A 57,521-nucleotide genomic window follows, 5' to 3' on the forward strand; every position below is an offset into this window, starting at 1 on the left:
GAATTTCATGATCGGACCAGTTTCGGTAAGTGGATGGGCGACAGGCCTGCTTCAGGAACTTGCAAACCCTGTGCAAGGTTTCAAGAGTGCCTGCCAGATGTCATTGGAGATGGGCCAAGGTGGCGGCGTTACCTCAGAGTCACTGTTGAGGGACTCGCTCAAGCAGATTGCCAATATTGATCGTGGGCTACAGGGCGGCAATGCGTTTTTGGAAACCAACCCGGATGCTATGAGGGAGGCGAAGGCCCGCGACCAGGAACGTGCCAATGGCCGCGTACTCAAGCACTTGCATGGCGTGCCGATAGCGCTGAAGGATGTCTTCGAAACCAACGACCGCATGCAGACCAGTGCAGGTTCGAAGGCCTTGGTGGGCGCGCCGGCCACTAAAACCGCCAAGGTTGTCGACAATTTGTTGAAGCACGGGGTGGTGATTGTGGGGAAAACCAATATGAGTGAGCTGTCCAACTTTCGGTCACTATTACCTGTGGATGGCTGGAGCTCCCGAGGTGGCCAGACGCTGAACCCTCATCGACTCGGAGGGCCGGTGGCTGGGTCGAGTTCAGGTTCGGCAGTGGCGGTCGCCCAAGGGCATGTGCCTGTGGCACTGGGGTTGGAAACCAACGGATCGATCATCAGCCCCGCCGCCTACAACGGTGTGTTTGGCCTGAAAACAACGACGGGCTTGGTCAGTACCGAAGGCGTCATGACCAGCACTCGCATGGACGCGGTGGGGACTTTTACCCGCAATATCTGTGATGCGGCCGAAGCGCTTAACGCAATGACCGAGACCACTGCCTACACCAAGGGCCTGCAGTCCGACGCCTTGAAGGACAAGCGAATTGGCTATACCCCTTTACCCGAGTTGTCCGCTGAGGAGGCCAAGGACCCGGCCAAGCGAGCAGACCGCAAGCATTATGAGGCGGCGCTCGACGTGATGAAGGCCCAAGGGGCGATTCTGGTGCCGATGGCGCGGTTGGATGCTGGCGTCCCCGAACAAACCTATGTCGATTATAACAACGCGCTTTTCTCGGAGGTCAAGCAAGCGCTGGAAGGCTACCTGGCTGGGCGAGAAGGTTTGCCGGTCAAATCACTCTCTGAGCTGATTGCTTTTATCAACCGCACCCAGAAACCTGGTGAGCCTGACCAGAAACTGCTGGAAATGATCAATGGGGTGCAGACCAACCAGGAAGATCGCGATGCGCTGTGGAAAGCCATTCTTCCTATATTTCAGAACACCATTGATGACCCCATGAAGGAGCACAAGCTCGACGCCATGGTGTCGAACTTCCAGTCCCACAATTATTTTTTCAGCGCTGCGGCCGGGTACCCAGGCATATCCGTTCCGTCAGGCATGGATGAAGATGGCATGCCCACGGCACTTTACGTGTATGGCTCCGCCAACAGTGAAGCGACCTTGCTGTCAGTCGCCTATGGTTATGAACAAGCCTCACAGGCCATTCAAAAACCGGCTTTTCTCCCAGGTGCTCCCTTCACACCGACACCTGCCAGTACAGAGGACGTGGTTGAGACTACTGACACTTGAGTTTGAATCAGCCTCTGCAGACGGCTGCCTCGCAGAGGTTGTGCCAGGGTTCAATCGACCGCCACGGGTGCATTTGAAACTATTGAAGCGCCCGGAGAAACACCTGGGCTCTACGCACCATTGGGTTGAGGCGTTTGTGAGTCAATGGTTGCGGTGGTTGAACCCATCAACCGCGAAATGAGGCCTTGCGCAGAAGGTTGCGCTGCGGCGGTATCAAACCGCCGCGCACTCATCCCCCACCCCGGCGCGAACCCCGGGAAAAATACCAGCCCTTCGGCCTCCAGGCGAAACGCCAGGATCAAACGAGTTTCATCGTCCACGTCGCCGTGGCCTTCCAGTTTCTCAATTGCTTGCACCGCCACGCCAGCCTGGCGAGCCAGCTCTTCGCGGCTCCAGCCCAGCATCACGCGCGCCTGCGCGCAGTGTTTGGTGGTGAATTGATGCAAGACGATCTGTTGTTCTACGAAAGAACTCATTGCCAGAGAGGACATGGGGTTTCTCCAGGTTCGACAGGGAAGGCGCAACTATACTGTGTTTTTGTACAGTTGTTTCTACCGCTCATCCATTGGCGTTGCAACCCCTTATGATTCCAGCCCCGGCGCCTCGCGAATAATCAGGTGATCCAGGTTTTCGATCCTGGCGCTGAATACCCCGAACGTCTGCTCGGGTTTTTTCTGGCTGGGCACCTGCACAAGCTGCGGCGTGACCCCGTAGAAAAAGCAATACAGCGGCCGTTCGCTGCTGGCCGCCGCCTTGATCTGTTCCAGGAATGCCGTGCGCTTGCGGTAGTTTTCGATAAGCTTTTTGCTCAGGTAGACATTTACCGAATAGGGCTTCTTGTCGAGCCACACCTTCTTTTCGAAGTCGATGCGAAAGCTGCTGGTGTAGTCCTTGATGGTCTTGATCTTGCCCCAGTAAATCAAACCCTGGTTGTCTTGCAGGTATTCGATCTTCTTGAAGAATGCCCAGTAGGTCGCCGTGTGCTCACCGATCTTCAAGGGCATGGCCTTGAGCTTGTCCTTGTCATCGATGTTGGACACGTAGCACTCCACCGGGTGTGCGAATACGCTGGTTTTGTCCGGGATCGAGTCATTGCTGCCAGAAGAGGTGGTAGCGCGGTTTGCGGGCACTTTCGTCGGCTCCTGCAGGACGCTCCCAGCGGTGCCGACTACCGGCGTTCTAAGCTCGTACAGTCGCCGCGTCAGCACAAATTCCGATGGGAAATTTTCCTCACGCTCGTCGTCATTTTCACCCGTCGCAGGTTTATGGCTGCCGGCATAGCGGCAGCCGTCGATATGCCGCGTGCCGGGTTTGTTCTTGAAGTGCGGCGTGCGCTGGTAGTTGACGTTCTTGGCGTTGAAGGTACTCAACGCATTGGCGCTATCGAACGCCGCACGGCAGGCGTCGTTGGGGCACAGGAAGCTGTCTTTGTCGGAATCGAAGGCGGTAGTTTCATCGAAATTCAGATCTCGCACGTCGTAGATTGACAGCTTGTCGTCGAGACTCAGGCTGTAGGCCGTGTCGAATTTCATGGGGCTCGGGTCCGTCAGAGGTTTGGCTATTAATAGCCGGATCTTGCGTAAATATCAGCAAGAACCTGCCACGCGTCGCCCGCTCAAGAAACACAGGGTGCCACCCATGGCCGTGAGTGCGGCCAGGGCAAAGAACATGCTGGTGGGCGCCGCATTGATCAGCAGATAGCCACAAATCACCGGGCTCATGGCCCCGCCAAACGCGGCCAGGTTCTGTGCGCCGTAATAACTGCCGCGTAGTGCATCCGGCGCGATGGTGTCGATAAACAGAAACTCCGAGGGGTAGATGATCATCTCGCCCAGGGTGAACACGAACATTGCCAGGCACCAGGTCAGCAGACTGTGCGCCTGGCTGAAGCCGACCAACCCGGCAATAAACAGCAGGGTGCCCAGCACGATCCAATGGCGCAGTTGCTCGCGCTTGAGAAATCGGCCGATTTGGTACTGCATCAAAATCACGGTGATGGCGTTGCAGGCGAGCACCGCAGACAGAATTTTCAGTGCCTGGTCGGGTGTGTAGGCCACCAGCAAAAACTGCGACAGATAAAGGGTGTAGCGCCCATGGACGATGGTGCTCAACAGGCTGCCGCTGGTGAAGAGGATCAGCGTGCGGTCGCTGCGCAAGATGCGCAGGGTGCTGAGGAAACTCTGAGGCTTATGACTGTCGTCGCGCTGGGTCGGCGCAATGCCGATCATCAGGAACAGGCTGCCAAAGGCAATGGCGCTGGCGATCAAAAACGGTGCCCACGGCAATTGGCCGGCAATCACTACGCCCAACATCGGGCCCGTGGCATAGCCGACATTGGTCAGGGTGTAGCGCAGGGAAAACACCTTGGCGCGCTCACCCACCGGCAGGTTTTCGCTGATGATCGCCTTGGATCCGATCAGGAACAGCGCCGACGCGGCTTCAGTCACAACAAGGGTCAGCGTGGTGAGGTAGAGGTTGCTGGCAAAGGTCAGCAACAAAAAACCGATGGAGCTGGAGAGCATGGCCAGGATCAACAGCTTGCGCTTTTCCAGACGGTCGATGATGTAGCCGCCGTACAAACCCAGGAGCGTGGCGATGAACACGGCGACCCCCATCAGCAGGCCGATGTCCTGCTGGTTGAGGCCCAGGCGTGTGCTCAGCCAGAGGGCCAGCAACGGGCTGGTCATGGCACGGCTGACCACGATGGTCACCGAGCAGATCATCAGGCGACGGATTACCAGGGAGTAGGTGGCCACGGTGGGGGAGGGTTCCTTGTTATACCTTCACGACAACACAACTTGAATGTGAACACCGATCCAATGTGAGAGCTGGCTTGCCTGCGATAGCGGTAGGCCAGTTTGCATCGTCATTGGCTGATCTACCGCTATCGCAGGCAAGCCAGCTCCCACAGGTTTTGCGGTGTTTACTGGCCCGCGTTTATGCTTATTTTCTCGACCGCGCCCTGCTCCAGATCCCACTTTTTCAAGATCTTGCCGTAAGTCCCGTCATCAATCATGCCCTGCAATGCCTCACTGATCGCCGTGACCAACTCGGTATTGCTCTTCTCAATCCCAAGCCCGGTGAATTGCTTGGAAATCGCCAGGCCCACCGGCTTGTACTTGCCTTTGTCCAGCGACATCAAATAAGGAATGGTCTCGCTGCCCTGCATCGCCGCATCCAGGCGGTTCTGCTGCAACTGCGCCCGGGCATCTGCCGAGCCTTCGGTGCCGATCACCACGATTGCCGGCTTACCCGCCGCTTCGCAGTTTGCCTTGCTCCAGGCGGTAATTTCAGACGGCCAGGTGGTGCGGCGGCTGGTGCCGACTTTTTTACCGCACAGGTCGGTCAATTCCTTGATCTCTTCGCGCTTGGCCAAAGTGTAGAGCTGCGGGCCGCTGGTGAAGTAGTCGATGAAGGTCACGGCTTTCTGGCGCTCGGCGGTATCGGTCATGCCCGACAGCACGATGTCCACGCGCTTGGTGGTCAGGCCGCTGAGCATCTGTTCGAAGCCGGTTTCCTGCCATTTGATCTTCACGCCCAGTCGCTCGGCCAGGGCGTTGCCCAGGTCGAAATCGAAACCGGTGAGTTTGTTGGTGGCCGGGTCCTTGAAGTCCATCGGCGGGTAGTTCGGCACGATGGCCGCGCTGATCTCACCCTTGTCCTTGATGGCTTGCGGCAAGGCCGCGAATACACACGAGGAGGCCATCAGGCCTGCAAGCAAGGTAGGGATAAATATCTTCTTCATAGGGGCGTTCTCGTTAGTTTTTTAGTTAAGTGCGAACGGCAGAAATAAAGCTTTGGGTACGCGGGTTTTGTGGGCTTATTAGAATGTCTTCCGGGCTGCCGGCTTCCACAATCTGGCCGGCGTCCATAAACACCATGCGGTTGGACACTTCGCGAGCGAAGCCCAATTCATGGGTGACCACGATCATGGTCATGCCGGTGGTGGCCAAATCGCGCATCACCGACAGCACTTCGCCTACCAGCTCCGGGTCGAGGGCTGAGGTGGGTTCGTCAAACAGCATCAACTTGGGGCGCATCGCCAAGGCCCGGGCAATTGCCACACGCTGTTGCTGGCCGCCGGACAACTCCACCGGGTAGGCATTGCGCTTATCCGCCAGGCCAACGCGGGCCAGCAGTTCCAGCGCATCTTCGATGGCTTCCTTGGGCGAGCGCTTGAGCACCTGGCACGGGCCTTCGATGATGTTTTGCAACACAGTCATGTGCGGGAACAAATTGAACCGCTGGAACACCATGCCGGTGGCCAGGCGCTGGCGGGCGATCTGCGCTTCGTTCATCTCGTGCAGCTTGTTTCCGACCACTCGATAACCAACCAATTCGCCATCGACCCACAGGCCGCCCTTGTCGATCTTTTCCAGCTGATTGACGCAACGCAGCAGGGTACTTTTGCCCGAGCCGGACGGGCCGATGATGCACATCACCTCGCCTTGCTCGACCTCGATATTGATGTCACGCAGGGCGTGATACTGGTCGTAATACTTGTTCAGGTTGACAGCCTTGACGATGCTTCTCATGGGGCAAATCTCCTCAACCCAGGCTTACGAACGCTTGCCGGCGCCGCGGGCAAAACGACGCTCGAGGCGGCTTTGACCAAATGAAAGAACAGTCACCACCGCCAGGTACCAGATGCCCGCCACAATCAGCAACTCCATCACCCGGGCGTTGGCGTAGTAGATGTTTTGCGCGTTGTGCAGCAGTTCCGAGTACTGGATCACACTGGCCAGGCTGGTCATTTTCACCATGCTGATGAACTCGTTGCCTACGGGCGGGATGATCACGCGCATCGCCTGCGGGAGAATGATCCTGCGCAGCGCCTGCAGGCTCGGCATGCCGATGGACTTGGCCGCCTCGTATTGGCCGGTGTCCACCGACAGCAAGCCGGCACGCACCACTTCAGCGGTGTAGGCGCCCTGGTTGATGCTCAAGCCGAGCAGGGCGGCCACGAATGGCGTCATCAGGTCCACGGTGTCGATGCTGAACAGGCCCGGAATCGTGATCACCGGGAAGATCAACGCCAGGTTGAACCACAGCAGCAGCTGCAAAATCAGCGGTGTACCGCGAAACAACCAGGTATAGGTGATGGCCACGTAACGCAGGATCGGGTTGGCCGACATGCGCATGATCGCCGTGATCACTCCGATCACTACGCCCAATGCCATCGCCAGGATCGACATGACGATGGTGTTCACCAGGCCCCAGAGGATGGCTTGCGACGTAAGGAACTGGCCAATGTAGGACCATTCGATCTGGCCATTGGCAAACGCGCGCAACAGCGCCGCCAACGCAATCACGATCAGGGTGGCAAAAAACATCCGCCCGTAATAGCGCCGCGGCACATGCTCGTACTGGGTGATATCGAACTGGTTTTCGGACAACTTGCGCTCGGCTTCCAAGCGCTCGGCCGGGGTTTGGTTCATGCTGCTACTCCAAAATTTATTCTTGATGCGTGATCGTTCCCACGCTCCGCGTGGGAACGCCGCCTCGGACGTCCGCGTCCCGCCGTTGGCGCGTAACGTGACGACGCGGAGCGTCACGGGATGCATTCCCACGCAGTGCGTGGGAACGATCGTCACCGGCTTAAATCCGAAATCCTTGATAACTTTCAGTCCACTTTTGCTGAGCCGCCAACGCCATCTTCAACCGTCCAATCTGCTCCTTCACCCGCTCCGGCGCCGTCCCACCCCACCCACTACGCGCCGCAATCGCCGCCTCCAGGGTCAGGCAGTCGCGCACGTCCGGGGTGAGTCGCCCATCCACCTCGGCCAACATCGCCGGTGAGGCTTGCCACAACTCAATCTCATGCTGCTCACAGGCCTGCACCAGCGCGCCGGTAATCTCATGGGTCTCCTTGAACGGCACACCACGGGTGGCCAACCAATCCGCCACCTCAGTCGCCAAGGTAAAGCCCATTGGTGCCTGGCGCCGCAACTCCTCTACCTGCACCTTCATGGTCGCCACCATCCCGGCCATCGCCGGCAACACCAGCAGCAAGGTGTCCACGCTATCCAACACGCTGTGCTTGTCTTCACTCAAGTCACGGTTGTAGGACAGCGGCAACGACTTGAGCGTCGACATCAGCCCGGTCAGGTTGCCGATCAAACGCCCGGCCTTGCCCCGCGCCAATTCGGCAATGTCCGGGTTCTTTTTCTGCGGCATGATTGAACTGCCGGTGGCGTAGGCATCGTCCAGCACTACCCAGCGAAACTGGCGCGACGACCACAGGCAAAACTCCTCCGACAGCCGCGAAATATTCACCCCGAGCATGCCGGCCACAAACAGGAACTCCGCCACATGGTCACGGCTGGCGACAGCGTCGATGGAGTTTTCGCATGGCCCGGTGTAGCCCATTTCCCTGGCCGAGTGCTCTGGCTGACGCGCTATCGCCGAACCTGCCATGGCGGCCGCGCCCAACGGCGACAGGGCCGTACGCGCATCCCAATCCACCAGGCGCTGCACATCGCGCAGCATCGACTGCGCGTGGGCCAGCAAGTGATGGGCAAACACAATGGGTTGCGCCTGCTGCAAATGGGTGAAGCCCGGGCAGATGCTCTGCACATGTTGCTCGGCCTGCTCAACCAGCGCCTGCTGCAAACCCAGCACCTCGTTGGCGATGGTGCGCGCATGGTCGCGCAGGAACAGGCGCAGATCATTGGCCGTCTGGTCATTGCGCGAGCGTCCGGCACGCAACTTGCCGCCCAGGGCGCCCAGGCGCTCGGTCAATACGCGTTCGATAAAGGTGTGTACGTCCTCGTCATCCAGGGTGGGATGTAGGCGCCCGGCGGCAAAATCCTCACCGATGCGGTCCAGGGCCTCGAGGGTACGCAAAGTCTCCGACTCATCCAGCAACCCAGCGCGCTGCAACTCACGGGCATGGGCGCGGGAGCCGGCCAGGTCGTAGGGCGTCAGGCGAAAATAGCGCTCAGGGCAACGCGACAACGCGGCCAACGCCGCAGACGGACCGGTCTTGAAACGAGCGCCCCAAAGGCGGTCGGTGGGCTGGGACATGGGTATTCCTCACGCTTGTTTTAAGAAGAGTCGGAGGCAGTTTCAACAGAAGTTTATCGGTGTAGAACCGGCATCTGACGCGCCGTATTCAAGGTTGCCAAGGGCGGATGTTTATGTTCATTATCGCCGCCTGGCTATGTTCAAGGATTGGGTTCAAGCCTGTTGAATATGGCACTCGAGGTCAACGCGCATTATGGAAACCCCACTTTCCACTTCTGGAAACCTGCCGCCAAAACCCGGCACACGAGCACCGCTGCAACTGAGTGGGCTGGACTTCAAATTGCTGCGGGTATTTATGGCCGTGGTCGAAGCCGGCGGCTTCAGTGCTGCGCAAAACGAGCTGAACGTGGGCCTGGCGGCCATCAGCAAACAGATCTCCGACCTGGAGATTCGCATCGGCATGCGCCTGTGCACACGGGGCCGCGAAGGGTTCGGGCTGACCGAAGAAGGCAAGTTGGTGTATCAAGCATCCATCGAGTTATTTACCTCAGTGGACAGTTTTCGCGACAAACTTAGTTCGGCGCAAAACGAACTGATCGGCGACCTGAGTGTGGGCGTTATCGATAACACCGTCTCCGACGTTAACTCCCCGTTGATTACCGCCCTGGGCAACTTACATCGCCAATCGCCAAAAATAAGATTGCGCCTACATGCCTCGCAATTGGACGAAGTTGAGCGTGGAGTAGTGGAGGGGCGCCTGGTCGCCGGCATCGTCCCGGTGTACCAACGCCGTGAAGAATTCGACTACTTCCCGCTCTACGAAGAAAAGGCCCACGCCTACTGCGCCGTAGGGCATCCCTTGTTCACTGCGAGCGACATCACCCCCGATGCGCTTCGCCAATACGAAGTGGTGAACCATCGGTATGCGATCCATCGCGACAAGGCCAACTTCGTCAACCACGACAGCCAGTCCGCCTCGGCCTCACAAGTGGAAGCCGTCGCCATCCTGATCCTTACCGGCCGCTTCCTGGGCTTCCTGCCAGAACACTACGCCACGCCACTGGTAAGGGAAGGGCGCCTGCGCGCACTGTGCCCAGAGCAGGTTCATTTAAGCACCGCGTTCAACCTGATCCTGCGCCACAACGCGCCACGGAGCCCGATGGTCAAAGCCTTCGCCACAGCCTTGAGCGTGGACCTCAAAGCTACGACATAGCTCTCCCGAGCTACGCAGATCAAATGTGGGAGCTGTCGAGCCCGAGCGAGGCTGCGATGGGATCGCCTCGGTCTCCCCGCCAACCTCACCCCCGCATCACCGCTGCAACCGAGCTCGCTTTTTCTTCTTCGCATGAAAATGCCGAAAATGCGCATCCTGCGCCGCAGCCAGCAACTCTCGATCCCCGCGCGTATCGCCCCAGGCCCTGAGCCGATACTCCCCCAGGTCGCCATACACCGCCTCAAGCCGCAGCACCTTATTCTCACAACGGCAATTATTCCCAGTGAGCTTGCCGGTCAGCACCCCATCCACCACCTCAAGTTCAGTGCCGATCAAACGAATGCCAAGCCGGTCGGCAAACGGCTGCAACACCAACGCCGGCGACGCCGAACACAGCGTCACCACCGCCCCCGAGCCCAACTCCTGCTCCACCGACAACACCCCCGCCGGGCGCATCAACCGCGCCCAATTGCGCTGGCAATACTCCTCGGCTTTCTGCTGCACCCACGTCTTCTCCACCCCAGTCATAAAGGTGCGAATCAACTGCGCCTTCAACTCATCCCGGCTGATCTGCCGCACCAAAAAACGTAGCCCCGGCACCGCCAGCTTGACCATCCGGCCATAAAACTCACCGGTGCCAAAGGCAAACTTGAGAAAGGGCACGAAACTGTCGTGGTGGGTGAGGGTGCCGTCGAAGTCAAAGACGGAAAGTACTTTGGCGTCTGCGGGGCCGGCTTCGAGCATGTCTGGGTTCACGGGTGGTCCTTATCAGGTAGGGCGGTTTCATAGCGTTGTGACTGGCGCTTGCCTGCCGGGGTTCAGGTTGACGGTTCAGCCTGGTCGCTGCGGGTCAGCCTCTGCGCTCTTTTGTGTGCGTGCGACGGTCCATGCGTTTATGGCGATACGAGTTTACTACCCCTGAGCCAGGAGTGGGGCTTCCGAGGTTCCGGCACGCTCATTCGAGAGCGAGTGCAGTTAGGTCTTACAAGTGTTTTGGCCGACTGATTGGAGTGTGGGTTAAATTTCCTACATACCACTCGCACCACTTAAAGCGAACTTTCCGATATTTCCTATTTGCTATTTTTTCGTATGGTAAATGCCAAAAACAACAAGGCGTTAACCCTATGGCAAACCACGGCTACATGACCATCAGCGGCAAATCCCAAGGTCTGATTTCTGCAAAGTGTTCGACTCAAGACTCTATCGGCAACAAGTGGCAGGAGGGGCACTGCGAGAGATAATGGTGCTGTCCTTCCACCATAATATGGCCAACAGGGGCAACGTCAGGGCGTCGAGTCATGGGCCGATTGCCATTACCAAAAATATCGATAAATCGTCACCCTTGCTGGCGGTAGCGCTCTCCAACAGGGAAGAGCTCAACTGCGTCATCAATTTTTATCGGATCGCCCAATCGGGCTGGCATGAAAAATACTACAGCGTCGATATTCGAGGCTGCATCATCACCGACCTCACTGTTGACGTACCGCATTCTGTTTTGCATATTGATGCAGAGGCACAAGAGCATGTTGCGCTTAAATATCGTGAAATAATCTGGACTCATCATCAGGCGGGAACAAGTGGCTTCAGTACTTGGGAGACAGGCCGGTGAACATAAATGAAGAACGGAAGCCTACCTTTCAAGACCTTTGGGTGGTTAGTCAGGCTGCGGCGTATCTGACTAACCAGGCTTGTACGATAAGTGCTCGGAATATTAATGATGGGATTGTTCGGCTGCAATTCAATCGTGAGGTGGCTTATTACGCTCGGAGTATTGTTAGGGAAGTTGAGGACGGCAGAAAAACTGTTGATCAGGGATTGAAAGAAATAAAGCACGAACAAGAAAGCCTCCTAAACCAATCCCTGGAGGTGGGGAGGAAAGGCATCGGGGTTATCGCAGGCGCACTTCAGTTTGCGACGGGGGCAGGAATTTGCTACGCCTCAGTCGGTACGCTGTGTTTGCTGGCGGGCATCCCGATTATGGCGCACGGCGCTAATAACATGTATGAAAATGGTAGGAATATGCTTGAGGGGCATTCCGATACAGTTGGACCGGTCAGAACTGGATATCGCGGCGCAGCACAGTCCCTCGGGTATGGCGAAAGTGGAGGTGATTTAGCCTATGGTGGCACGGATATGATTATGTCTTTTTATAGTCTACGTAGGCTTGTATTGAAGCCGGATGCTTGGCGTTTGTTCAGATATATAAGGTCAGATAAGGAGAGGGCTTACAAAAGAATGGGGATGTTTCCATTAGGTGTTGAGGTTTATATTGATTATGAGACAGGGACGCAGATGTATCAGGGGGTGGTAGATTGATTGTGTTCTATGCTCTTGTTTTTGTGGTTTTTGGTGTGGTCGGTGCGTATGCCTTAAGGGCTAGGCTTTCGGGGGAAGGTCTTAATACCTTGAAGTTATTTTTATGTGTGATATTTAACGGTTTTTTTGTCGTGTCCTATATTGAGGTGATTAAGTATGGCGAGTTTCCTTTTTTTGGGATTAGGACTGATTTTATTATTCAATATCCCATCATCGAGTGGATTGCCTTTTTCGGCATATTGGCTCACGGATTTGCACTTCCGGTGAAGTGGGAGGTCAGGCGCTGGTTTTGAACGAAAAAAGAGAGTGTGGGCTTGTCGGAGGCAGAGAGTACTCAGGCCTTAGGTTCGGCTTCGAGCATGTCTGGGTACACGGGTTGGCCTAGGTCCTATCTAATAGTATTAAGCATGCATCAGCTATGACAACAGGAGCCTACTCCCGTGCCAGTCCTCCGATCTTGGCGTAAAGCCTTTCGCTAAAAGCCTCCCGACCACTCGACCGATGACAACGCTGATGGCAATCGGGCACAAGGCTACAGCATTGGTGATGCGATCCGAACCCTTCTGGGCTAGGTGCTTGACGTGATGGACTTCAAGAAATAGCAAATTCCTTTTTTACCGACGAAAAAAAAGCCCTGAACATGCCAGGGCTTCCTTTAGTGCTTAGTCCGGATCAATCCCAGCTCAGCGCGCCGCCGGTCTGATACTCGATCACACGGGTCTCGAAGAAGTTCTTCTCTTTCTTCAAGTCCATGATCTCGCTCATCCACGGGAACGGGTTAGTCGTGCCTGGGTACTCTTCCTTCAAGCCGATCTGCGACAGGCGACGGTTAGCGATGAACTTGAGGTAATCCTCCATCATCGCCGCATTCATGCCCAGCACCCCACGAGGCATGGTATCCCGCGCATATTCGATCTCCAGCTGCGTCCCTTGCAGGATCATCTGGGTCGCTTCTTCTTTCATCTCGGCATCCCACAAGTGTGGGTTTTCGATTTTGATCTGGTTGATCACGTCGATACCGAAGTTCAGGTGCATCGACTCATCGCGCAGGATGTACTGGAACTGCTCGGCCACGCCGGTCATTTTGTTGCGGCGACCCATGGACAGGATCTGGGTGAAGCCGCAGTAGAAGAAGATGCCTTCCAGCACGCAGTAGTAGGCGACCAGGTTGCGCAGCAGCTCTTTGTCGGTGTCGACGGTGCCGGTTTCGAACTTCGGATCGGAGATCGAGCGGGTGTACTTCAGGCCCCAGGCGGCCTTTTTGGCCACCGATGGAATCTCGTGGTACATGTTGAAGATCTCGCCTTCATCCATGGCCAGCGATTCGATGCAGTACTGGTAGGCGTGGGTGTGGATCGCTTCTTCGAAGGCCTGGCGCAGGATGTACTGGCGGCACTCCGGGTTGGTGATCAGGCGGTACACGGCCAGCACCAGGTTGTTGGCTACCAGGGAGTCGGCGGTGGAGAAGAAGCCCAGGTTGCGCATGACGATACGGCGTTCGTCATCGGTCAGGCCTTCGGGGTTTTTCCACAGGGCGATGTCGGCGGTCATGTTGACCTCTTGCGGCATCCAGTGGTTGGCGCAGCCGTCGAGGTACTTCTGCCAGGCCCAGTCGTACTTGAATGGCACGAGTTGGTTGAGGTCGGCGCGGCAGTTGATCATGCGCTTTTCGTCAACGGCGACGCGGGCGGAGGCGCCTTCGAGTTCGGCGAGGCCTTCGGCGACGTCGAGTTTGTCCAGGGCGGCCTTGGCGCGCACGATGGCGGCGGAGTCGTTGGCGGTGACGGCGCGGGCTTCCACGGCGGCAGCGGCGCCGGCACCGTCGAGGCGGTCCATGTTGGCTTCGGTGGCGTGGCCGGCGTTGGCGCCTTTGATCACCGCTGCACCGGTGTCTTCGTTGTCGACTTCATCCCAACTCAGCATTGAAATACTCCCTTCTGATCCGTTCTGACGGTGTTCAACCCGTCCAAAAAATGTGCGATTTGCAGGCTACCAGGCATTGAAATACTGCGCTGAGTGTGGTCGGCAAATACCGATTCTGCACACTATGTAGTGGTCTGTTTTGTTTGTGGGCACACTATATGGTGTGTAACAAGGTTGGTCAACGCACAAGATGTGCGGTTATAAGTCGCTGCCGAACGTTGGGCGCCGGGCAGATGGGAGGCGAAGAATATTTACTTCATATATCTTTATAGAATAGATAAATAGATATTTATTCCTTTTAATCTTTTCTATCGAGGCGCAATTTGAGGGCCTGCGCATTCGTGCGGATTGACCCAACAGCCAAAAGGAAAGCCGACATGACCATCAAAGCGATCAACGTGCGCAACCAGTTCAAAGGCGTGATCAAGGAGATTCTATTGGGGGAAGTGGTGTCGGAAATCGACGTACAAACCGCGTCTGGCATTGTGACGTCGGTGATTACCACACGTTCGGTGCGTGATCTGGAATTGAAGGTGGGCAGTGAAGTGATTGCCTTCGTGAAATCGACTGAAGTGTCCATCGCCAAGTTGTGAATGAATAATGTGGGAGGGGATTGCCTGCCCTCCCACGAATGCTCCACCGGGAGGTTAGCGCTGGCGCAAGGCTCGTTCCATGCGCTGTATCCCTTCCTCCAGCATCGCCCGTGGGCAACCGAAATTCAGGCGCACGAACTGTTGGCTGTCATCACCGAATTCGATCCCCGCGCTCAGGCCGACCTTGGCCTGCTCAAGGAAAAACTGCTGCGGGTCATCCAGGCCAAGAGCGCTGCAATCGAGCCACGCCAGGAAGGTGCCCTGTGGTGCATGCATCACCACACCAGGCAAGCGGGTCTTTACTGCATCGAGCAGGTAGTCACGGTTGGCCTGCAGGTACTGCAACAGCGCGCTGAGCCAGTCGGCGCATTCGCTGTAGGCGGCACGGGTGGCTTCCAGGCCCAGGGGGCTGACGCTGTCGACCATGCCGCAGCGCGCGTTATTGAAACGCTCGCGCACTGCCGCGTTCTGGACCACCGCAAAGCAGGTCTTCAAGCCGGCCACGTTATAAGCCTTGCTCGCCGACATCAGGGTGATGGTGCGCTGGGCAATCTCGGGGCTGAGGCTGGCGGTGGGGATGTGGCGACGGCCGTCGAAGCACAGCTCGGCGTGGATCTCGTCGCTGATGATCAGCGCGCCAGCTTCCAGGCAGGCATTGGCTACCGCCGTCAGTTCCTCCCGGGGAAATACCTTGCCGATGGGGTTGTGCGGATTACTCAGCAGCAACGCACCGGCACCGCTCAATGCCTGGCGCATCGCAGGCATAGGCGTGACGTATTCGCCGTTGATCAACTCGAACGGCATTTCGATGCGTGGCAGATTCCAGTTGCCCGGCGCCAGGCGAATCGGCCGGTAGTTGGGGGTTTGCAGCACCACCGCCTGGCCGGGCTGGACGAATGCGTGCAGGGCCATATTGAAGCCAGGCTCGACGCCGGGCAGGAACAACAGTTCTTCGGGCTGCACGCGCCAGGCGTACTTGGCCCACAGGTCAGCGACGATGGCGTCGCGCACGTCCGGGCCGGCCACGCTGTAGCCGAGAATCTGCTGGTCCAGGCGCGCGTGCAGGGCGCGCAAAATGGCGGGCGGCGCGGCGATGTCCATGTCGGCGATCCACATCGGCAGAACGTCTTGCGGGTAACGGCTCCACTTGGTACTGCCGGTATCGAAGCGTGGGTGGATCGTGTCGAAATCAAAGCTCATGGACAGGCTCGTATCAGGGCGGCGGCGAAAGAATGGCGCCGATTCTAGCGCCATTAATTTTATAGGCCAGAGCTGATTGCCGCCTTGCACAGCGGTGTGCGTTCCATGACCGACAAGTTCTGTAATAAAAACGCCATTGCGCTGGGGATTGAATCAGCGAGGGGCTATTTTGGTGCATCTCAATAATCAGAGTAGCCATGGATGAAATACCAACCCTTGAGTCACACCTTGATTGCTACCGCGCTGGTATTAACGATCAACGGGGTGCATGCAGCTTCCCAAGCCCCGGTTGCGGGTGAAAATGGCATGGTGGTCACGGCCCAGCACCTGGCAACCCATGTGGGGGTCGATGTGCTCAAGGCCGGCGGCAACGCGGTCGATGCGGCGGTGGCAGTGGGTTACGCACTGGCGGTGGTGTACCCGGCGGCGGGCAACCTGGGCGGTGGCGGTTTCATGACGGTGCAACTGGCGGACGGGCGCAAGACCTTCCTCGACTTCCGCGAAAAAGCCCCGTTGGCGGCGACGGCCGATATGTACCTCGACAAGGCCGGCAATGTGGTCGAGGGCCTCAGCGCCAAAGGCCATTTGGCGGTCGGCGTACCAGGCACGGTGTCCGGCATGGAGCTGGCCCTGAGCAAATACGGCACCCTCAAGCGCGCCCAAGTGATTGCCCCGGCGATCAAGCTGGCGGAAAACGGCTTTGCGCTGGAGCAGGGCGATATCGACCTGTTGCACACCGCCACCGGTGAGTTCGAAAAAGACCAGGATATGCGTGGCATCTTCCTGCATAACGGCGAGCCGATGCAGGTAGGCCAGAAGCTGGTGCAGAAGGACCTGGCCAAGACCCTCAAGGAAATCTCGGCCAAGGGCACCGACGGTTTCTATAAAGGCTGGGTCGCCAAGGCGGTAGTGGATTCCAGCCAGGCCGGCAAAGGCATCATCACCCAGGCCGACCTCGACGCCTACAAAACCCGCGAACTGGCCCCCATCGAATGCGACTACCGTGGCTACCATGTGGTCTCGGCGCCGCCACCCAGCTCCGGCGGTGTGGTGATCTGCCAGATCATGAACATCCCCGAAGGCTACCCGATGGCCGATCTGGGCTATCACTCGGCCCAGGGCCTGCACTACCAGATCGAAGCGATGCGCCACGCCTACGTGGACCGCAACAGCTATCTCGGTGACCCGGACTTCGTGAAGAACCCCATCGAGCATCTGCTGGACAAGAACTACGCGGCCAAGCTACGTGCGGCGATCGAACCGCAAAAGGCCGGTGATTCCCAGGCAATCAAACCGGGTGTATCGCCCCATGAAGGCAATAACACCACCCACTATTCCATCGTCGACAAATGGGGCAACGCGGTCTCGGTGACCTATACCCTCAACGACTGGTTTGGTGCCGGGGTGATGGCGAGCAAGACCGGGGTGATTCTCAACGATGAAATGGACGACTTCACCGTCAAGGTCGGCGTGCCGAACATGTACGGGCTGGTACAGGGCGAAGCCAACGCCATCGCACCGGGCAAGGCGCCGCTGTCGTCGATGAGCCCGACCATCGTCACCAAGGACGGCAAGGCGGTGATGGTGGTCGGTACACCGGGGGGCAGCCGCATCATCACTGCCACCTTGCTGACCATCCTGAATGTCATCGACTACAAGATGAATATCCAGGAAGCCGTGGACGCGCCGCGCTTCCACCAGCAGTGGATGCCTGAGACCACCAACCTTGAGACGTTTGCCGTGAGCCCGGATACCCAGAAGATTCTCGAGAGCTGGGGCCATAAGTTTGCAGGTCCGCAAGATGCCAACCATTTGGCGGCGATCCTGGTCGGTGCGCCTGCTCTGGATGGCAAGCCGGTGGGTAACAACCGTTTCTATGGGGCCAATGACCCGCGACGCAATACGGGGTTGTCGTTGGGCTACTAAAGCTTCACACCGTTGGTGTAGGAGCGAGCTTGCTCGCGAAGATCGTTAACGATAACGCGGGGTGCCTGATTCACAGCGGCGCACTCCGGTTTTTCGCGAGCAAGCTCGCTCCTACAGGGGGAAGGCGAGCAACTGCTTGACGGCGGTAAATGCCGCCTGGCGGCGCTGCTCCCAATCCCCGCCAATCACCACCAGCGGCTGTCGATGCTCCTGCATCCACTCCAGGCTGGCCTGAAAAAACGCCCGGCGATCCGCCAGTTCCGGCTGGCAGCGCTGGCCGTCGGCACTCCATTCCACATCCTCGGGTGAGAGCAGCAGGTGCAGGTCGTAATGCCGCGCCAGAAGTTCGTCATCAAGCCAGCCGGGATAGTCGCCGAACAGGGTCTGGCTCCAGAGCTTGTTGGTCAGCAGGTGGGTGTCGAGGATCAGCAAGGCGGGGCGTTTGGCGCGGGCGGCATCCTCCCAGGCCAACTGGCCCTGGGCAATGGCCGGGATATCCGCCAGGGTGGTGTCGCGCTGATGCTGATCGATGAAGTACCGCACATATTCCCCCACCATCAACCCGCCGAAGCGCGCGTGCAACTGCGCCGCCAGCCAGCTCTTGCCGCTGGATTCGGGGCCCGCCAATACCACCACTTTCATGTGCGCAACGCCGGGTCGGCGCGCCACTCGCGCCAGCCTTGCACGGCAATCACGGTAAACAATGCATAGAGTGCAGCCGTGAGATAGAGGCCTTTGTAGAGGAACAGACCGACGAAGATCACATCCACCACAATCCACAACGGCCAGCACTGCACGCGTTTTTGCGCCATCCACATCTGCGCGACCAGGCTGAAGCCGGTGAGGGCGGCGTCGAGCCAGGGCTGGGCGGCGTCAGTCCAGTGGGCCATGGCGGCGCCCAGCAGCAGACTGCCGACGGCGCCCACAGCCAGGCTGGCCATGATTGCCGGCGCTTTCAGGCTGGTGACCTGGCGGCCTTGCTTGACCTCGCCAGCGCGGGTCCACTGCCACCAACCGTAAACTTGCAGCGCCGCGTAGACCACTTGCAGCAGCATGTCCGAGTAGAGCTTGACCTCGAAAAACACCCAGGTGTAGAGCAACACCATCACCAGGCCGATGGGCCAGCACCAGGGGTTTTGTTTGACCGTCAGCCAGACAGCGATCACCCCCAGGGCGGCGGCGAACAGTTCAAGCCCGGACATGGCGGATCCTTGGGAGAGTGGGAGAGGGCGGTGATTGTACCCAGAGCTAACCGATCATCAAACATAGCAATGCGTCATTGCCCTCTGCAGGAGCGAGCTTGCTCGCGAAGATCGTCAAGGTTACCGCGTATTGTCTGAATAACCGCGGTGCCTATGGGTTTTTCGCGAGCAAGCTCGCTCCTACAAAAGGCTAATCAGCGCTAGATTCGGAATTGGCGCAGCAACCCATCAAGCTGCTCACTCAAGCCACGCAACTGCGCACTCGCCACGCTCGATTGCTCCGCCGCCAGCGCCGTGCTATGGGACAGCCCGGCCGCTTGGGTGACGTTCTGGTTGATGTCTTCCACCACATGGGCCTGCTGCAGGGTGGCGCTGGCAATCGAGGCGTTCAGGCCGTTGAGGTTGTGCAGTGCCTGGCCGATGGCGGTGAGGCTTGCACCGGCCTGGCCGGCTTGCTCGATGGTCAGTTGCGAGGCGCTGTGGCTGTCGCTGATGACCTTGACCGCCGCTTCCGAGTGACCTTGCAGGCGCTCGATCATTACCTGGATCTCGGCGGTGGATTTCTGCGTGCGCTGGGCCAGCAGCCGCACCTCATCGGCGACCACCGCAAACCCACGGCCTTGCTCCCCGGCGCGGGCGGCTTCGATGGCGGCGTTGAGGGCGAGCAGGTTGGTCTGGTCGGCGATGGAGCGGATCACCTCCAGTACCCCGCCGATCTGCGTGCTTTCGCTGGAGAGTGTGCGGATCACCTCCACAGCCTGGCTGATGGTGGTGGAGAGCTGGTCGATCTGCTGCAAGCTGCCGTCGATGTTGACCTGGCCCTGTTGTGCCTGGGCCTGGGCATCGCGCATTTCGCTGGCGGCGTGTTCGGCATTCTTCGCTACGTCCTGCACGCCGTAAGTGACTTCATTGATGGCGGTGGCCACCAGTTCCATCTGCTGCGATTGCTGCTGGCTGCGGTCATGGGCCTGGCTGGCGTTGTGGCCCAGCTCGGTGGACGACTGGCCCAGGGCGTTCGCGCACACCTGCAACTGGCCGACAACCTGGCGCAGCTTGGCGGTGAAGCTATTGAAGTGCTGGGCCAGTGCGGTCAGTTCGTCACGACCGTGGGTGTCGAGGCTGTGGGTCAGGTCGCTTTCGCCGCTGGCGATATTGCCCATGGCATTCACCGCCGCCTGCAACGGCTGCACGATGCTGCGAGCGATCAACACCACCAGCAGGGCCATCATCAACGCAATGCCCAGGCCAATGGCCGAGGCTTTCCACACCTGGCCCCTGAATTCAGCCTGTACATCGTCGACGTAGACGCCGGAGCCGATAATCCAGCCCCAGGGTTCGAACAGTTGGATGTACGAGGTTTTCTCTACCGGCGCTTCGGCGCCGGGTTTCGGCCAGCGGTAGTTGACGATGCCGGCGCCCTTGGCCTTGGCCAGGCTCACGAATTCGTTGAACACGGCGAAACCGTCCGGGTCGCGAATTGCCGAGAGGTTCTGACCGTCGAGCTTGGGGTTGGCCGCGTGCATGATCATCACGGGGGTGAGGTCGTTGATCCAGAAGTAATCATCGTGGTCATAACGCAGGCCGCGCACCGCGCTCAAGGCCTGTTGTTGCGCGGCGTCGCGGGTCAGTACGCCGGTTTTTTCCAGGTTCTGGTAATAGCTGAGTACGCCACTGGCGGTCTGTACCACGTGCTGGGTCTGCTGGCGCTTGGCCTGGTAGAGGTCGCCGTGGATCTGGTTGAGCATCAACAGCCCCAAGGCCAGCAGCATCAACACGGCGACTATCAGGATCAGCCAAAGGCGGCGGCTGATCGACATGCTGCGCAAACTGTTCATCGTCCTGTCACTCCCTGCTCTTTATAATTGTGGTGCTGCTTCGAGATTTCCGGCGTGTCTGATAGGCTTTCGGCCCGGAATCGAAAAACCTGAGTACTGCCTGATTTTTCACGGAATTTTTGCAGACCGGCGTTGAGAATCAACTGCGGGCGCTTGTGTGCGCTCGTCGTCAGTGAACTTAAAAAAGACTAAGAGGCATGCCGCGCGCATGACCTTTGGAGACAACATGGATTTTTGGACCGCCATACAGGCATTGATTCTCGGCATCGTCGAGGGGCTTACGGAGTTCTTGCCGATCTCCAGCACTGGCCACCAGATCATCGTCGCCGACCTGATCAATTTTGGCGGCGAGCGTTTCGAAGCCTTCAATATCATCATCCAGTTGGGCGCGATCCTGGCGGTAGTCTGGGAGTTTCGGCGCAAGATCTTTGACGTGGTCATCGGCTTGCCGACTCAGCCCAAGGCCCGGCGCTTTACCGTCAACCTGATCATCGCCGTGTTGCCGGCGGTGGTACTGGGGGTGATTTTTGCCGACCTGATCAAGCACTACCTGTTTAACCCGATCACTGTAGCGACTGCCCTGGTAGTGGGGGGCGTGATCATGTTGTGGGCCGAGCGCCGTCAACATGCAGTGCGGGCTGAAACCGTCGACGACATCACCTGGAAAGACGCCCTCAAGGTCGGCCTGGCCCAGTGCCTGGCGATGATCCCGGGCACTTCGCGCTCCGGTGCAACGATCATCGGCGGCCTGTTGTTCGGCCTGTCGCGCAAGACAGCTACCGAGTTCTCGTTCTTCCTGGCGATGCCGACCATGGTCGGTGCGGCGGTGTACTCGGGCTATAAATACCGTGACCTGTTCCAGCCCGCGGACCTGCCGGTGTTCGCCATTGGCTTTGTCACCTCGTTCATCTTCGCCATGATTGCGGTCAAGGCCCTGCTCAAGTTCATCGCCAGCCACAGCTACGCGGCGTTTGCCTGGTACCGGATTGCGTTCGGCCTGGTGATCCTGGTGACCTGGCAGTTCGGCTGGATCGACTGGACTGCGGTCAAGCCATGACTATCCAGCACCCACGCCTGAAGGCGCTGATCTTTGTACTGCTGTGTGCCGCGCCGCTGCTGGGCTCGGCGTTGCTGTGGTATCGCGGCGAAACGGTAATTCCGTTGATGGCCTATGGCGCGGTCAGCGTGGTTGCGTTCTTCTTGTACTGGAGCGATAAGCGCAAGGCGCAGACCGAAGGCTGGCGCACCCCGGAAAACATCCTGCATGCGGTGGAGTTGGCGGGCGGTTGGCCGGGGGCGTTGATAGCCCAGCAGGTGTTCCGGCACAAGACGCGCAAGGTGTCTTACCAGGTGTTGTTCTGGGTGATTGTGCTGTTGCACCAGGTGTTCTGGCTGGACCAGCTGTTCCTCGGCGGCACCTTGCTGTCAATCCTCTAGCCGCAAGCCAATCTGTGTGCGCTTGGGCAGCTTGCTCACCACCAACTGGTGGGAGCGCTGCAACAGGCCACGCAGTTCCTCTGCGCCCAAAGGGTAGGGCGTGTTCATGATGACCCACTGCGCCCTCGCCAGGTAAGGCGCCGGGTGAATGCCCGGGCGGTCGACGTGACCCAGGAACAGTTCTTTGTCGACCTTGAAGGCCAGCGACTCACCGCGCAGGTTCTGCAAGGCGAACATCTTGTTGCCAGCAACCGAAAACACCCGCACGCCACCCCATTTATAGTCTTCCCGTGCGCCTGGCAGGCTCAGGCAAAAACGTGCGACTTGTTCTTCCGTCATGCTCATAGCAGCCGATCTCCACAGCCTTTGAAGCCTTCTTCCAGATAGTCGATCCAGGCCCGGATGGCCGGCAGCACGCCGCGCCGGTGCGGGTATACCGCCTGCAGCCAGCCGCCTGGCAATGACCATTGCGGCAGCAGTTGCACCAGCCGGCCGCTGGCCAGTTCTTCTTCGCAGTACATCATTGGCAGCACCGTAAAGCCCACGCCCATCATTGCGCTGGCCTTGCGCACGATAAAGTCTTCGATGCCCAGGCGCGCCTCCATCACTAGCTCATGCATGTTGCCCTGGGGGTCGATGATGCGTTGGTGCACCATTCGGTCCGCCTCGAGTGCGCCAAGGATTGGCAACTGCTTGAGGTCTTCCAGGGTTTCGACCCGCCGCTCACGCATGAAAACGGGGCTGGCCACCAGCACGGTATGCGCCTGGCGCAGGCGTTTGGTGACCAGCAACGGGTCTTCGTCGCCCAGTTCGCGTACGCGCAGCGCTACATCAATGCCTTCGGCCACCAGGTCGACGCGGCGATTCACCAGGGTCATGTCCAACTGCACCAACGGGTGCGCGGCCAAAAAACCGGCTACCAGCTCCGGCAGGATCTGCTGGGCCAGGCCCACCGGGCAACTGACCCGCAAGCGCCCCCGTGGTTCGCTGGACATACTGGCCACGGCCTCGTCGGCCATTTCCGCTTCAAGCAGCATGGCCTGGCAGTGGCGCAGGTAGCGTTCGCCGACGGCGGTGAGCGTCAGTTGCCGGGTGGTGCGTTGCAGCAAGCGTGCACCCAGGCGGTCTTCCAGTTCGGCAATGCGCCGTGAAAGCCTGGATTTGGGAATGCCGAGCAGCCGGCCAGCCGCAGCAAAACCGCCGGCTTCGACGACTTTGGCGAAATAGTAGAGGTCGTTGAGGTCTTGCATGGTGGGCCTATTGTCCTGTCAGTGGGACAAACTATCGCATTTCAGCTGGCTTATCGACCATTGGTTTCATGCGTAGCATCACCACCATCTGATCGCCACTGTCGATCCCACCTCGGAGATCCATCATGAAACTGTTGCACATCGATTCCAGCATCCTCGGCGACAACTCGGCCTCCCGTCAGCTCAGCGCCGGTGTGGTCAAGGCATGGCAAGCCGCGCAGCCGGGTGTGGAAGTGACCTACCGCGACCTCGCCAGCGAAGGCATCAACCATTTCTCCGGCGCTACCTTGGGCGCATTGGGCACTGCTGCGGAACTGCGCGATGCGGCGCAAAAGCACGAGGCTGAACTGAGTGCATCGTCGCTGGCTGAATTCCTCGCCGCCGATGCTGTGGTAGTCGGTGCGCCGATGTACAACTTCACCATCCCAACCCAATTGAAAGCCTGGATCGACCGCATCGCAGTGGCCGGCCAGACCTTCCGTTACTCCGAAGCCGGCCCTGAAGGCCTGTGCGGCAACAAGAAAGTCATTATTGTCTCCACCGCCGGCGGCCTGCATGCCGACCAAGCCTCGGGCGCTGCCCACGAAGGCTACTTGAAACTGCTGTTCGGCTTCCTGGGCATCACCGACATTGAGATCGTGCGCGCTGAAGGCCTGGCCTACGGTGATGAAGTGCGCAGCAAAGCCATGAGCGACGCCAACGTGCGCATCAACGAGCAACTGTTCGCCGCTGCGTAAGGCTTATGTAAATTTGCCCTGTCCTCGGTTTCATTCTGAAACCGAGCGCCTAAACTCTGTACTCTGATCGCCTGAACGCGAGCGGGGTACGGAGTTTTTTCGTTGTGGCCCAGGTTATGCACACATCCCTGCGATACCCTGGACTTTTTATTCGACAGGCCGGTTCTTGTGCAGCAAAGGTGGACGTCCCCATGATGCGTCTTTGTGCTGTTTTGGTACTTTCGCTGTTGGGCAGCCTGGTTTCAGTGCACGCCGCACCGGCACCGCACCCCCATTGGAGTGTGGGGTTTCATCGCATGAGTGTGCTCGACCCGCTGGATTCGCAGCCGATGAAGGCCATCGCGTTTTACCCTTCCACCGATACCGAACGCACCACGCCGCTGGGCGCCTATCAGGTCGCGGCCAGTGAAGATGCCAAGGTTGCTATCGGCCGTTTTCCGATGCTGATGCTGTCCCACGGCAACACCGGCACGCCCCTGGCCCTGCACGACCTGGCTACGTCACTGGTGCGTAAGGGGTTCGTAGTGGTGGCGGTCCTGCATCCCGGCGACAACTATAAGGACCACAGCCGCCTGGGCACCGTGAGTAATCTGTATGGCCGGCCGATCCAGATATCCCAGGCGATCACCGCCACCCTGGCCGATCCGATGCTGTCGCCCTTTGTCGATGTCGATCAGATTGGTGTCATCGGATATTCAGCCGGTGGCGAGACGGCATTGATTCTGGCAGGCGCCAAGCCTGATTTCGAGCGCCTGCGTCGCTACTGCCAGGAACGCCCCGAAGACCGCGACGCGTGCACCACCAAGGGCGAGTTGGTGGTTGATCGCGACGACTTGCAACCCCAGGCTGACCCGCGCATCCATGCGTTGATGCTGATGGCGCCGCTGAGCTTGATGTTTGGCCGCCATACCCTGGCGGACGTGCATGTGCCAGTGCTGCTCTACAGTGGCGATGGCGACCAGTTGGTGGCAGTGGACAAAAACGCCGCCGCCCTGGCGCGCAAACTGCCAGAGCCGCCGGACTTCAAGCTGTTGGCCGGGGCAGGGCACTTTGTATTCATGGCCCCGTGCGACAGTGATCAACTGGCGACAATGCCGGGCATCTGCACCGATGCCGATGGTGTCGACCGTGAAGGGATTCACCGCGATATGGTCTCCGAGGCCGGGCGCTTTTTCAGTCGCACCCTCGGTGAGGCAACGCGTGCCGGCCTGCAGACGGCTGATCAGTAGGCGCGGCGCCTGAGCAGTACGGTCAGGGCGAGCGCGCTGGCCGACAGCAACGCGGCGCAGAAGAATATCCAGCCGTAGCCAAGATTCAACGCCACGGCGCCCATCAACGGCCCGGCAATCGCCAGGGCCAGGTCGAAAAATACCGCATACGCACTCAGCCCCGCGCCGCGGCTGCTGTCCGGCACTTGCTTGATAGCTTCCACGCCGAGCGCCGGGTAAACCAGTGACAAACCAAAACCGGTCAACCCTGCGCCGATCAAGGCCACGCTGGTAGACGGTGCCAGCCACAACAGTGTCAGGCCCAGGGTTTCGATGATCATGCAGGCGATGGCGGCGGTGAACCCGCCAAACCGGCTGATGGCTGAGATAAACACCAGGCGCGAGAGAATAAAGCACACACCAAATACCGTCAGGCAATACGCCGCACCGGCCCAGCCACGATTCAGGTAATACAGGGTGATAAAGGTCGTCAACGTGCCGTAGCCAATCGAAGCCAGGCACAGGCTGGCGCCGAACGGTGCGATACGCCCGAACACCGCCCAGAACGGCAGCCGCTCGCCACGTACCACCGGCACCGACGGTTTATTGCGGATCAGCACCAGTCCCAACGACGCCAACACCGCCAGGGCAAGACCGAGGCTGGTGTAGCCGTAATCAGCCACCATCACCACGCCAAGTGGCGCACCAATCGCAATCGCGCCGTAGGAGGCGATGCCATTCCAGGAAATCGAGCGTGCGGTGTGCTCGGCGCCCACCGCGCCCATGCACCAACTGATGGTCCCCACGCCAATCAGGCCCTGGGCCACGCCGAGTAACAGGCGACCGGCGATCAGAATACCCAGGCTCAAGCTCGGCAGACTTTCCAGCAGCGTGGCGATAAAGGTCAGTACACCGCTGATCAGAATGCCGGCCAGGCCTAGCACGATCGCGCGTTTGGTACCGACGTTATCCGACATCCGCCCGGCCATCGGACGGCTGAGCAGTGTGGCAAGGTACTGCGAACCGATGGTCACCCCGGCCACCACGGCGCTGAAACCCAGTTGCTCGTGCACATAGCCTGGAATCACCGCTATCGGCAGGCCGATGCAGATAAAGGCAATGAAGGTGTAGAAAACGATGGAAACGATCTGCAGGGTGATCGACAGGGAGGAGGGGGCGGCAGGCATGAGTACTCAATCGCTGGCGGGCGGTAAAGCATCATGGCATATCCCGCATTACTGTAGGAGCGAGCTTGCTCGCGAAGAACGTCAACGATAACGCGGGTTGCCTGATTCTGCGCGGCGTCCTCAGGTTTTTCGCGAGCAAGCTCGCTCCTACAGTAGTAGAGCGTATGCAAAAAAGCCCTGTCACAGGGACAGGGCTTTTGCTTGCAGCTAAGTGCTGTTCTTAGAACACCACACCCTGGCTACGCAGGTAGTCGTCATAGGTGCCGCTGAAGTCGATCACGCCGCTTGGGCTCAACTCGATGATGCGGGTGGCCAGGGACGATACGAACTCGCGGTCGTGGCTGACGAAGATCAGCGTGCCCGGGTAGTTCTCCAGCGCCAGGTTCAGCGCCTCGATGGATTCCATGTCCAAGTGGTTGGTCGGTTCGTCCATGATCAGCACGTTGGGCTTTTGCAGGATCAGCTTGCCGAACAGCATGCGACCTTGTTCACCACCGGAGATCACTTTGACCGACTTCTGGATTTCGTCGTTGGAGAACAACATGCGGCCCAGGGTGCCACGAATCATTTGCTCGCCTTGGGTCCATTGGCCCATCCAGTCGAACAGGCTCACGTCGTCTTCGAAGTCGTGGGCGTGGTCCTGGGCGTAGTAGCCCAGCTCGGCGGCGTCGGTCCACTTGATGCTACCGGCGTCCGGGGTCAGTTCGTTGACCAGGGTGCGCAGCAGGGTGGTCTTGCCGATACCGTTGGGGCCGATGATCGCCACGCGCTCGCCGGCTTCAACTTGGAAGCTGAAATCCTTGAACAGTGGCTTGCCGTCAAAACCCTTGGCCATCTTTTCGACCATGACCGCCTGGCGGTGCAACTTTTTGTTCTGCTCGAAACGGATGAACGGGCTCACACGGCTCGATGGCTTGACTTCGGCCAGCTGGATCTTGTCGATCGCCTTGGCACGGGAGGTCGCCTGCTTGGCTTTCGAGGCGTTGGCCGAGAAGCGGCTGACGAAGGATTGCAGTTCGGAGATCTGCGCTTTCTTCTTGGCGTTGTCCGACAGCAATTGCTCGCGGGACTGGGTCGCCACGGTCATGTACTCGTCGTAGTTGCCCGGGAACAGGCGCAGCTCGCCGTAGTCCAGGTCAGCCATGTGGGTGCACACGCTGTTCAGGAAGTGACGGTCGTGAGAGATGATGATCATCAGGCTGGAGCGCTGGGTCAGAATGTTTTCCAGCCAGCGGATGGTGTTGATGTCCAAGTGGTTGGTCGGTTCGTCGAGCAACAGCACTTCCGGGTCGGAGAACAGCGCCTGGGCCAGCAATACGCGCAGCTTCCAGCCTGGGGACACTTCGCTCATCGGGCCGAAATGCTGTTCCAGGGGAATACCCAGGCCCAGCAGCAGCTCGCCGGCGCGGGATTCGGCGGTGTAGCCGTCCATCTCGGCGAACTCGGTTTCCAGCTCGGCCACGGCCATGCCGTCTTCTTCGCTCATTTCCGGCAGCGAGTAGATGCGGTCGCGTTCGGCCTTGACCTTCCACAGCTCCTCGTGGCCCATGATCACGGTGTCGAGCACGGTGAATTCTTCGTAGGCGAACTGGTCCTGGCGCAGTTTACCCAAGCGCACATTCGGCTCCAGCATGACCTGGCCGCCGGACGGGTCGAGGTCGCCACCGAGGATTTTCATGAAGGTCGACTTGCCGCAACCGTTGGCACCGATCAGACCATAGCGGTTGCCGGCGCCGAACTTGACCGAGACGTTCTCGAAGAGCGGCTTGGCGCCGAACTGCATGGTGATGTTAGCTGTGGAGATCAATTACTTTACCTATCAATGGGTTGCGAGCGTGACGGCAGGTGCCTTCAGGCATGCGTCAACAGCGACATCAAGGCGCGAAACCCGGTCGCTGAACACAAAATTGGGGATGTGTGTTGGAATTTGGCGCGCATTGTCGCATATGTCAGGCGACAGTTGTATGGCGAGCGAAGGATGGTTTTGCCAATGTCTCAGGCATAGCCAGCCACAACAGCATCAAGGCAGCGGCTGCAACCGCTGCCAACGTCAGGAAGGCCGCGTTGTAGCCAGCCTGCTGCACCACGAAACCGGCCAGGCTGTTGCTGAGTGCCGCGCCCAGGCCGAATACGGTGGAGAGGGCGCCCAGGCTGACGTTGAAGCGGCCGGTGCCTTGGGTCAGGTCTTTGACGATCACCGGGAACAGGGCGCCGAAAATGCCGGCGCCGATACCGTCGAGCATCTGCACGGCCACCAGCCAGTAGGGGTCGCTGGATAAGGTATAGAGCACGCCACGCAACGGCAGTATCAGGAAACCTGCAAGCAACAGCGGCTTGCGCCCCCAGATATCGGCCTTGAGCCCGACCAGCCAGGCCATCGGCACCATCACCAACTGTGCGGCGACAATGCAGGCTGACGTCAGCGGGGTGGCCATCTGCAGATTGATCTGCGCCAGTTTCTGGCTGACCAGCGGCAGCATCGCGGCATTGGCCAGGTGAAACAGTGCGCAGCAGATGGCAAACAGTAGCAGCGGTTGGTTGGCCAGCAATGCTTTCAGGCCCGAGGGCTGTTCGTGGTCGGTGTGATGGGCCGGATCAAAACCACGGGCGACCTCATGGTCAATCGCCTCGGCCGGCACGCAACTTACCGCAATGACACTGGCGACGGCCATAAACGCCATCAGGTAGAACACCACCACCGGCCCGAACAGGTAGGCCAGCCCGCCGGCCAGCAGCGCGGCCACGGCATTGCCGGCATGGTTGAAAGTCTCGTTGCGCCCGGTACGCCGGGTGAAGGCACGCGGCCCGGTGATCCCCAGCGAAATGGCGGAAATTGCCGGAGCAAAGACAGAGGCAGCTACGGCGCTGGCAGCTTGGGTCAGCGCCACCCAGCCAAATGAACTGACGAAGGGCAGCATCAGGCAACTGCCCGTCACCAATAGCGCGGCAATGGCAACCACCGCGCGTTTGCTGCGAGTGCGGTCGATCAGCGCACCCGCGGGGCCTTGGGTCAGCAAGGCAGCGATGCCTGCGAGGGTCATGACCACGCCAATGCTGGCCGGCTCCCATTGATGGACGGCCAACAGATAGATCGCCAGGTACGGTCCGAGACCGTCGCGCACATCGGCAAGAAAGAAGTTCAGGCTGTCCAGGGATAAAGCGATGCGCAGGTCTGAATGACGGGCCACGGTGCGACCTTCAAGAGCGGCGTTCAGGGGCTGAGCGCGCGTTGGGATAATGACCGGTGGGCTGGGCGATAAGTTTCGCGGTGGGCCAGGGTTTCCTCCTGCGCGCATTTAATTTACTTTCCGAAGCCCACTGGAATGAATTTCTGGAGAAGCAATGGACATGCCCTCAGCGCAAGAGGCGATCGCCAGCAATAGAAATGCCTGGGACGAATCCGCCGGGTTGCATAAAGACACCGCGACCTGGGCGGCACTGCTGGACTCGGTAGCCGAGCCTGATTTTTCCTGCCTTGACCCGACCATCACCACCTTGCTGCAAGAGGTAGGCGTGGTGGGCAAGGACGTGGTGCAATTGTGCTGCAACAACGGACGCGAAAGCCTTTCGTTGTATGGCTTGGGCGCCCGTTCGGTGGTGGGGGTTGATCAATCCCGGGCGTTTCTTGAACAGGCTCGGGAGTTGGCCGAGGCCTCGCCACACAGCCCTGAGTTCATTGAGACCGATATCCACCATTTGCCCGAGCGTTTGCAGGCACGGTTCGATATTGCCCTGGTGACCATCGGCGTGCTGGGCTGGATGCCGGATGTGGCGTTGTTCATGCGCCAGGTTGCCAGTGTGCTGAAGCCCGGCGGTACGTTGGTCATGTACGAAACCCATCCCTTTCTTGAGATGTTTGACCCCTATGGGGCCAACCCTATGCTGCCTGCCAGTTCTTACTTCCAGCGTGAACCCTTTGTGCTGCAGGAGGCAATTGTCTATGAAGGGAAGGATGAGCGGCCCGGGCCGACCTCCTATTGGTATGTACATACCCTGGGCAATGTAGTCAGCGGGGCTATCGCAGCGCAGTTGCAGATCGCTCATTTGCAGGAATACCCGCATTCAAACCGGGAAGAACTCTACGATCAATATGAGCATCAGGCCGCGCAACTGCCCCTGTGCTTTACCATGACAGCGATCAGGCGTGATGGCTGATCAAGGTTTGCGCACGCAAAAAAAAGGCCCGCGAGGAGAGGGCGGGCCAAGTGATTCACTGGAGTAGGTAGGCCTGACCTTATAGGTCGAAAAGTGAAGTCTTTGTGAAAATGCCGTGATCAAATCGGATAATCACGGCTTATGTGTCCTCCTGTGGCGAGGGAGCTTGCTCCCGTAACGGCCTGCCAGCCACCGCCTATCTGCCTGACGCCCCGCGTTCCAACCTGTGGGAGCTGGCTTGCCTGCGATAGCGGTGTATCAGTGACAGATTAGTTGACTGACCCACCGCTATCGCAGGCAAGCCAGCTCCCACATTTGATCAAGAGCGCCGCACGAAGGTGCGCATGGTTTGCCCTGGGCCGGTGCTGAATACAGTGGGCCTGGGCATGCCCTCATCCGCTGCGATAAACACAAAATCATCGCCGTCGAGCCGGTAACTGGCGGGGAGTTGCTTGCCTGCATCTTCGCCGATGGCGTCCGTCCAGGTGATGCTTTTGGGCGTAGTACTGGCGTCCAGTACGAACCGCCCCGCCAATAATATTTCGCCATTGACCGTGGTCACTTCGAAGCGATCCCCCGCAATTGTCGTCATTGCTCCCGGTGCGCTGTGAGCATCCACGGGGTTGAGCACGCCACTGTCTTCAAGGGCTGTTTGTTCCCATTTGCCTTGCAGTGCGTGAAAGTCCGAGGCTGAAAGCGGTGACATGCAAACTCCTTATTGCTGTTCAAAAAAATGTTCAATTGTCTTGAGGCTGCCACTGTCCCCCATGAAGGCGAAATTTTTTTCTTTATAAGACAGGTATTTGACAGCTTTTTCATGTTGGATTGACTACGCTTGCAGCCAGATCAGTCTGACATGGCTGTGTGATTTGGCTTACTCACCGAAATGAAACCGAAATAATCCCTAAGTTTGTGGGATATTTCAGGGGACTGAGTGGTCACATCGCCACTGGTCTGCCGTATCCAGGGCGTTGTCCCTGATTTTTGAAGTCATTCAGACTTCTGAGAATGATGGCCTTTTAGTATTATTTTAAGGTGTTCTTATTTTGAATCGTACTTCCCCGCTTCCGCCTTCCGCAGCGTCTGATGAAATTGATTTATTTGAATTGTTTCACGCCATCTGGCGACAAAAAAAGCTGGTGGTCGGGTGTACGCTTCTGGCCGGGGTATTAGGCGCAGGTTATGCCTTCCTGGCACCCAAGACCTATGAGGTCAGCAGTGTGTTACGGCCTGCGGCTATCAACGAGCTGGACGCCTTGAACCGTTCGGAAGTGTATAAGTTGCCGCCTGCCGATGCGCTGCTCAAGGTGGGCGCGCAGTTGGATTCCTATGATGCGCGCCTGGGGTTCTTCAAGGATCATGAGGAGTTGTTCAAGGCGTTCAAGAAACCGGGGCAAACCCTTGAGCAGAGCTTTGAGGCGTTCAACCGCAATTCCGTCAATCTGATTCTGCCCGACCCCAAGAAATCCGATTCGTTGAGCAGTTATATCCGTCTGGAGTTGCAATACCCGACCGACGTCGATGGTGTTGCGATCCTCAACGGTTTTGTGGACTACGCCATCGCCGCCGAGCGTCAGCAGGTGGGTGCCGACCTGAAGGTTATCGTCAATAACCGCTTGAGCGAGCTCAAGGGCAAGATCGACGCTGCCCGCGCCAATTACGATACCGATAAAGAATCGAAAATCGCCAAGTTGCTGGAAGCTGACCGGCTCAAGCGTGCCCAATTGCAGGACGAGCTCAGCGCTTTGCGCTTGCAAATGAAGATGGAGCGCACCAACCGCTTGGCCGAGTTGGCCGAAGCGATCAGCATTGCCAAGTCCATGGGCATTCGTACACCAACAACGCCGTCCTCTATGGCCGACTCCACCCGCACAGGTTCGAGCCAGGTCATGCGGACCGAGGTGAACAACCAGAAGATTCCGCTGTATTTCATGGGGACCGAGGCGCTGGAAGCCGAACGCGCTGCATTGCAGCAGCGTACCAGCGACGATTTCACCAACCCGCGCATTGCCGAGATCGGCAAAGACTTGCAACTGTTGGAAAGCAACCGCGAGGTTGAGGTACTGCGCAAGCGGGGCAATGAAGACATCTTCTTGCAGGACGTCGAGCCGCTTCGCGCTGAAGTCGCCAGGTTGCGTGGTTTGAATATCGATATGAGCAACCTCAAGCTGGTGACCATTGACCGTCGAGCCCAGGAGCCTCTGTCGCCGATCAAGCCGAAAAAGCCGCTGGTTATCGCGTTGAGCCTTGTCGGAGGTCTGCTGCTGGGCCTGATGATTGCGCTGATCCGCTACTTCGTTCGCAGCCGCACTCAGGCCGTGCCCTATACGGCATTAGGGGATCGCCGCGAGGGTAAAGATTCGCCGCTTTAACCCTTCAAACGCCCTCAAACAGGCAGGCTCAAGGGCCTGCCTGCTCCTACCCCCAGCACACTCAATAGACAGCTTTTCACAATTCTTAGTTAACCTTTGGTTACAAAGTGTGGCTAAATAACTGCCAATGGTCGCACGCAGGCGGTTATCCCGCCGGCCGTGTCACCTGTATGTGAATTGTGATTTCAGGTGCTGCTTATCCATCCTCGGCCGTTGTGGGCCCGCAGGAGCAGCCTGTTCTCTCCCTGACGTGTGACGAATCCCTTGAAACTCATCATTGTTGCTCTCTACGTTGCTTCCATTGCGTATGTACACCTGCGTGGTCGGGTGCGACACAAGCTGGGTCGCCAGCTTAGTGATCACTCGACGTTCCTGGCGCCGATCAACTGTTTCCTGTACCTGTTCTCCAAGCAGCCCAGCCGTCCCTACCTTTCGCCCAGCGACTTTCCAGACCTGAGCCCATTGCAGGAGCACTGGGAAGAGATCCGCGAAGAAGGCCAGAATCTGATGCGGGCGGGTGAGATCAAACGCTCGGAGCAATACAACGACGTAGGGTTCAACTCGTTCTTCAAGACCGGCTGGAAGCGTTTCTACCTCAAGTGGTACGGCGACAGTCACCCCTCGGCGATGAAGCTGTGCCCACGCACCACCGAGCTGGTGCAAAGCATCGGCTCGATCAAGGCCGCGATGTTCGCCGAACTGCCTCCGGGCTCCAAGCTGGTGCGTCACCGCGACCCGTATGCGGGCTCGTACCGCTATCACCTGGGGCTGGATACGCCTAACGATCCAGGCTGCTACATCAACGTGGACGGCGAAAGCTATTACTGGCGCGACGGCGAGCCGGTGATGTTCGACGAGACCTACATTCACTACGCGGAAAACACCACCCAACAGAACCGCATCATACTGTTCTGTGATATCGAACGGCCCATGAAGTACCGCTGGGCGGCTGCGTTCAATCGCTGGTTTAGCCGCAATGTGATGGCGGCCGCAGGTTCGCCCAACGATGAGGGTGACAAGACCGGCGGCCTCAACCGTGCCTTCACCCGGCTGTACAAGATTCGCCTGCGTGGCAAGGAGCTCAAAAAGCGCAACCGCACGCGCTACTACCTGGAAAAGTGGGCGATCTTTGCCGGTCTGGCGCTGATCTTCATTCTTATCTGACCTGGCTCAGGGCGCGGATCACCCAGGGGGTTGCGCGCCCAACTTGTCCCACATTTTTTTGCTGATCTTCTGCCGATTGGCATACCCCGCCCACGGGTCGTCCTTCAAGGCCTGCAACCGTTGGTGCAGGTTCGCCACTGTCCACTGTTGGGCGCCGCGCAATCCTTTCAACTCCTCTCGACTCACCGGCACCGACACTGGCAAGCCCGGGCGTGCCCGCACTGAATACGCCGCCACGGTACTGGCGCCGCGGGCGTTACGCAGGTAATCGATAAAGATCTTGCCCACGCGGTTCTTGGGGCCACTGGTGGCGGTAAAGCGTTCGGGCAGTTGGCGGGTCATGAATTGGGCAATGGCTTTGGCGAATGCCTTGACGGTGTCCCAGTTATCGCGCCGGGCCAATGGCACGATCAAGTGCAGGCCCTTGCCGCCGCTGGTTTTGACGAAAGCCTGCAAGCCCAGCTCATCAAGTACCGACAGAGTCAGTTGGGCCGCTTCCAGCATGGCTTTCCAGGGCAAGGTCGGGTCCGGATCGAGATCGAGCACGAACAGGTCGGGCGTTTCAATCTTGTCTGCGGTAGCGCCCCAGGTGTGAAACTCGACCGTACCCATTTGCACCGCGCCGACCAGGGCTTCCACGCTGTCTATTTCCATCAGGCGCGCATGGCCTGGATCCAGCGCCGGGTCCAATTGCTTGATGTGGGGGATTGCCATGCGCTCTGAGTGTTTCTGGAAGAACTGCTCACCTTCGATCCCTTCCGGCGCGCGCAGCAGGGACACGGCACGTGCGCGCAGAAAGGGCAGGATCCATTCGCTGATATCGGTGTAGAACTGTGCCAATTGCTGTTTTTGCGTGCCGCTGTGCTTGTCGATAATGCGCTCGGGGTGAGTGATTTTCACGTTCTTCACCGTTGCCTGCGCTTTACCGGCTTTCGATGCCTGCGGTGCCTTGACCGACTTGGCCGCGCGCGGCTGTTCATGAATGATCTGCGAGGCTGGCTTGTCGGTGCGCAGGCTCACAAACGCGGCCTGGCGCACCACGCCTTCACGGGTCCATTCGGCAAATTGCACTTCGCCTACCAGGCTCGGCTCAACCCAATGCACGCCGCGGGCCTGGGCACTGGTCAATGGCTTTTGCAGTGGCGAGTCCTTGCGCTCGAGCGGCGTGAGCTTGGCATAGATGGTTTTCAGCGCCGCCTGATCAAAGCCCGTGCCCACGCGCCCGGCATATACCAGGCCGGTGTCATCGTTGACCGCCAGCAGCAGCGCCCCAAAGCCGCTGCGCGAACCTTGGGGGCGGGTGTAGCCGACAATCACGAACTCCTGGCGCAGGCGGCATTTGAGCTTGATCCAGTCGGCACTGCGCCGCGACACGTAGGGGCTGCCGGCGCGCTTGCCGATCACGCCTTCGAGCGACAGGTCACAGGCGCTCTCGAAAATATCGCTCTGGCTGGCGGCAAAGGCTTCGGAGAAGCGCAGCAGTTTGCTTCGGCTGGCGGACAGTGCGGATTTAAGCGCAGCCCGACGCTCTTCGACCGGGTCTTCGCGCTGGTCGCGGCCATTCAAAAAGGGTGCATCGAACAGGTAATAGACGATGTCCAGGCTGCGGCCGATATCGAATGCGTTTTGCAGCGCCTGGAAATCCGGCAGCCCGTCGCCATTGAGGCTGACCACTTCGCCATCCAGCCAACTGTCTTTGAGCTTGAGCGCTTGCAAGGCTTTGCACTGACGCGGCAGGCGTTCGGTCCAGTCGTGGCCGTTGCGGGTGAACAGGCGCACTTCACCGTCGCGAATGCGCGCCATGATGCGGTAGCCGTCGAACTTGATTTCGTAGCGCCAATCACCTTCGGGGGCGCGGTCGACCAAGGTTGCCAGTTGGGGGGCAAACTCGTCAGGCAGGGCAGCGTTGCGCTTGGGCGCTTTGGCTTTTGGCGCGGCCTTGGGTTTGGCCTTGGCCTTGGCTTTTGGCTTGCCCACGACCGCGTCGCTGAGCACGCTGGCGGGCTCGGCCTCGACAATATCGAACTCAGAGGCCGGGCGCGCCTGCTGATCGTTTTCCTTGATCAACAGCCACTGCTCCTTGTCACCGCTGCCCTTGAGGCGGGTACGTACCAGCGCCCAATCACCGGAGAGTTTCTCACCCACCAAGGTGAATTTGAGTTTACCCGCCGCGTAGGCTTTGCGCGGGTCATCGTGGGGTTGCCAGATGCCTCGGTCCCACACGATTACATCCCCCGCACCGTATTGGCCGGTGGGGATACTGCCCTCGAAACTGCCATAGCTCAGTGGGTGGTCTTCAACATGCACCGCCAGGCGTTTCTGGCTCGGGTCCAGGCTTGGGCCCTTGGGCACCGCCCAGCTCAACAGCACGCCATCCAGTTCCAGGCGAAAGTCGTAATGCAGGTTGCGCGCATCATGCTTTTGAATCACAAAGCTTAGGGCCGAAGCGTTACGTTTGCTGGCGGGTGAGCTGCCTGCGGGTTCGGCGGTGATCTTGAAATCGCGCTTGCGGTTGTACTCGCTCAGGGGCTTTGCCATGTCGTTCTCCCGTCAATGGCAGGCTCAAGAGGCCTTGTTATTGGACTTTTTCGCGACGCTCTTTTTCGCCGCAGGTTTACCCGCCAGGCTGCGTTTGAGCAGTTCCGTCAGGTCGATGACATCCGCGGATTTTCGCTCTTCGCCGCCTTCGGCCGTTTCCACATCTTCGATCTTGCCGGCCTTGGCCTTCTTCGCCACCAACGCCCTGATCTTGTCCTGGAAGCTGTCACGGTATTCATCGGGCTGCCAATCGGCGCTCATGTCTTCCACCAGGCGCTTGGCCATGTCCAATTCACCTTTGGCCAGGGTCGGCTTTGTCACATCGCTGCCCAACTCCAACTCATCCAGGCTGCGCACTTCGGCGGGCCAGCGCAGCATGACCAGCACCAGCGCCGACTCCAGCGGCATCAACGCAGCCAGATGCTGCTTGGTGTGCAGCACCACATTGGCCAGGGCGACCTTGCCGGTTTTTTTCAGCGCTTCGCGCAGCAGTGCATAGACCTTGCCGCCGCGTTTATCCGGGGCGAGAAAGTAGGGCGTGTCGATGTTTTGCAGGGGGATCTGGTCGCTGGCGACGAAGGCGATGATTTCGATGGTCTGGGTGGACTTGGGGTGGGCCGAGCGAATTTCGTCTTCGCTGAGCACCACGTAGCGTCCTTTTTCAAAGGCCACGCCCTTGACGATATTGTCCTTGGTGACTTCCTTGCCGGTGGTTTTGTTGATGCGCTTATAGCCCACCGGGTCCATGCTGCGCTTGTCCAGCCAGTCGAAGTCGACGCCTTGTGAAGAGGTCGCCGAGACCAGCGATACCGGGATGTGAACCAAGCCGAAACTGATGGCGCCTTTCCAGATTGCCCGTGGCATAGGTGTTATTCCTCAACGAAGAGCCTGTGTGCTGGTGACTCGCAGAGCACGGCAAAAGTTTCGGCGGATAGATGCTCGGACAGATCGTGTTACACCTGATGAGAAACTATTTAGTGTCGCAACGCGAACCCACGGCGTAGCGTGTTATCGAAAGCACGTAGTACTTGGCATAGAGAGGTTTGGCCATGAACCGTTGTGTACGTCATCTTTCAGCATTGGCGCTGGGCCTGGCCCTTGCGCCATTGGCCCAGGCGCAAAACCTGCCAGGGCGTAGCGACTACTGCCCTATTCACCGGGCCAACCCCAATAGCATGCAGGGCACCCAGCCCAATGCACCGGCAGTTCGCAGTATCCAGCCTGTCCCGGCAAACCCGCGGCCGACGCTGGAAAACGGCGGCATCGGCAACCGCTACCCCAAGCAGGAGGCGGCCCCCAGCCGACCAGCCACCGTACCCAAAGCGCCCACCTATGATGCCAACGGCAATCGCCGCTAAGGATTTCGCCTTATGTTTGTAAGTAAAACCCTGCTAGCCGCCCTGTGCGCCAGCGCGTTACTGCCGTTGAGCGCGGCGTATGCCGCCGATAGCCAACAGTTCCCCAGCGAGCAAGGCAGCATCACCGCCACGCCGGTTGCCAAGGGCCTTGACCATCCGTGGGCACTGGCGTTTTTGCCGGACCAGCAAGGTTTCCTGGTGACCGAACTGCCTGGAAACCTGCGTTTTGTGAGCCCGGACGGCAAGCTGTCTGCGCCCTTGAAGGGCGTGCCGCAGGTATGGGCCAAAGGGCAGGGTGGGTTGCTGGATGTGGTGCTGTCGCCAGACTTCAAGCAAGACCGCCTGGTTTACCTGTCGTACGCCGAAGGCGGTGGCGAGGGCGGCAAGGCCGGTACAGCCGTAGGGCGCGGGCGTTTGGCGGCCGACTTGAGCGGCTTGGAAGACTTCAAGGTGATACTGCGCCAGGAGCCCAAGCTGTCTACTGGCAACCACTTCGGCTCGCGCCTGGCCTTCGACCGTGATGGCTACCTGTTCGTGACTCTCGGGGAGAACAACGACCGCCCCACGGCCCAAGACCTGGACAAGCTGCAAGGTAAAGTGGTGCGCATCTACCCGGATGGGCGGGTGCCGGACGACAACCCTTTTGTCGGTCAACCCGGCGTGCGTCCGGAAATCTGGTCCTACGGGCAGCGTAACCCTCAGGGGCTGGCCCTGAACCCCTGGAGCGGCACGATCTGGGAACATGAACACGGGCCCCGTGGCGGCGACGAAGTCAATATCATCGAGCGCGGCAAGAACTACGGTTGGCCGTTGGCAACCCATGGCATCAACTATTCCCTGCTGCCGATTCCGGAAGCCAAGGGCAAAACGGCAGAGGGCACAGTGGCGCCCCATCATGTCTGGGAGAAATCGCCGGGCATCAGTGGCATGGCGTTCTACGACGCCGACCGATTCAAGGCATGGCAGCACAACCTGTTTATCGGCGCGCTGGCCAGCCAAGAGCTGATTCGGTTGCAGTTCGAGGGGGACAAGGTGATCCACGAAGAACGCTTGTTGGGCGAATTGAAAGCGCGAATTCGCGATGTGCGGCAGGGGCCGGATGGCTTTCTGTATGTGCTGACCGATGAGGATGACGGCGTGTTGTATCGGGTTGGGCTGAATCAGGACTAGAAATGTGGGGGCTGTAGCAGACGCTGATCCAATTGATGCCCCGCGATCCAAGTGTGGGAGCTGGCTTGCCTGCGAAGGCGGTGTGTCAGGCGCTGAATCTGTTACTGCACGACCGCTTTCGCAGGCAAGCCAGCTCCCACATTGGATCTCATTCGGTCTGCAGAGTCGGGGTTATAGCCCCAGCTCTGACAGGCCTGGATGGTCATCCGGGCGCCGCCCCAGCGGCCAATGGAACTTGCGCTCGCTCTCTTTGATCGGCATATCGTTGATGCAGGCAAAGCGGTTGGCGATCAAGCCGTTCTCATCGAACTCCCAGTTCTCATTGCCGTACGAGCGAAACCAGTTACCCGAATCATCGTGCCATTCATAGGCATAGCGCACGGCGATGCGGTTATCGGTGAAGGCCCACAATTCCTTGATCAGTCGATAATCCAGCTCCTTGGCCCATTTGCGGCTCAGGAACTGCTTGGCTTCTTCGCGGTTATGGGCAAATTCGGCGCGGTTACGCCAGTTCGTATCCAGGGTGTAGGCCAGAGACACGCGTTGTGGGTCGCGGGAGTTCCAGCCGTCTTCGGCCAGGCGGACTTTTTCGATGGCCGAATCGCGGGTAAACGGCGGCAGGGGTGGACGGACGTCTTCTTGGGCTGGCATGGGCGGCTCCTCAAAGTAATTAAGGTTGGGTCGAAAGTTGCCTGGTCTGTGAGTTCAAAGTTGCAGTAAGGTCCGCGCCATGCATTGCGCATTATCGGCAGCTGTTGAATCACCCATGACCAGGGCGACGGTAATGGCACCATCGATCAGGATCAGCAGTTGCGCGGCCTGCTGCTCCGGGGCGGGAGTGCCATGTGCTTGGCACAGTTCGAGTGCGTACTCGAACAGTTTGCGTTTATGGGCCTTGGCCAACAGGCGCACCGGGTCCTGGGCGTCGCCGGTTTCACCGCTGGTGTTGATAAAGGCGCAGCCGCGAAAGTCCGCCGAGCCGAACCAGCGCTTGAGCGCGCTGAACAGCTCTAGCAGGCGCTGGCCGCTGTCGTCGCTGTGTTCCACTTCGCTGCGCAGCCACTGCATCCAGCGCTCGTCGCGGCGTTGAAGGGCAGCAATCACCAACTCATCCTTGTTGGCGAAGTAGCGGTAGATACTCTTTCTCGACACCCCGGCGGTTTTCACCAGTAAGTCCATGCCGGTGGCAGCAATGCCGTGGCGATAGATCAATTTTTCGGTGACTTCGAGGATGATGTCGCGGGTTTCATTCTGAGTGATATCGTTCATGTTTCGCACAGTAGAACGATCGTTCTTCATGGTCAACTGGTTTTTTGAATTGCCCACTGCGAGACCTGAGCAGCCTCATGGTGTAAGCTTTGGGCCTCTTCGGATTCGACCCATTGCGAGCCCTATGCCGTCGTTCTTCAAACGCTCCCTGTTGCCCAAGCTGCGCGGTTTCCCGTTGTCCAACGAGGCCATTGAAGTGCTGCCCAGCGCCGACGCCTACCGTCGCTGCTTGTTGGAGAAAATCGCCCAGGCCACGCGGCGTATCTACATCGTTGCCTTGTACTTGCAGCAGGATGAGGCGGGGCAGGAAATCTACGACGCGCTGCATGCCGCCAAGGCCGCACGGCCCGAACTGGACATCGTGGTGATGGTTGATTGGCTGCGCGCCCAGCGCGGGTTGATCGGCGCGGGCAAGCAACCGGGCAACAGCGCCTGGTACCAGGCGATGACCCAGCGCCACGCCACCGAAGTACCGGTGTACGGCGTGCCGGTGCAAACCCGCGAGCTGTTCGGCGTGTTGCACCTCAAGGGTTTCGTGATCGATGACAGCGTGCTGTACAGCGGCGCCAGCCTGAACAATGTGTACCTGCACAAGTTCGATAAATACCGCTTCGACCGTTACCATCTGATCCATAGCCAACCCCTGGCCGATTCGATGCAGCACCTGGTGGAACACGGCCTGGTGGCGTCCAAGGCCGTGCATCGCCTGGACCTGCCGAACCCGCCCACCACTCGCAGCCTGCGCAACGATATCGGCGACCTGCGCAGCCGTCTCAAGCATGCGGCCTACGACACTACGGCCGGGCAGTTGCCCAACGGTCATCTGTCGGTCAGCCCATTGCTGGGCGTCGGCAAGAACAACCCGTTGAGCCGGGTGATCCTCGAATTGATCGCCAGCGCCCAGCAGCAGCTGACTATTTGCACGCCGTATTTCAACCTCCCATTGCCGGTGACCCGTGAGATCAACCGCGCTCTGGCACGCGGTGTAAAGATCGACATCGTGGTGGGCGACAAGACCGCCAACGATTTCTACATTCCGCCCACCGAACCTTTCAAGGTGATTGCGGCGTTGCCGTACCTGTACGAGATCAGCCTGCGACGCTTTGCCAAGCGGCATCAGCCGATGATCAACAGCGGCCAGTTGAACCTGCACTTATGGCGCGACGGCGATAACACCTACCATCTAAAGGGCATGTGGGTGGATGAGCGCTACACCTTGCTCACCGGCAACAACCTCAACCCTCGGGCGTTTCGCCTCGATTTGGAAAACGGCTTGCTGATCGATGATCCACAAGGGCAGTGGCTAGCGCCGCGGCGTACCGAGTTGGCCCAGATCTTCCAGCACGTAACCCGTATCGAGGGCTACCAACAGTTGCAAACGCTGGTGGATTATCCACCCGCGGTGGGCAAGTTCCTGCGCCGGGTCAGTCGAGTGCGCATCGAGCGGTTGCTGTACCGTATTCTGTAGGACTGTTTTCACCGCCTTAGGAGTTTACCTACTCGCATAGCTTGCGTTGGTTGCTACGTTGTTTCTCGACGGTTCTTAGGACGAGAACTCTGCCCTTGATTGGTTCAGAGGAAACAGACATGTCGAGTATCAGCCCTAGTCGCGACACCCTTGCGTTTACGCCGCCGCTACATTCTGTGAGCCCGGCGGCAAACGCCTTCCCCGATCCCGTTGTTCGCAGCAAGCGCGAAGCAGCCTCAAATCCTGCTGTAGATAGTCCCCGACGATGGACGCTGCAACCTGTGCCCTTGGCGTCGAGCGAGGGTGATCACCGCCTGCGTAACGAGCTGGCGACATCAGCCACGCGCCACGCGTGGGATTCCCTCGTCCAGATCCCCACCGACAGCACTTTCTACGCAGGCTTTGCCGCTTTGCGCAGTGCGTTCAATACTGATGAAGTCAAGGCGTGGATTATGAGCAAAGGCATGGCCCTGGACACCGTGGTGGTAAAAACGGATTCGATCACAGGGCTGGTCTTAAGCGGTCGCGTGGGAACGCGAAAGACGTTCACTCTGAACGACGATTCTGGCTGGTGGCAGGTCGGGGCCCGATTGCGCGCCGCTGCCACGGCGCTGGATAGGGCGGGTAATGGGGTGGCTTATGTGCCGGAACAGTCCGACCGGTTTTCTCGCAATGCTGTCTTGCAGTGGCATGACATCACCCCGCCAACGAATGCCGATGAGTTGGCGTTGGTGCGTGGACAACTGTTGGCGGAGGAATGGTCCGGTTGGTCAACCGAGACAAAAGGCCGGCTGCAGGGCAGCAGCCTTGCGGCAAGAAAAACCATCGACCGGCTGGACGAGCGTCAATACCTGGCAGGTTGCCTGGCTGATCTGGTTCGCAATCGACCCGACGACGAAGAGGTGTCGCTGGCCGATGCGCAGACGCCGATCGGCGCTACGTCGGTGCTTGCCACAAACGGGGCCGACAAGGCCGCCGTGCGTGATGTACTGATTTCTCACGGCTTCCTCGTACCCAAGAACGCGAAGGAAGTGCGCAATGTCATTCGCTGGTTGCAAGCTGCGGTGGCGCCTGCCCCCGCGCTGGGTAATTACGCGCAATTGCTTGCACGACCATGGGCACCGGGCATGTTGTCTGAAAATGACAAACGTTTGGTAGCTCAGTTCATGCGCGACGATGCCATCAGCCGCAGCGAACCGAGTCTATTGCGCGCCTTGGATTTTCGCGGCGTACTCGATGAGCACACCCCGCAAGAAGTGCGTGCCAACGCCGACAAGATACTGGAGCGGATCCTTGACCAACCGTTAGCTCTGGACTGGGGCAAGGCCGCTGCTCGCAGTCTGTATTTTCAGGGCACGTCCGGTACTTATGACTTATCGACCCTAGAAGCCAAACAGTGGGCACTCACTGCGGCCCTGTTGCAGATTGACCCCGAGATGCCTCGGCGCCCTGGGAACGTTGCCGGTTATGACATCTATCAGCCCGCCAACAGTGGACGGACGATGGCGTCGGTACGCGCTGAAATCGAGACCCAACTGGCTCAGAACACCTTGCTCGATCCAAAGACGGTACCGCTGGCCGCGCATCTGTTGTTGGCCAGTAGCGCGCCCGAGTTTCTGGTCCGGGATATCCCTTCCACGATGCGGATAGGCTCGGTGGAATGGGCCGACTTTCGCCTGGGGGTCACGTTTGCCGAGCGTCAAGGTGGGCCTGGTTGCTCGCGGCGCATGAGCTACACCGAAATTATGGGGCTCAGCCGGCTGAGCACCAGTACGCCGGGCGAAGCGGCGGTATTGGATAATTATGGGATCGACGTGTTACTCGATTGGGGCTTGATGCGCGGGCTTTATGAAAAGCCAGTGGATGGCCGCTACACACAGCAGCACCATCTGCAGGCCATCACGGCTTTCAATGAGGAGTGCGAGCAACTCGTTTATGCGTTGGAGCAGTTCAACCTGCCGCTGCCTATACGAGAAGACTCGGCGATCAGGAACTTGCAGACAGTATTTCCAGGCCTGAGCGCGGAACAGTTGAAAGCCATGCGGGTATACATCGCAGACCCGGATGAACGCCGCAACATGAAGCTGTCCGAGCCGAGAACGCGTACGCTGATCGAGACGTACATGACCGGCGACCTTACAAGGGACCGGTGGATGCTGCTGGCGCCCGGGGAGCAGCCGCCACAACCAGCCCGGCGCACCTCTCCATTTGTCATACCGCGGCTGAGCGCATCCGACCAGGCAGCCGTTGATGCCAACGTGCAAGCGTTGAACGCCAGGATCGCCCATTTACCGGATGTGCAGGCCCAGTTGCCTGGTGAAGTCGATGCCTACCTGGACAAACTCAAGCAGGGTTTGAGCATCGCCACAAGACGCATGATCGCCCAACTGCCGTTGGCTGATCGCCAAGCCTTGGAGTGGGGGGACGTGGACCTGTTTGCCTTGCGCGAGGCAACCGATAGCGTGCCTGAGATAGATGTAACACCGGAGCAGGTGGAGGAGCGCAGAGGGCGAAAGGGCACGCTGATACGCTGTAATTACAACGGGGTAATCAGCTACTTCGAGGTGTTCCCGGACAAGCTGTTGATCGTCAAGCGCGAAGACCTGCCGCGTGATTTGGCCCTCGGGGGGACCTTTCAAACGGTGCCGAAGACGTATGGGCCTTGGGCGGTGTCAGAGCTCCCCGTGCGGCTGGGCGCGGTGGAACCATTTGATTTTGCCGCTTACAGCTCCAATGCCTTGCCCAGGCCCGGTGTGACCTCGCCAGGTGTCATTATTGATAAGCTGGGCGAGACCCTGCACGCTACGCCGGTCTCTGTACAGGGCGAGGCATCCAACCAGGTGCCTAACAGTTTTTCGTCGCCCCGCACCCAGTCAATTGTCGATCGGATCATGCAGGGCAATTTTATCCATCATCGTGCCAGCGTGCTGAAGGTCGCGCATGGCATGTTGCCGCTGGAACAAAAGCGCGAAATATTGCGACGCAACGACAGTATTTTGTTGAGCATGATCCCGTTTGTCGGGGCCGTCATTGACCTGACCAAAGGCAACATCGTTGAAGGGATGCGCGGGCTGATCATCGACACCGCCGGGGCATTCGCAGGTGGGGCATTTGGAACCTTGAAACCGCTCGTCAAGTCCACAAAAGCTGTGGCTCCCTTCGGCGTCAAGGCGTTTCGCGTACTGGAAAAGGGGGTTGAGGTGGTCAGTGGCTTCTTGAACCCACTGGATGGCGCGGCAGATTTGATGGCCGCTGGAGGGAAAGGGCTCGTCGCGCTGCCTAAAGCGTTAGGCAGGGCATCGAACCCCTCAGTGCTTTTAAAGCTTGGCGTGGTGGAAGAAAAACTGCGCACTTGCCTGGGTGTATCAAACCAGTTGCAGGCGCCGCACAATGTCCAGGAGCAGGCGGTTCAGCCTGGTGCTCATAACGGACACAATCATTCGATACCGGTGTACGCGGTACAGACCGATGGACGTTGGTACGCGACCCATCCAAAGACCGGGTTGCCGACCGGCACGCCGCTGGATGGGTTTGAAGCACTGCCCGCATGACGACCTGAAACACTTCAGGCAGCGCCCTCGCCGTGACGTACGGGGGGCGCTTTCGATCAGTTGAGTCCCAACTTCCCACGCAAAGTGGACAAATCTTCCGCCAGTGTATTGACCGGGCCCACTAAAGCCTTACGGTCGTTTTCCTTGACTTTGTCGTAGGTCTCGAAGCCGCCATCCGAGGTCTTGTATTTGGCCAGGATCTTGTCCACGGCGGCGAAGTTTTTATCGACCTTGGCCAAAAATGCCTTGTCTTGGTGGTCGATCTGGCCACGGAACAGGTCGACGATTTTCTTTGCACCGTCGATGTTGCCTTGGAAGTCGTACAGGTCGGTATGGCTGTAACGGTCTTCCTCACCGGAAATCTTGGTGGCGGCGACTTCCTCAAGCAGCGCTGCGGCGCCGCCGACGACTTTTTCCGGCGGGAAGGTCAGGCCGTCAACCCGGGTTTTCAGGTCCAACACGTCCTTGTTGAGTTTATCGGCCAGGGCGGCGAGGCCCTGGGTGGTGTTCTCGGAGAACAGGCTGTACTCGATGCGGTGGAAGCCGGTGAAGTCTTCGGCCTTGACGCCTTTCTCGTGATCGTCGACGCGTGAGTCGATGGACGCGTCGAGGTCGCTGAACAGCTCGGCGATCGGTTCGATGGACTCATAGTGCACGCGAGTCGGCGCGTAGAGCTTCTTGGCGGTGGCCAGGTCGCCTTTATTGATGGCGTCAGTAAACGCCTGGGTCTGGGTGACCAGCTCAGCGATTTCTTCGGTGACGTAGATTTTGTAATCCGACACCGGGCCCACCAGGTCCAACGGCGCAGTAGCGGCGAAGCTTGCCTGTGGCGAAAGGCTGAGTAACAACAACGCGATAGACGACTTCTTCATGGGAGGCATTCCGCTGTGGGGTGTTTTAGGTCTTGGCAGGGGGGTGAGGGTGCGTTGCGGCGAGCAGCGTGCGTCCGATGAAATCCTTGGGCCCGGTGACACCCGGCAAGGTAAAGAAATACCCGCCACCCACTGGCTTGAGGTACTCCTCCAGCGGTTCGCCGTTGAGCCGGGTTTGCACGCTGATAAAGCCTTTCTCCAGGTCAGCCTGGTAGCAGATGAACAACAAGCCCATGTCCAGTTGACCGTTTTTGTTGACGCCGTTGGAGTAGTTGAACGGCCGCCGCAGGATCAGGTTGGCCTGGGTCTGCGGGGTGCGCGGGTTGGCCAGGCGGATGTGAGCATCAAGCTTGGTCAACTTGCCTTGCGGGTCCTTGCGGTAGTCCGGGACCTGGGTTTCGTGCTGGCCGTCCATGGGCGCGCCCGTGGGTTTGATACGGCCGATGATGCTTTCCTGTTCTTGCAGCGGGGTGCGATCCCAGCGCTCGACAAAGTTACGGATGATGCGCACGGCTTGGTAACTGCCATGGGCGGCCCAGGCCGGCTCGTCGCCGGTGGGCTGTACCCAGACGATCTGGTCCATGGCCTTGTCATCGTTGGAGTTGGGGTTGGCCGAGCCATCACGAAAGCCCAGGAAGTTGCGCGCACTCTGTGCCGGTTCGCCGGGCTTGGCCGGAGCCTGGGGCGGCACGCTGCCTTCTTGCTTCCAGCGCACCAGCAGCAGGTCGGGCAGGTTTTTGACGATGTCGCGCAGCGCGTGGATATTGGTGTCCGGCGTGTTGGAGCTGAACTGCAGGCTCAGGTCGCCGTGACACTGCGCCGGTTCCAGTGCATCGTTGGGAAAGCCGACCATGCGACTCAGGCGCTTGGGCTTGGCGGCGGCAAGGCCGAAGCGTTCGTCGAACAACGACTCACCGACCGATACTGTAATGGTCAGGTTATCCGGTGTGACCACAGGGCCAAGGATGCCGGAATCGGTGGGCGGCAATTTCGGGTCGACCTGGGGCACGGTGCCGCCGGTCATCAGGAATGCGATGCGCTCGTTGAGGGTGCGGAACAGACGTTCCAGGTCTTGGCGGTCGCTGGCCAGTACATCGAACGCCACGACCATGCCGCAGGCCGGGCGCGGGGTGACGATGCCGCTTTGGTGCTTGCCGAAAAACGCCTGGTGGTCCTGGGTCTTGTCACTGCGCGGTGCGGTGGTGACTTGCTCAGCCGCTGCCGCCATCGCCGGGCAGGTCAGGCTGCTGCCGGCAATCGCAGCGCCGGTGGCCGCCATGCCCAACAGGACGCGGCGACGTTGGAGGTCAAACTGTTCTGTATCACTCATGTATGCGGTCGTCTTCACTGCAGGCCGGAAAGGCCAAGGGCGGGGTCGATTCCATCGAGTGCAACGGCCAGTGCCTTGGCCTTGTCGCCGATCTGCTTGCGCTGATCGGCTGTAACCTTGTCGTAGCTGGGGTAGCGGTCATTCACCTTGAGCCCGTCGAGTTCGCTGTCGAAGGCGTTGAGCGCGCTGTCGATAGCGGGCAACAGGTCGGCGGCGGACTTGACCAGCAACGGGCGCATCAGGTCGACCACCTTGTGCGCGACCTGCTGATTGGCGGCAAAGCCGTTCAAGTCGATGTGGCTGTAGCGTTCCTCTTCACCGCTCGCCGCCCGCACGTCCGCCAGGCTGTTGAGGTTGCGGACCACGATGCTCACCAGTTGCTCCGGGGGCAGGGACTGGGCCAGTAATTGCTGCTTGAGCGTGGTGACGTCGGTAACCAGGCGTTGGGCGACCGGCGCGAGGCCATCAAGGCTGTGTTGTTGGAATAGGCTGTATTCGAGGCGGTGGAAGCCGCTGAAGGCGGGGTCCTGTTCGCGCTGTTCAAAATAATCGGCGCGGGCATTGATCGCGTTATCCAATTCGGCCAGACGCTGAGACGCCGGCGCCAGGCGCTGATACGCCTCGCGCGCCGGTACATACAGCGCCTGGGCCTGGGCCAGGTCGCCGGCGGCGATGGCCTGTTGCAGGACCGTTACAGCCTTGACCAGCGCACCGCCTTGGCTGCTCAGGTACACGCGAAACTCCGACAACGGGCCGATAAAGGCCACCATCGACGGCTTGGCCTTGGCCTGGGCGTCAGACTCTGCCGTGGGCGTGACATGCAAGGTGCCGCGAGGGTTGCTCAGCAGGCCACAGGTAATGGCGTAGTCGCCGGGCAGCAGGTTGGCGTTGATCACTTGGCTCAGGCCTGGGGCGATGTTTTCCCGCTCTTCGACCACCAGCACGCCGTCGAGGATTTCCCACTCCACCGCGCGGTCGGAGCGGTTGATGATGCGAAAGCTGGCATGTCCTGCTGGTACCGTCAGGGCGTTGGGTTCGCAGGCGTGGCCGTGGATGGTCACCGCGATTTCATTGTGGTTGGTCTGGCGCTTGCCGGCGGCCAATTGCGAGGCGTAGTAGAACAGGCCTCCGGCGGCGATCATCACCACCACCGAGCCGGCCACGCCCCAGCGCAAGGCGCGGGACGGCGGGGCCGATTGAGGGGTTGGGTTGGACAAGAGACGGTCCTTACTGGCTGGAAACGGAAGAGGTATTGGCAACGGGCTGGGTAGGGGCCGCGGGCAGGAAGAACATCACCAGGGCCACCACCAGGTAAATCAGATAGGCGCCCAGGGTGCTCACGGTCGGCGCCTCCTGGTAACCGAACATACCGGCCAGTACCGAACCGAGCGGGCTGTCCATGGGCAACGCAGCGCTGAAGTCGAATAGCACGGTCTGCCAGTGATTCCACACGCCGGCTTCATGCAGGGCTTGCACCGAATTGGCGAGAATGCCGGCCGCGACCACCAGGATGAACAGGCCGGTCCAGCGGAAAAACGCACTGAGGTTCAGGCGCATGCTGCCGGAATAAATCAGCAAACCCACGACAATGGCCAGGGCCAGGCCAAGCAGGGCGCCCACCGGAGCGCCCGGACCTTCGCTTTGCTGGAACACGGCCAACAGGAAGAACACAGTCTCCAGCCCTTCGCGGGCCACGGCGAAGAACACCATGGCGATCAAGGCGAACACCTGATGCCTGGAGCCGGCGAGCGCATGATCGAGGGATTCATGCAGCGAGTGTTTAATCGAGCGCGCCACTTTGCGCATCCAGAACACCATGGAACTGAGGATGCCCACGGCCACCAGACCGACGACACCTTCAAACAATTCCTGCTGCTTTTGCGGGAATTCCGCACTGACCAACTCCAGGCCGCCGCCCACCAGCAGCGCCAGCGCTGCCGCCAGGAACACGCCGATCCACACTGCAGGCATCCACTGGCCACGCCCGGTCTGTTGCAGGTAACTGGCGATAATGCCAACGATTAATGCCGCTTCAATGCCTTCGCGCAGCATGATTAAAAAAGGAACGAGCATCGGGCACCCGGGCACAACTAGTTAGGGAGCTAAGTTGTAACATAATGATACTCATTGCTAAACAAGAAATATTGACCTTTGCTGAACGTGGGCTGAACGGTGGTGGCGAAGCGCAACCGCCTTTATGATGCAGACCACCCAGACTGCAGCCGGACAGTTCAACGCCCCATGTCGGAAAAAGACACTATCTCCATCCACCTTGTGCGCGAAGCGCTGTTGCACAGTTGCGCGCCGGGAGCGGCCACCGTTGAGGCATTGAGCAAAGTCGGGATTGACCCGGCGTTGCTTGAGCAGCCCGACGCTCGCGTGGCGGCCACGGCCTATGCACGTCTGTGGCGCTTGCTGGCGCGGCGCAGGGACGATGAGTTTTTTGGCATGGACCCACGCACACTCAAGTCCGGTAGCCTGGCGTTCCTGTGTCGCGCCTCCATGGCGCAACCCAGCCTGGCGGCCGGCCTGGAAACCGGCTTGGGGTTTCTCTCGTTGATGCTTGAGCATCTTCCGGCCCAACTGGTTCGCCAGCAGAGTCTGGCGGAGATTGTCCTGCTCGAACCTGATGAGCCAAAACGCGCTTTTACCTATTTCACCTATTGGATGATCGTCCACGGCGTCGCCTGCTGGCTGGCGGGGCGGCGCATCCCGATCCTCGCCATTGAACTGCGTTGCGCGCAGCCGGACTTCTGTGACGATTACCGGGTGATGTTTTCTGACAACCTGCGCTTTGACCGACCACGCACACGCATGATTTTTTCAGCCGATTGTCTCGACCTGCCGATCAAGCGCAGTCCGGAAGAACTCAAGCGCTTCCTTGCCCGTGCGCCGGCCAACATCCTGGTCAAATACCGCGATCCCGAAAGCCTCGCCACCCGCATCAAGCACGACCTGCGCCAGATGCCGCCCCATACCTGGCCTGAAACCGAGGGCCTTGCGGCCAGCTTGTGCATTTCCGCTTCCACCCTGCGCCGCCGCCTGGCAGAGGAGGGGCAGACTTATCAGGGGCTCAAAGACGGTGTACGCAAGGAGCTGGCGATTGTGTGGCTGGCTGAACCGCAGATCAGTTTTGCCGAGATTGCGTCGCGGTTGGGGTTTGCCGATACCAGTTCGTTCTACAAGGCGTTCCGCAAGTGGTCCGGGTCCAATCCGGGGCACTTGCGCAGCCTGATTCTGCGCGACGCGAGTTGAGTCGGCGGCATTTAGCGTAGCGAAAGGTCTGGCTTGCGCCTCGTCTTTTTCCTATGGAGCCAGCGCAGACCTTCTCTCAGTCTGGAAACCCTTATTGAACGCTGGGTCATGGACGTGTTATCAAAAGTTCCTGCAGCAATACCTCTTCTCTCTTCAGCGCGTTTCGGTCCCCCACCTTTTGTTACCCCCCCTGAGGTCTCGTCATCGTGGGTTGCCGGGTCGGATCCCGCGCAACACAGATTCACTCAAGGCGAGGCGGACGCGATTGACCGGCAAGCCTGGTTGACCGTCTTGGAGCGCAGTGTGCTCGATAAGGCTGACTATGCCTTCGTCGACCTGGCGAACCTGCGGTTTAACCTGGCACCCCGTCCTGGCGCCGTCGACAAAGACACCACCGCGCTGGCGTTTCTGCAACAACGTTTTCCAGGGCTGAGTGGTGAAAACCTGCCGCGAACGGCCGCGCAGGTGCGTAACCTGATCAATTGGCAGCGTCTTGGGCTACCATCGAGCCCTGCCTTGGGCAACTACACCTGGGCATCTGCGCAGGCACCGGAGCCAGGCCACCCAAGCCTGAGCCTTGACGAACGCCAACGCTTGGTCGAGGCGTTAAGAACCTATGTCGGCGACGGCATCCTCACCAGCATGAACGTGACCACGCAAAACATGGATGATCAGATCACTCGGCATCTGAGTAGCCATGCACCGCTCAATCGCTATCGGCAGAACACATTGCTGGCTGCGATTGGGCGTGATCCTGCCGGGTTTTCAAACGACCAGCGCAACCAATTGCTGCTGACTGCCCTGATGTTGAGCATTGACCCCGAGCTGGGGCAGCGTAGAAACCATATCGCAGGTTATGACCTGTACTCACCGGCTAACGCCGGGCGTACCCTGGCAGAAGTCAAGGGCGACTTGAAGGCGCATCTGATGCGCAATGGGCGCGTGCGGCCCGAGGCGGTGGATGCCACTGTGCATATCATGCTGGCCAGTGTCGCTCCAGAGTTTGTGCTGCCAGACACGCCGGATACATTGCGCATCGGCTCTCCTGCCTGGGTGGTACTCAGGAAAACTGTCGCGTTGCTGGAGGAGTCAGCAGAGGGCTCCAGCCGCACCCTCACCTATGACCAAGTGCTGGAGCGCGCCATCCTCCAGGCCCAGACGCCGGAGCAAGCGGTGTTGTTTCATGCCATCGAAACAGAACCGCTGCTTGATTGGGCAACCATGCACGGGGTCATCGCTCGGCGAGCGGACGATCAGTACACCACCCAAGACCTGCAAGTCGCGGCGACAAAATACAACGACTATATCGAGAGCTCTCATCAGGCCCTTGTAACACTGAGCACCCCGATAAAAGACCGGCGAGCGCGAGCGCAGGCTGACCTCGAACGCGTGCTTCCGGGGCACGATCTGAACGAACCGATGCATACCGTGGCGTACCGGTTTCCCCAGTTGCTGTCTAATATGGTGCCCGGGTTACCCTGGTTGCAGCGCAGTCTCGGCTTTAAGGAAAGCCTGGTTGACCTGCACATGAGCGGCAATCTCAAGTACGGTGAATTTGCCTCGACCAAGCTTGTGGATATGACTGGCGCCACGTTGTTCAAAGATGAATATGACCCCAGGCTGGCTTCCCTGCGGGTGCACTTCACGAGGTTGAAACATTCCGGGCAGTCCCTTGCCGAGGCTGTCAAGGGTGATACCGAGCGTTTTCAAAAGGCCGTCTCCACGGGCCTGAAAGACATTCTCAGCAAAATGCCCTACGCGGACCGGCAGGCACTGGCCACTCAGGAACTGACCTTCTATCGAGTCGAGGCCGAGTCCATTAATGGCGCAGGTACTTCCATAACAGATGCCGATGAGCAACTCCAGGCGGTGAGGGGGCGCTATGGCTTCCTGATCGGCGTCGGGCAGGGCAAAGATGCCAAGTGTTATGAGTTTTTTCCCATGAGCGGGACCTATGTCGAACGGCACGACTTCAAGGCGATGTTGGACAAAGGCGAGGCAATCGTCCCGCGGTTGTGGGTGACCCGTATGAAGTCCCACGTGGACGGTCCACGGGCGGGGGCATCCGAGGTGCAGATCAGGGCATTGCGCGAAACACTGCCCGCGGCGACATCTTCACAAACGCTGGCACCGCTTGGTTTTTTTTCGGAGCGGGCCAATGCGATTGCTGACTACGTAGCCCAACGCAATCTGGTGCTGGATCCCGAACAACTCCTCACTACCGCAATGGGGCAAACGGCCTCGGAGCGTTTCCAGGATCGGGTCAAACGGGTCAGTAAAACACTTGTAAATACATTGATTCCCTTCAAGGCTTGCTACGACGACATTGTCTCCGGGCACGTCAAAAAAGATCTGAGAGCGTTGACAGGGTGCGCCACCGACGTTGCGGTAGCCATTACTGTCGTCGCAGGAGGTGCAGCGGAGGGGGCTGCAGCGTTCGATAAGGCGCAAACCGGCTTTTCCAGGCTGGCGGCGGCTACCCGGGCGGTGGGGACAGTCACCAACGGTTTGCTCAATCCATTCGCCGGCCTCTCTGAACCTCTGCTCAAAGCCGCCAAGTGGGTAGGAAGCCGCCTGTATCGGCTTGGAGAGAAGTCCCAGAGCGTGGTGCGCGCCGCTTGGAAAGCGCAACTCGAAGAACAACGGGTCGGGCGCGTTCGGCAAATGCGCCGCGACTCGCTAAAAAGCACAGAAAAGCCGCAGGAAGAGCGCCCGGTGGAGACGCAACCGAACGAAGGCAAGGTCAAGCCAGGGCCGAGAGCCACACGCGCGGAGGTCAAGGAACTCATCGAGCGTTCGCAGCCGCTGATGGTGTCCAAGGTGGACGATGCACTTAAAGCGCTAGCAGACCCTGCGCTGACTGAAGACGTGGACTTTGTGCTCAAGAGCTTCCAGGGCATTAGACCTGATCACGCACGAAAACTGATGACCTCTCGCCTTACACGGCTCAAGACCAACGCTCAAGCGCTGACCACCAGAAACATAAAGTTCATGCGCTCCCGGGACCAACGATGGGTGGCGCAGGTCATCCCGGAAGATTTCAAGGTCGATAAGACGGGGAAATTCATGGAGGTCAACATCGATGGTGCCAAGCGCTATTACCAGCATTTCGGCTCCCACGAAGGCGCTATGAGCAACGCGTTGATTCATGAATTGGACCACCTGCCAGGCCCTGTGAGCCGAGGTACGCTTGATCTCGCCTACCTCACGCGGTTGAGAACAGATGAAGAAAATGCGGCAGGTTTGCTCAACCTGGCCAACGGGCATACCGACCCTGCAGTGTTGGTCCTGCCAGGTGAAGATGCACCAGTCCTTGTGGGCAAGACGGGCGTCAACATGTATGGCTCCCGCGCCGGCAATCTCAACGCGGAGTCCACGATGACCAGTGTTGCCCTGCTGTCTCAGCTCAAGACAGACCCCAACTTGTTCAAGCAGAACCGCGCGATAATTGAAGCCGCGCAGGCGGCTTTTGGGGAATTACCGATCACCGATCAGGTACCCATAAGAATCGTCAGCAAACGCTCTGCGCGCGCCCCCGCGCCAGGGTTGATCTACGCGATGGACCAGGGCTCCAGGAAGCTGATCGGAGTTTACCGATTAATGCAGCAGCCTCCCGGTACAGTGCTTCCCGAGCGCCCGCCCACGCATCAGCCGGCACGTGACCAGGCGTTCAAGGCCTATGTGCAAGAGCACTTGGTATTTTAAAAAAGGTTCTTTTTAGAATGGGCGGCCAGGACGGCACCTGACTTGCGTGAAAGTGGCGTTACAGGCGGGATTAGGAAATAACTGACAGCGCCCTTCGCTTGAGTATGACAGACCCTGCCTTATTGTTTTTAGGAAGTGGCTGGCATATCCGGAACAAAAAATCGTGCACAGTTTTAATGGTGATCCTACGCGGCCGCTACAGACGCTTTTGGGTAGAGGGGTCACAGTACTTAACTGTGAGGGCGTTGCTATAGCTGAATGAGCACGTGGCGTGATGACCTTCATGCGTTAAGTTTTCAATCCATAATGTGATGGTGAACTTATGAAGCGTTTAATTGCGTTACCCTTTAGTGCGTTGATGGTGGTGTCTGTTCAGGTGTCTGCGCTTTGCTTGAATATTTCAGAGAGCTTCACCGGGATAATCGGGCCTGGAGGTGATAGTGTCGCCCATGGTCCCTTCACGATAAGTGGTGCGAACGGTTGCTCCGGCGCAAATATAAATGCCATGGTTTCCGCTGGCGGTGCAGGGAGAAGTCCTCAGATTTATATTGATCAAGAGGTCGGTAGTTCCTGGAAAACCGTCGCTGGTAACGCGATTTCAGCCAATACTTCCTGGTTAGGAACTTTAGGTACCTATCGAGTGAGGCTTCACAACCCGGATGGGGAATCAAAGTCCTATTCGGGTACCGTTAGATACGGCCGCTGACCCATAGATAAATAAGGTGTGCCAGAGGTTCTGGCACACTTCGATTTGGGTTTCTGCGTCGGGATCAAGCATGCTCTTCGACTGACAGATCATTTTTCGAAGAGTTCGAGAAGTACGCCAACGCATTAATAGCGCGATTAGCATCCACCATCCCTTTTATGTATTCAGGAATGCCTTGCGATCGCCCCACGCTTGGGTTGCTTTTAACAAAGTCAAGGTAATCATCCAGCTTTTCGTTGAATAGGGCGATTGCGTTGAATTTTACCTGTGTGTTTGTTTGTTTTCCGTTGGCATCAAATGCACCATCTCCAAATGTGAATACGCCGAAAGCGTTTGCATCAATGATATTGCTCTCGTACAACCGCCTTCCGACCACTTTTAGCTCGTCAGTGCTAATAGATGTCATGTCATAGCCCTTTAAAAACTGCTTCAGGTCAGCAAGATGCGTTTGCTGCCACACTCGCAGTTCATCAACGGCTTTGGACTCTTCAGTAAAAGTAAACGTGTTCGTCGTTTTCTCTGGGTTTTTGATGACAAAAGCATCTGCCTGCTTAGAAAGCGCATTGGGCATTACCACTCTCATATCCATGCTCGTCTCCTTATAGGATGAAAGGTTCACCCTGCTATCGACCCCTTGCGACAGATATTTAACCTGTTTGAATATTTGGGAAACTTCTTTCAGATAAGTATTACACGTAGGCCAAATTGATTGATCCGCTAATGCCAGGCTAAAAAAAAGCCCCGCGACCGAATGGATCGCAGGGCTAAAAATTGGCTGGATGCGACCAACCAAAGGAGCTCTTTACATCACTTGCTGCTAGCCACCACTGTATCCGGCTGCCAACCACCCCCAAGGGCCTTGTAGATTGCGACGATGCCGCGATACAGGTCGACTTCGGCCTGGGCCTGGGCGTCTTCGGCGGCCAGGCGTTCGCGCTGGGCGTCGAGCAGGACCAGGAAGTCCACGGTGCCTTCGCGGTAGCGGATCGCCGCAAGGTCGGCGGCGGCGCGGCTGGATTCGCTTTGGCGGATCAGCGAGACCAAACGTTGCTGGCGCTTGCCGTAGTCGCTGAAGGCGTTTTCAGACTCTTCCAATGCCAGCAACACTTGCTGTTCATAGGTCGCCAGTGCGCCATCGGCTTCGGCATTCGCGCCACGCAAACGCGCGCGTACGCTGCCCAGGTCAAACGCGGCCCAAGTGATGCTCGGCCCTAGAGACCAGGCATTCGCGGCGGCCGAGCCGATCTGCGAACCGCGCCCGGCGGTGAAGCCGAGGAAACCGCTGAGGCTCACCCGTGGGAACAGGTCGGCCTTGGCCACGCCGATACGTGCGGTGGCGGCGGCCAGTTTGCGTTCGGCGCTGAGGATGTCCGGGCGCCGTTGCAGCAGTTGCCCTGGGTCGCCAATCGGCAACGCCTTGGCAATCGCTGGCAAGTCTTTCGGGCTCAGGTCCACGCTCAGCTTGTCGGGGCGCTGGCCGAGGAGGGTGGCGATGCGGTTGCGCTCGCGCACTTGTTCAGCCTGCAGTTGCGGCACGCTGGCTTCCACCGCCGCCAGGCGCGCATCGGCACGTTCCACGTCGAGCTGATCACCCACGCCAGCATCACGCAAGCTGACGGTGATGGCACGCGACTTCTGCTGGTTCTTCAGGTTGTCCAGGGCAATACGTTCGCGCAGTTGCGCACCGCGCAGTTGGCCGTAGGCATCCACCAGCTCGGCAATCATGGTGACTTGCAGCTGGTACAGGTCGGCTTCGGCCACCTGTTGGTCGGCGTCACTGGCTTCCAGGTTGCGGCGGATACGTCCGAACAAATCCACTTCCCAGGCCATGTCCAGGCCCAGGTCGTAGCGCTCGCTGTTGACGCGTTTGGTGGTCTGGCCAGGAATCTGGCCCTTGCCCACATCGCTGCTGGCGCGGGAGGTGACCACCGGCATGATGTCGTTGGCCGCATCATCACGGATGGCCCGTGCCGCCCGCAGACGGGCGAAGGCCACGCGCAGGTCGCGGTTGCCGCTCAGGGACTGGGTCACCAGTTGGTTGAGGGTCGGGTCGTCGAACTGCTGCCACCAGA

At 59.0% G+C, this 57,521-nt stretch carries 49 protein-coding genes and 2 pseudogenes (1 of these 51 cut by a window edge); 21 read left to right on the forward strand and 30 right to left on the reverse strand.

The window, feature by feature from the left end:
• Nucleotides 1–7: 7 nt before the first annotated feature.
• The gene (locus GIW79_RS12615; RefSeq protein WP_229999917.1) at nt 8–1,543 is read left to right on the forward strand and encodes an amidase family protein; all 1,536 of its coding nucleotides are present in this window, start codon (nt 8–10) and stop codon (nt 1,541–1,543) included.
• Between the two features lie 110 nt (nt 1,544–1,653).
• Here the strand turns inward: GIW79_RS12615 and GIW79_RS12620 are convergent, their stop codons facing one another.
• From GIW79_RS12620 to argH, 7 genes are all read right to left on the reverse strand, one after another.
• Nucleotides 1,654–2,034 carry a helix-turn-helix domain-containing protein gene (locus tag GIW79_RS12620; RefSeq protein WP_054896732.1) on the reverse strand — a complete coding sequence of 127 codons (381 nt, stop codon included), beginning with the start codon at nt 2,032–2,034 and terminating at the stop codon, nt 1,654–1,656.
• A gap of 90 nt (nt 2,035–2,124) precedes the next feature.
• Nucleotides 2,125–3,075 carry a hypothetical protein gene (locus GIW79_RS12625; RefSeq protein ID WP_054896733.1) on the reverse strand — a complete coding sequence of 317 codons (951 nt, stop codon included), beginning with the start codon at nt 3,073–3,075 and terminating at the stop codon, nt 2,125–2,127.
• A gap of 54 nt (nt 3,076–3,129) precedes the next feature.
• Complete coding sequence (locus tag GIW79_RS12630) at nt 3,130–4,299, reverse strand: MFS transporter (RefSeq protein ID WP_054896734.1); 1,170 nt, start codon at nt 4,297–4,299, stop codon at nt 3,130–3,132.
• 167 nt (nt 4,300–4,466) lie between these two features.
• Complete coding sequence (locus GIW79_RS12635) at nt 4,467–5,288, reverse strand: ABC transporter substrate-binding protein (RefSeq protein ID WP_057975149.1); 822 nt, start codon at nt 5,286–5,288, stop codon at nt 4,467–4,469.
• A 25-nt stretch (nt 5,289–5,313) separates the two neighbouring features.
• The gene (locus GIW79_RS12640) at nt 5,314–6,078 is read right to left on the reverse strand and encodes an amino acid ABC transporter ATP-binding protein (protein WP_003193648.1); all 765 of its coding nucleotides are present in this window, start codon (nt 6,076–6,078) and stop codon (nt 5,314–5,316) included.
• 24 nt (nt 6,079–6,102) lie between these two features.
• Nucleotides 6,103–6,981, reverse strand: coding sequence for an amino acid ABC transporter permease (locus GIW79_RS12645; RefSeq protein ID WP_197901223.1), 879 nt, complete (start codon nt 6,979–6,981; stop codon nt 6,103–6,105).
• 160 nt (nt 6,982–7,141) lie between these two features.
• Complete coding sequence (gene argH / locus GIW79_RS12650; RefSeq protein ID WP_236454935.1) at nt 7,142–8,569, reverse strand: argininosuccinate lyase; 1,428 nt, start codon at nt 8,567–8,569, stop codon at nt 7,142–7,144.
• Between the two features lie 193 nt (nt 8,570–8,762).
• Here argH and GIW79_RS12655 point away from each other — a divergent pair, with 193 nt between their 5' ends.
• Nucleotides 8,763–9,722: a LysR family transcriptional regulator gene (locus tag GIW79_RS12655; protein WP_089042446.1), complete on the forward strand. Its 960-nt coding sequence runs from the start codon at nt 8,763–8,765 to the stop codon at nt 9,720–9,722.
• Nucleotides 9,723–9,818: 96 nt separating this feature from the next.
• On the opposite strand, the gene GIW79_RS12660 is transcribed toward GIW79_RS12655, so the two are convergent.
• Nucleotides 9,819–10,466 (reverse strand): HAD-IB family hydrolase, encoded by a 648-nt coding sequence (locus GIW79_RS12660; RefSeq protein ID WP_236454949.1) that lies wholly within the window; start codon nt 10,464–10,466, stop codon nt 9,819–9,821.
• A gap of 380 nt (nt 10,467–10,846) precedes the next feature.
• On the opposite strand from GIW79_RS12660, the pseudogene GIW79_RS12665 reads away from it, so the two are divergent.
• The 3 genes and pseudogenes from GIW79_RS12665 (at nt 10,847) to GIW79_RS12675 (ending at nt 12,331) form a co-directional block, all read left to right on the forward strand.
• Nucleotides 10,847–11,331 (forward strand): annotated as a pseudogene (locus GIW79_RS12665) (Hcp family type VI secretion system effector).
• Complete coding sequence (locus GIW79_RS12670; protein WP_236454937.1) at nt 11,328–12,038, forward strand: DUF4225 domain-containing protein; 711 nt, start codon at nt 11,328–11,330, stop codon at nt 12,036–12,038. The pseudogene GIW79_RS12665 and the gene GIW79_RS12670 overlap by 4 nt, the downstream one beginning before the upstream one ends.
• Nucleotides 12,035–12,331, forward strand: a complete 297-nt coding sequence (locus GIW79_RS12675) for a hypothetical protein (protein ID WP_054918287.1) — start codon at nt 12,035–12,037, stop codon at nt 12,329–12,331. Before GIW79_RS12670 ends, GIW79_RS12675 begins: the two co-directional genes overlap by 4 nt.
• Before the next feature lie 139 nt (nt 12,332–12,470).
• Here the strand turns inward: GIW79_RS12675 and GIW79_RS12680 are convergent.
• Nucleotides 12,471–12,643 (reverse strand): annotated as a pseudogene (locus GIW79_RS12680) (HNH endonuclease); the annotation flags it as partial.
• Nucleotides 12,644–12,710: 67 nt separating this feature from the next.
• Entirely contained in the window at nt 12,711–13,961 is a 1,251-nt protein-coding gene (locus GIW79_RS12685) for a ribonucleotide-diphosphate reductase subunit beta (protein WP_032892020.1), read from the reverse strand.
• A gap of 377 nt (nt 13,962–14,338) precedes the next feature.
• Between GIW79_RS12685 and GIW79_RS12690 the strand changes: the two genes are divergently transcribed.
• A complete protein-coding gene (locus tag GIW79_RS12690) occupies nt 14,339–14,554 on the forward strand; it encodes a TOBE domain-containing protein (RefSeq protein WP_003173733.1) in 216 nt (71 codons plus the stop codon).
• A 54-nt stretch (nt 14,555–14,608) separates the two neighbouring features.
• On the opposite strand, the gene GIW79_RS12695 is transcribed toward GIW79_RS12690, so the two are convergent.
• Entirely contained in the window at nt 14,609–15,754 is a 1,146-nt protein-coding gene (locus GIW79_RS12695; protein WP_197901221.1) for a MalY/PatB family protein, read from the reverse strand.
• A 201-nt stretch (nt 15,755–15,955) separates the two neighbouring features.
• On the opposite strand from GIW79_RS12695, the gene ggt reads away from it, so the two are divergent.
• Entirely contained in the window at nt 15,956–17,680 is a 1,725-nt protein-coding gene (gene ggt, locus GIW79_RS12700; protein WP_236452690.1) for a gamma-glutamyltransferase, read from the forward strand.
• A 111-nt stretch (nt 17,681–17,791) separates the two neighbouring features.
• Here ggt and GIW79_RS12705 read toward each other — a convergent pair whose 3' ends face one another.
• From GIW79_RS12705 to GIW79_RS12715, 3 genes are all read right to left on the reverse strand, one after another.
• Nucleotides 17,792–18,322 (reverse strand): AAA family ATPase, encoded by a 531-nt coding sequence (locus GIW79_RS12705; RefSeq protein WP_197901219.1) that lies wholly within the window; start codon nt 18,320–18,322, stop codon nt 17,792–17,794.
• Nucleotides 18,319–18,882: a nicotinamide riboside transporter PnuC gene (gene pnuC, locus GIW79_RS12710; protein WP_054895940.1), complete on the reverse strand. Its 564-nt coding sequence runs from the start codon at nt 18,880–18,882 to the stop codon at nt 18,319–18,321. The genes GIW79_RS12705 and pnuC overlap by 4 nt, the downstream gene beginning before the upstream one ends.
• 200 nt (nt 18,883–19,082) lie before the next feature.
• Entirely contained in the window at nt 19,083–20,717 is a 1,635-nt protein-coding gene (locus tag GIW79_RS12715) for a methyl-accepting chemotaxis protein (protein ID WP_236452691.1), read from the reverse strand.
• Between the two features lie 226 nt (nt 20,718–20,943).
• On the opposite strand from GIW79_RS12715, the gene GIW79_RS12720 reads away from it, so the two are divergent.
• Together GIW79_RS12720 and GIW79_RS12725 are read left to right on the forward strand one after the other, a co-directional pair.
• Complete coding sequence (locus GIW79_RS12720) at nt 20,944–21,774, forward strand: undecaprenyl-diphosphate phosphatase (RefSeq protein ID WP_236452692.1); 831 nt, start codon at nt 20,944–20,946, stop codon at nt 21,772–21,774.
• A complete protein-coding gene (locus GIW79_RS12725; RefSeq protein ID WP_197880389.1) occupies nt 21,771–22,154 on the forward strand; it encodes a DUF1294 domain-containing protein in 384 nt (127 codons plus the stop codon). The genes GIW79_RS12720 and GIW79_RS12725 overlap by 4 nt, the downstream gene beginning before the upstream one ends.
• On the opposite strand, the gene GIW79_RS12730 is transcribed toward GIW79_RS12725, so the two are convergent.
• Both GIW79_RS12730 and GIW79_RS12735 read right to left on the reverse strand, forming a co-directional pair.
• Nucleotides 22,143–22,499, reverse strand: a complete 357-nt coding sequence (locus GIW79_RS12730; protein ID WP_054895937.1) for an MmcQ/YjbR family DNA-binding protein — start codon at nt 22,497–22,499, stop codon at nt 22,143–22,145. The genes GIW79_RS12725 and GIW79_RS12730 overlap by 12 nt on opposite strands.
• A complete protein-coding gene (locus GIW79_RS12735) occupies nt 22,496–23,404 on the reverse strand; it encodes a LysR substrate-binding domain-containing protein (RefSeq protein ID WP_014718355.1) in 909 nt (302 codons plus the stop codon). The genes GIW79_RS12730 and GIW79_RS12735 overlap by 4 nt, the downstream gene beginning before the upstream one ends.
• Nucleotides 23,405–23,529: 125 nt before the next feature.
• On the opposite strand from GIW79_RS12735, the gene GIW79_RS12740 reads away from it, so the two are divergent.
• On the forward strand, nt 23,530–24,141 hold the full coding sequence (locus GIW79_RS12740; RefSeq protein ID WP_034127345.1) for an FMN-dependent NADH-azoreductase: 612 nt from the start codon (nt 23,530–23,532) through the stop codon (nt 24,139–24,141).
• Between the two features lie 191 nt (nt 24,142–24,332).
• A complete protein-coding gene (locus GIW79_RS12745) occupies nt 24,333–25,370 on the forward strand; it encodes an alpha/beta hydrolase family protein (RefSeq protein WP_198791635.1) in 1,038 nt (345 codons plus the stop codon).
• On the opposite strand, the gene GIW79_RS12750 is transcribed toward GIW79_RS12745, so the two are convergent.
• From GIW79_RS12750 to GIW79_RS12765, 3 genes are all read right to left on the reverse strand, one after another.
• On the reverse strand, nt 25,364–26,536 hold the full coding sequence (locus GIW79_RS12750; RefSeq protein ID WP_186527724.1) for an MFS transporter: 1,173 nt from the start codon (nt 26,534–26,536) through the stop codon (nt 25,364–25,366). The genes GIW79_RS12745 and GIW79_RS12750 overlap by 7 nt on opposite strands.
• 220 nt (nt 26,537–26,756) lie before the next feature.
• Complete coding sequence (locus GIW79_RS12760; RefSeq protein ID WP_003191057.1) at nt 26,757–28,343, reverse strand: ABC-F family ATPase; 1,587 nt, start codon at nt 28,341–28,343, stop codon at nt 26,757–26,759.
• 142 nt (nt 28,344–28,485) lie between these two features.
• On the reverse strand, nt 28,486–29,724 hold the full coding sequence (locus GIW79_RS12765; protein WP_034127348.1) for an MFS transporter: 1,239 nt from the start codon (nt 29,722–29,724) through the stop codon (nt 28,486–28,488).
• 154 nt (nt 29,725–29,878) lie between these two features.
• Here GIW79_RS12765 and GIW79_RS12770 point away from each other — a divergent pair, with 154 nt between their 5' ends.
• The gene (locus GIW79_RS12770) at nt 29,879–30,691 is read left to right on the forward strand and encodes a class I SAM-dependent methyltransferase (protein WP_236452693.1); all 813 of its coding nucleotides are present in this window, start codon (nt 29,879–29,881) and stop codon (nt 30,689–30,691) included.
• 319 nt (nt 30,692–31,010) lie between these two features.
• Here GIW79_RS12770 and GIW79_RS12775 read toward each other — a convergent pair whose 3' ends face one another.
• The gene (locus GIW79_RS12775) at nt 31,011–31,397 is read right to left on the reverse strand and encodes a TIGR03067 domain-containing protein (protein WP_054895932.1); all 387 of its coding nucleotides are present in this window, start codon (nt 31,395–31,397) and stop codon (nt 31,011–31,013) included.
• Nucleotides 31,398–31,737: 340 nt separating this feature from the next.
• Here GIW79_RS12775 and GIW79_RS12780 point away from each other — a divergent pair, with 340 nt between their 5' ends.
• Both GIW79_RS12780 and lpxO read left to right on the forward strand, forming a co-directional pair.
• On the forward strand, nt 31,738–33,063 hold the full coding sequence (locus GIW79_RS12780; RefSeq protein WP_054895931.1) for a Wzz/FepE/Etk N-terminal domain-containing protein: 1,326 nt from the start codon (nt 31,738–31,740) through the stop codon (nt 33,061–33,063).
• Nucleotides 33,064–33,327: 264 nt separating this feature from the next.
• Entirely contained in the window at nt 33,328–34,227 is a 900-nt protein-coding gene (lpxO, locus tag GIW79_RS12785; protein WP_014718362.1) for a lipid A hydroxylase LpxO, read from the forward strand.
• Nucleotides 34,228–34,245: 18 nt separating this feature from the next.
• Here lpxO and ligD read toward each other — a convergent pair whose 3' ends face one another.
• Both ligD and ku read right to left on the reverse strand, forming a co-directional pair.
• Nucleotides 34,246–36,765 carry a DNA ligase D gene (gene ligD / locus GIW79_RS12790; RefSeq protein ID WP_236452695.1) on the reverse strand — a complete coding sequence of 840 codons (2,520 nt, stop codon included), beginning with the start codon at nt 36,763–36,765 and terminating at the stop codon, nt 34,246–34,248.
• Nucleotides 36,766–36,789: 24 nt separating this feature from the next.
• Nucleotides 36,790–37,629 (reverse strand): non-homologous end joining protein Ku, encoded by an 840-nt coding sequence (gene ku / locus GIW79_RS12795; RefSeq protein ID WP_057977282.1) that lies wholly within the window; start codon nt 37,627–37,629, stop codon nt 36,790–36,792.
• Nucleotides 37,630–37,814: 185 nt separating this feature from the next.
• Here ku and GIW79_RS12800 point away from each other — a divergent pair, with 185 nt between their 5' ends.
• Nucleotides 37,815–38,123, forward strand: a complete 309-nt coding sequence (locus GIW79_RS12800; RefSeq protein ID WP_236452697.1) for a hypothetical protein — start codon at nt 37,815–37,817, stop codon at nt 38,121–38,123.
• A gap of 12 nt (nt 38,124–38,135) precedes the next feature.
• Nucleotides 38,136–39,293, forward strand: coding sequence for a PQQ-dependent sugar dehydrogenase (locus GIW79_RS12805; RefSeq protein ID WP_057977286.1), 1,158 nt, complete (start codon nt 38,136–38,138; stop codon nt 39,291–39,293).
• Between the two features lie 171 nt (nt 39,294–39,464).
• On the opposite strand, the gene GIW79_RS12810 is transcribed toward GIW79_RS12805, so the two are convergent.
• Both GIW79_RS12810 and GIW79_RS12815 read right to left on the reverse strand, forming a co-directional pair.
• Nucleotides 39,465–39,944 carry a nuclear transport factor 2 family protein gene (locus GIW79_RS12810; RefSeq protein WP_236452699.1) on the reverse strand — a complete coding sequence of 160 codons (480 nt, stop codon included), beginning with the start codon at nt 39,942–39,944 and terminating at the stop codon, nt 39,465–39,467.
• Nucleotides 39,945–39,998: 54 nt separating this feature from the next.
• Nucleotides 39,999–40,562 (reverse strand): TetR/AcrR family transcriptional regulator, encoded by a 564-nt coding sequence (locus GIW79_RS12815; RefSeq protein ID WP_236452700.1) that lies wholly within the window; start codon nt 40,560–40,562, stop codon nt 39,999–40,001.
• A gap of 124 nt (nt 40,563–40,686) precedes the next feature.
• Between GIW79_RS12815 and pssA the strand changes: the two genes are divergently transcribed.
• The gene (pssA, locus tag GIW79_RS12820; RefSeq protein WP_089041610.1) at nt 40,687–42,030 is read left to right on the forward strand and encodes a CDP-diacylglycerol--serine O-phosphatidyltransferase; all 1,344 of its coding nucleotides are present in this window, start codon (nt 40,687–40,689) and stop codon (nt 42,028–42,030) included.
• 119 nt (nt 42,031–42,149) lie between these two features.
• The gene (locus GIW79_RS12825) at nt 42,150–45,581 is read left to right on the forward strand and encodes a hypothetical protein (RefSeq protein WP_236452703.1); all 3,432 of its coding nucleotides are present in this window, start codon (nt 42,150–42,152) and stop codon (nt 45,579–45,581) included.
• Nucleotides 45,582–45,637: 56 nt separating this feature from the next.
• Here the strand turns inward: GIW79_RS12825 and efeO (GIW79_RS12830) are convergent, their stop codons facing one another.
• The 4 genes from efeO (GIW79_RS12830) to efeU are packed head-to-tail and all read right to left on the reverse strand — an operon-like array spanning nt 45,638 to nt 49,856.
• Nucleotides 45,638–46,453, reverse strand: coding sequence for an iron uptake system protein EfeO (gene efeO, locus GIW79_RS12830; RefSeq protein ID WP_236452706.1), 816 nt, complete (start codon nt 46,451–46,453; stop codon nt 45,638–45,640).
• A 25-nt stretch (nt 46,454–46,478) separates the two neighbouring features.
• Complete coding sequence (gene efeB / locus GIW79_RS12835; RefSeq protein ID WP_186527734.1) at nt 46,479–47,783, reverse strand: iron uptake transporter deferrochelatase/peroxidase subunit; 1,305 nt, start codon at nt 47,781–47,783, stop codon at nt 46,479–46,481.
• A gap of 14 nt (nt 47,784–47,797) precedes the next feature.
• Nucleotides 47,798–49,000 carry an iron uptake system protein EfeO gene (efeO, locus tag GIW79_RS12840; RefSeq protein WP_236452713.1) on the reverse strand — a complete coding sequence of 401 codons (1,203 nt, stop codon included), beginning with the start codon at nt 48,998–49,000 and terminating at the stop codon, nt 47,798–47,800.
• Nucleotides 49,001–49,010: 10 nt separating this feature from the next.
• A complete protein-coding gene (gene efeU / locus GIW79_RS12845) occupies nt 49,011–49,856 on the reverse strand; it encodes an iron uptake transporter permease EfeU (RefSeq protein ID WP_034127362.1) in 846 nt (281 codons plus the stop codon).
• A gap of 168 nt (nt 49,857–50,024) precedes the next feature.
• On the opposite strand from efeU, the gene GIW79_RS12850 reads away from it, so the two are divergent.
• From GIW79_RS12850 to GIW79_RS12860, 3 genes are all read left to right on the forward strand, one after another.
• Nucleotides 50,025–51,038, forward strand: a complete 1,014-nt coding sequence (locus GIW79_RS12850; protein ID WP_054895923.1) for an AraC family transcriptional regulator — start codon at nt 50,025–50,027, stop codon at nt 51,036–51,038.
• 303 nt (nt 51,039–51,341) lie between these two features.
• Nucleotides 51,342–54,743, forward strand: a complete 3,402-nt coding sequence (locus GIW79_RS12855) for a hypothetical protein (RefSeq protein WP_236452716.1) — start codon at nt 51,342–51,344, stop codon at nt 54,741–54,743.
• A gap of 322 nt (nt 54,744–55,065) precedes the next feature.
• Nucleotides 55,066–55,449, forward strand: coding sequence for a hypothetical protein (locus GIW79_RS12860; protein WP_236452718.1), 384 nt, complete (start codon nt 55,066–55,068; stop codon nt 55,447–55,449).
• A 64-nt stretch (nt 55,450–55,513) separates the two neighbouring features.
• Here the strand turns inward: GIW79_RS12860 and GIW79_RS12865 are convergent, their stop codons facing one another.
• Both GIW79_RS12865 and GIW79_RS12870 read right to left on the reverse strand, forming a co-directional pair.
• Complete coding sequence (locus GIW79_RS12865; RefSeq protein ID WP_236452720.1) at nt 55,514–56,038, reverse strand: hypothetical protein; 525 nt, start codon at nt 56,036–56,038, stop codon at nt 55,514–55,516.
• A 218-nt stretch (nt 56,039–56,256) separates the two neighbouring features.
• Nucleotides 56,257–57,521, reverse strand: the 3' portion of a protein-coding gene (locus tag GIW79_RS12870; RefSeq protein WP_236452723.1) for an efflux transporter outer membrane subunit. It continues 151 nt past the right edge of the window; the window shows 1,265 of its 1,416 coding nt (coding positions 152–1,416); its start codon lies off the right edge, out of view — the gene reads right to left on this strand; it ends in the stop codon at nt 56,257–56,259.

The organism is Pseudomonas sp. PA-7-1E (assembly GCF_021605325.1).
GTDB lineage: Bacteria > Pseudomonadota > Gammaproteobacteria > Pseudomonadales > Pseudomonadaceae > Aquipseudomonas > Aquipseudomonas fluorescens_BV.

Bases quoted from the DNA above. Each gene is read 5' to 3' on its own strand.
- GIW79_RS12615 (WP_229999917.1), top strand. From the start codon at position 8: ATGATCGGACCAGTTTCGGTAAGTGGATGGGCGACAGGCCTGCTTCAG.
- GIW79_RS12620 (WP_054896732.1), bottom strand. From the start codon at position 2,034: ATGTCCTCTCTGGCAATGAGTTCTTTCGTAGAACAACAGATCGTCTTG.
- GIW79_RS12625 (WP_054896733.1), bottom strand. From the start codon at position 3,075: ATGAAATTCGACACGGCCTACAGCCTGAGTCTCGACGACAAGCTGTCA.
- GIW79_RS12635 (WP_057975149.1), bottom strand. From the start codon at position 5,288: ATGAAGAAGATATTTATCCCTACCTTGCTTGCAGGCCTGATGGCCTCC.
- GIW79_RS12640 (WP_003193648.1), bottom strand. From the start codon at position 6,078: ATGAGAAGCATCGTCAAGGCTGTCAACCTGAACAAGTATTACGACCAG.
- GIW79_RS12645 (WP_197901223.1), bottom strand. From the start codon at position 6,981: ATGAACCAAACCCCGGCCGAGCGCTTGGAAGCCGAGCGCAAGTTGTCC.
- argH (WP_236454935.1), bottom strand. From the start codon at position 8,569: ATGTCCCAGCCCACCGACCGCCTTTGGGGCGCTCGTTTCAAGACCGGT.
- GIW79_RS12655 (WP_089042446.1), top strand. From the start codon at position 8,763: ATGGAAACCCCACTTTCCACTTCTGGAAACCTGCCGCCAAAACCCGGC.
- GIW79_RS12660 (WP_236454949.1), bottom strand. From the start codon at position 10,466: ATGCTCGAAGCCGGCCCCGCAGACGCCAAAGTACTTTCCGTCTTTGAC.
- GIW79_RS12685 (WP_032892020.1), bottom strand. From the start codon at position 13,961: ATGCTGAGTTGGGATGAAGTCGACAACGAAGACACCGGTGCAGCGGTG.
- GIW79_RS12690 (WP_003173733.1), top strand. From the start codon at position 14,339: ATGACCATCAAAGCGATCAACGTGCGCAACCAGTTCAAAGGCGTGATC.
- GIW79_RS12695 (WP_197901221.1), bottom strand. From the start codon at position 15,754: ATGAGCTTTGATTTCGACACGATCCACCCACGCTTCGATACCGGCAGT.
- ggt (WP_236452690.1), top strand. From the start codon at position 15,956: ATGAAATACCAACCCTTGAGTCACACCTTGATTGCTACCGCGCTGGTA.
- GIW79_RS12705 (WP_197901219.1), bottom strand. From the start codon at position 18,322: ATGAAAGTGGTGGTATTGGCGGGCCCCGAATCCAGCGGCAAGAGCTGG.
- pnuC (WP_054895940.1), bottom strand. From the start codon at position 18,882: ATGTCCGGGCTTGAACTGTTCGCCGCCGCCCTGGGGGTGATCGCTGTC.
- GIW79_RS12715 (WP_236452691.1), bottom strand. From the start codon at position 20,717: ATGAACAGTTTGCGCAGCATGTCGATCAGCCGCCGCCTTTGGCTGATC.
- GIW79_RS12720 (WP_236452692.1), top strand. From the start codon at position 20,944: ATGGATTTTTGGACCGCCATACAGGCATTGATTCTCGGCATCGTCGAG.
- GIW79_RS12725 (WP_197880389.1), top strand. From the start codon at position 21,771: ATGACTATCCAGCACCCACGCCTGAAGGCGCTGATCTTTGTACTGCTG.
- GIW79_RS12730 (WP_054895937.1), bottom strand. From the start codon at position 22,499: ATGAGCATGACGGAAGAACAAGTCGCACGTTTTTGCCTGAGCCTGCCA.
- GIW79_RS12735 (WP_014718355.1), bottom strand. From the start codon at position 23,404: ATGCAAGACCTCAACGACCTCTACTATTTCGCCAAAGTCGTCGAAGCC.
- GIW79_RS12740 (WP_034127345.1), top strand. From the start codon at position 23,530: ATGAAACTGTTGCACATCGATTCCAGCATCCTCGGCGACAACTCGGCC.
- GIW79_RS12745 (WP_198791635.1), top strand. From the start codon at position 24,333: ATGATGCGTCTTTGTGCTGTTTTGGTACTTTCGCTGTTGGGCAGCCTG.
- GIW79_RS12750 (WP_186527724.1), bottom strand. From the start codon at position 26,536: ATGCCTGCCGCCCCCTCCTCCCTGTCGATCACCCTGCAGATCGTTTCC.
- GIW79_RS12770 (WP_236452693.1), top strand. From the start codon at position 29,879: ATGGACATGCCCTCAGCGCAAGAGGCGATCGCCAGCAATAGAAATGCC.
- GIW79_RS12775 (WP_054895932.1), bottom strand. From the start codon at position 31,397: ATGTCACCGCTTTCAGCCTCGGACTTTCACGCACTGCAAGGCAAATGG.
- ligD (WP_236452695.1), bottom strand. From the start codon at position 36,765: ATGGCAAAGCCCCTGAGCGAGTACAACCGCAAGCGCGATTTCAAGATC.
- ku (WP_057977282.1), bottom strand. From the start codon at position 37,629: ATGCCACGGGCAATCTGGAAAGGCGCCATCAGTTTCGGCTTGGTTCAC.
- GIW79_RS12800 (WP_236452697.1), top strand. From the start codon at position 37,815: ATGAACCGTTGTGTACGTCATCTTTCAGCATTGGCGCTGGGCCTGGCC.
- GIW79_RS12805 (WP_057977286.1), top strand. From the start codon at position 38,136: ATGTTTGTAAGTAAAACCCTGCTAGCCGCCCTGTGCGCCAGCGCGTTA.
- GIW79_RS12810 (WP_236452699.1), bottom strand. From the start codon at position 39,944: ATGCCAGCCCAAGAAGACGTCCGTCCACCCCTGCCGCCGTTTACCCGC.
- GIW79_RS12815 (WP_236452700.1), bottom strand. From the start codon at position 40,562: ATGAACGATATCACTCAGAATGAAACCCGCGACATCATCCTCGAAGTC.
- pssA (WP_089041610.1), top strand. From the start codon at position 40,687: ATGCCGTCGTTCTTCAAACGCTCCCTGTTGCCCAAGCTGCGCGGTTTC.
- GIW79_RS12825 (WP_236452703.1), top strand. From the start codon at position 42,150: ATGTCGAGTATCAGCCCTAGTCGCGACACCCTTGCGTTTACGCCGCCG.
- efeO (WP_236452706.1), bottom strand. From the start codon at position 46,453: ATGAAGAAGTCGTCTATCGCGTTGTTGTTACTCAGCCTTTCGCCACAG.
- efeB (WP_186527734.1), bottom strand. From the start codon at position 47,783: ATGAGTGATACAGAACAGTTTGACCTCCAACGTCGCCGCGTCCTGTTG.
- efeU (WP_034127362.1), bottom strand. From the start codon at position 49,856: ATGCTCGTTCCTTTTTTAATCATGCTGCGCGAAGGCATTGAAGCGGCA.
- GIW79_RS12850 (WP_054895923.1), top strand. From the start codon at position 50,025: ATGTCGGAAAAAGACACTATCTCCATCCACCTTGTGCGCGAAGCGCTG.
- GIW79_RS12860 (WP_236452718.1), top strand. From the start codon at position 55,066: ATGAAGCGTTTAATTGCGTTACCCTTTAGTGCGTTGATGGTGGTGTCT.
- GIW79_RS12865 (WP_236452720.1), bottom strand. From the start codon at position 56,038: ATGGATATGAGAGTGGTAATGCCCAATGCGCTTTCTAAGCAGGCAGAT.